Consider the following 56,772-nt stretch of genomic DNA (forward strand, 5'->3'; position numbering starts at 1 on the left):
AGCGCGGCTTCGAATTTCGCCGACTCGGCGTGGGTGAGTTGGATCCGCCAGAAGGTGTACTGGTCATCGGAGGTCTGGGTGATCGCACAGGCCGGTTCGAGCTCCGGTTCCGGCTCGTCCTCATCGACCTCAGGTGCGGGTTCGGGCGTGGGTTTGGGCTTGGGTTCCTGCCGGATTGCGGTGCGGAGTTGGTTGACGCTGGCGCATTTGGCCAACTCGGCGTAATGCTCATCGGATCCGGGGCCGGCTTTGTCGGCGATGACGCCGACCTGATCCAGTGACAACCGCCCCTCCCGCAAGGCCTGCACGCACAGCGGGAATTCGTCGATGCGGTCGGCGATCGCGGTGATCGATTTGGCGTTGGTGGTCGAGCAGCCGATCTTCCAGGCCACCAGCGCGGTGACCGACCGCGCGCCGGTCGCACCCCACAGGCGCTCGCCGTCGATTTCGGCGGCGATCTCCACCAACCGCGCATCGATCGCGTTGCGCTGCCCCGCCAACTCCGACATCTCGTCGAACAACGCCTCCAGCTGCGCTTCCCGAGGCGTGCTCGGGATGAAAGACGGTGCGCTGGAGACCATGACCCCATACAAGCAGAAGGCTCCGACAAGAATTGTGCTGAGATGTGTTGCCGATCAGAGTTTTTGAGACCGGAAGGACTTTTCCTCAGCGGGCGGCCAGCTAACCGTCGAGTTCTACGCCGCGGTCGTCGATGAAGTGGCGACCGCGACGTCGCGTATGCCCGGTGTTTCAATTGTTTCAATGACGCCTCGGCGCGGGTAGGCTGACGTCATGACCGCAGCCGTGACCCCGCTCGTCCGGGACATCGAAGCCCGGGCGCGCCGCGACGCCCGCTTCATGCGCGTCCTCGATGCGCTACGCGACGCGCCGACTGGCCCCCAGGGGACCCTGGAGCGCTCGGTCGCGCACTCCCTCAACGAGCAACGCCGGGACGCGCTGGTCGAGGAGTTCATCGACGGCGCCCTGTCCACCGCCCAGGTGCAGACCCGGCTCGGATACACCTCACCGCAGGCGGTGCATCGGCTGCGGACCCGCAAGCGGCTGATCGGCGCTCCGGTGGGTAACAAGACCTGGTTCCCGGCCTGGCAGTTCGACGGCGGTCGGCTGCGCGCCGACCTTCCGCGGATCCTCGAGCTGTTGACCCGCTTCACCGAGGATCCGATTGCGGCGGACCGCATCATGCGGCTTCAGCGCGACGATCTGGGCGAGACGTCGATCGTCGAGGCGCTCGAGCGCCCAGCGACCACGGCAGCAGCCTGGCGAGCCCTCACCACCCTCGGTGCCTGACCTCCTTCCCGGCTACCACCGACCACTACCGGCAGCCCGGCCCACGGGCCTGCGGAGCCGGACGGTGCGGCCGGGCACCACCATGTGGCGGATCGAGGCCGCGGCGCCGGACGAGTGGGGCTGGCATGGCTTCCCGCAGCCGCGCTACCGGTTCGACCCGCCGTCGGGCGCCTTCCGCACCCGCTATGCCGGTGCGGATCTCGTTGGCGCGTTCCGTGAGCGTTACCGCGCCATCGGACTGGTCATCCCCGCCGACCACGCCGAGCATTTCCTGATCGAACTGGTCACCCGGCGACCGCTGCGGGTGCTCGACCTGCGCACCGAACGCAACCTCGACGCCCTCGACGTCGACGACCAGATCAGCACCGGCCAACACGATGCCGTCTGGGACACCTGCCAGCGCCTCGCCGACGCCGCGCGCGGTTGGTGGCCCGATCTGGGCGCGATCGTGTACCGCTCGCGCACCACACCGGAGCAGTCCGCCAACTACGCGTTCTTCACCCATGATCATTTCCGCACCCGCGCGTGGCCGCTCGCCGAACGGACTGACGTGCTCACCGAACTCATACTGCGCCAAGGCTTCACGATCAGCTGGCCGCTCGACGGCTGAGGGCCCGCACATATTCTGAACCGGAGGGTCAAGAACGACTTTACGATCGCCCCGTGGGACGGCCGAGAGAATTCGATCCAGCCATGGCGGTCGAGCGGGCCATGTAGGTGTTTTGGAGTAGCGGCTACGGCGCCACCACTCCGCAACAGCTCGCCGACCGTTTGGAGATCGCAAAGGGGAGTCTGTACAACGCATTTGGCGGCAAGCGCCAACTGTACGACCTCGCGCTCGCGCGGTACCTCGACATGAGGGCGCAGTCCGTGGGCGCGATGCTGGAGGCCCAGAGTGCCATGGAGTTCGTCGAGCAGATGACGAAGGCGAACCCGACACGGCTCAACACCAGCACCCTTCTTTATGGCGCGGCAGCACTGGGTCTGCCGTGAGGCCGGCTGAAGGCGGACAATGGACCCATGTCCACTGCGGTCTGGATCATCATCGCGGTATTCGCCGTCGGAGCCATTGCGGGCGGGCTGTTACGAATCCGGGCCTGGTTGCAGAGGCCGGCGCCGCCGGAAGTGATCGAGGCCGCGCACCGTGACGACGACGAAGACAAAGAGGACTGACGTGGTTGTCGGGGGTCGCGTCTAGATTCCGCGGTGTGAATCGAACCGATCGGCTCTATGCGATCGTCGAGGAATTGCGGGCGGTCTCACCCCGGCCGCGCAGCGCCGCGTGGCTGGCCGATCGTTTCGAGGTCAGCACCCGCACTCTCGAACGTGATCTCGATAGTCTCCGCCAGGCGGGTGTGCCCATCTACGCGGAGAACGGCCGGCGAGGCGGCTACGTCGTCGACACCGAGCACACACTCCCGCCGTTGGGCATGACCGCCGGCGAGGCCCTTGCCGTCGTAGTCGCGCTGTCGGCGATCGCGGACTCGCCGTTCGGGAGCGCAGCGCAAACGGCTCGGCAGAAAGTTCTCGCCACGCTGCCCGCGCCCGTGCGCGACCGCCAACTGGCTCTCTCCCGGCAGATCGCCGTCGTCGGTGAGTCCGACGGATGTTCAGCCGTGACCGGTGTTGTCAACGAGGGGCTGGCACGTGGACAGGTGATACGGCTGCGCTACCGCGGAAGCGACGGGCCCGTCACCCGCCGCGACGTGGAGCCGATGGGATGGCTGCAGTCCCGCGACGTCGCACGCGGTTGGTATCTGGTCGCGTGGTGTCGGCTCCGCCAGAGCGTGCGCGGTTTCCGGTTGGACCGGATTCTCGACGCTGAAGTCCTGCCGGAGGCGGTGCGACACCCCCACAACGACGATCTCGACGCTGAACTCGCTCGCATCGGTGCTCGATTTTTCAGTGATGTCGAAGAGTCGTCGTAAACACCGACAGGACGGTGTCGCGAACACCCGCCACGGTGGATGCCATGACGATTCACCAGAACACTCGCGACCGGCTCACCCATGTCATCGACCAATGGCTGCTCATGTGGAACGGCGACCACGACCTCGGGCACGACCTCATCGCGCCCGAATTCCGGATCTGGTTCGGGAGCTTCCCGGACGCCGGGGTCGGCATCAAGGATCCGGCGACGTTCCACGACTTCCTCGACGCCTATCGCGCTCAGTTCCCCGATGCCCGGTTCGTTCCGGGGGAGATCGCCGTCGACGAGACCACCGGCCGCGGGGCGCTGGTGTGGACTCTCATCGCGACGCCGCCCGGAGAGGACCACCCGCGCGAGACGGGTGGGGTCGATCAGTTCTCCTTCGCCGACGGACGCGTGCGCCAGGTCTGGTCGATGGGCGGGGCCGAAGCGCGTCCGTTCTGATGCGATGGCGCGGGTCGGGTCAGCCGTGGTCCCGCCACGTGACCACCTGCTTGAGAGACGTGATGTCGTAACCGTTGTCGGCCGTGAGTTCGGTCTGGAACAGCGTGACACCCGCGCCTCGGAAGGCATCGGCACTGTCGGGATTCTCCCAAAGCGTCGAGCGTTCGATATCGCCGCCGTTGCGGCCGAACGACGCTGCGAGCTCGTCGACGCGGTCACTGGATCTGCGGAACGCATCCAGTTCCTGGAACGCGTGCCAGATGTCGGCGTGCCTGGCGATGGCGGGCAGCGAACGCTTGGGCCCCGTGCCGCCGATGAGGATCGGTATCTTGCGCACGGGCGGCGGAATCAGCGCGGCGAGCCGCTTCTCGATGCGGATCAGGCTCTCGTCGAACAGATCGAAGCGGGAACCGAAGGTGCCGAAGTCGTAACCATATGTCGTGTAGTCCTTTTCGTACCACCCCGCACCGAGGCCCAGGATGAGCCGACCGCGGCTGATGTGGTCGACGGTGCGGGCCATGTCGGCGAGCAGGTCGGGGTTGCGATAGCCGACGCCGGTGACGAGGAGCCCGATCTCGGCGTGTGAGGTGATCTCGCCCCACGACGCGAGCGCGGTCCAGCCCTCGAAGTTGCTGACATCGGGCTGCTCGTCGAACATGACAGGCTTACCGTCGATGATGGCCTTCATCGCCGGGCGGTGGAAGTGGTCGTAACCGAAGATGGCGTCCACGCCGAGGTCGTCGGCGGCCAGAGCGGCGTCGCGCCATGTGGCGTAGTCGGGCGTGCCGCCGGGCTGGATCTGTACGGCGACGCGGATGGGTCGGGTCATGGGGGCTCCTGAGTCGGTGGAGAGGCGACTCTTGAGCCAAGTCACCGGCCACGCGGGTTTATTCCGACCGGCGCCGGAAGCGCAGACTCCCAGTGGCGGGCCGCATCGAAGGCGAATTGTGATTGCGCTGAATCGAAGTCGTCGACCCGGCGAGCACCTCAGTTCAGGATCGCCCGCGCCGCCCGCTCGGCGATCAGCATGACCGGCGCGTTGGTGTTCCCGGACGTGATGGTCGGCATCGCCGACGCGTCGACCACGCGAAGTCCGGCGACGCGGTACACGCGGCAGTCGGTGTCGAGCACCGCGCCGGCCGACCGCGGCAGCCCGCGCGCGTCGAAGGCTCCCATCGCGCAGGTGCCCACCGGGTGGAAGATCGTGGTCCCCAGTTCGCTCGCTGCACGCTGGAGGTCGTCATCGGTCACCAGTTGCGGGCCGGGAAGCATCTCTTCGGGCTGGTAGCGCGCCAGGGCCGGCGCCGCCATGATCTGCCGGGTCATCCGCAGGCCGCGCACGGCGATGTCACGATCGGCGTCGGTGGACAGGTAATTGCAGGAGATCTTCGGGTGGCTCAGCGGATCGGCATCGGAAATCCGCACATGGCCACGCGAGGTGGGCCGCAGGTTGCAGACCGACGGCGTGATGGCGCCGAAGGGGTGGAGGGCTTCGCCGAATTTCGGTAGCGACAAGGGCTGGACATGCCATTCCATATCGGGGCTGACCACCGACGGGTCGCTCTTGGCGAACGCGCCCAGTGTGGACGGCGGCATGGTCATGGGTCCCGATCGGAAGAGCAGATATTGAATCCCCATGCCGGCGCGGGTGATCAAATTCCGGTACAGCGTGTTGACGGTCCGCGCGCCCTTCACGCGGTAGACCGATCGAATCTGCAGATGGTCCTGCAGGTTCTCACCGACGCCCGGCAGATCAACGGCCACGGGCACCTGATGTCGGGCGAGCAGCCCGGCCGGCCCCAAACCCGAGACCTGCATCAGATGCGGCGAGCCGACGGCGCCGGCGCTCAGGATGACTTCCCGGCGGGCCCGAACATCGATGATCTGACCGTCCTTGAGCAGCCGCACGCCGGTGGCGCGGTGCTGTGCCGTGGTCCAGGCACCCCGACGCTGATCCTCGCGAACCTGGTCGTCGATCAGCAGCTGCAGCGCCTGGGTCTGGGTGTAGACGGTGAGGTTGGAGCGGTGCGTGACGGGGTGGAGGAAGGCATCGGCCATCGACCAGCGCCGGCCACGTTTCTGGTTGACGTGGAAATAAGCGCTGCCGGAGTTGTCACCCCGGTTGAACTCTTCCTTCGGCTCGATGCCCAACTCGGCGGCGGCGTCCTGCCAGGCGTCGAGGATCTTCCAGCGCACACGTGGCCGCTCGACCCGGATTTCGCCGCCGGCGCCGTGCCACTCGTCGGCGCCCCCGAAGTAGTCCTCCAGCTCCTTGTAGATGGCCAGTGTCTCGCCCGGACGATCCGGGCCGCCCCACAGCCAGCGCTGATCGCCGGTCGCCTGCGCCCACAGTTCGTAATCGCTGGCCTGGCCGCGCATGTGGATCATGGCGTTGATCGAGGAGCAGCCGCCGATCACGCGGCCCCGCGCGTAGATGATGCTGCGTCCGGCCAGCCCCGGATCGGGTTCGGTCATGAAGCACCAGTCGGTGCGGGGGTTGGCGATGGTGTAGAGATAGCCCACCGGCACCCTGATCCAGAACCAGTCGTCCTTGCCGCCGGCCTCGATGAGCAGCACCCGGTGAGCCGGGTTGGCGCTGAGCCGGTTGGCGAGTAGGCAGCCCGCGCTGCCTGCCCCCACGATGACGTAGTCGAACTCGGACACTGGGTTCTCTGCCGGCACGGCACCTCCATCGCGCTCCATTGCGTGTACCAGTGTGCGCGATGACGACGGCTGGATCGAAATATCAGCTTTCCGAGTCCAAGGTGGCCATGAGGGCAGCGGGGTAGCGGTCGCCGCGAACCGCTTCCGCGGGGATCGCTGACTCGATACGCGCCAGTTGATGACGGCTCAGCGCGATGTCGACGGTCCCGAGTGCTTCGCTGAGTCGCACCCGCGTCCGCGCGCCGATCAGCGGCACGATGTCCGAGCCGCGCGAGGCGACCCAGGCGAACGCCGCCTGGGCCACGGTGACGCCGAGATCCTCGGCAACACCGCGAAGCTGCTCGACGAGGGCCAGATTGTCGGCCACATTCTCGTCCGCGAAACGCGGACTCCGCTGGCGCCCGTTGGTCGGGTTCTCCTTCGCCCAATGCCCTCCGAGGAGCCCGCGTGCGAGTACGCCATACGCGGTGATCCCGACGTCGAGTTGCCGGCAGGCGCCGAGGATCTCGCGCTCCACACCGCGCGTTGCGAGTGAGTACTCGATCTGCACATCGCTGATCGGTCGTACGGCTGCTGCCCGGCGGATGGTCTCCACCCCGACTTCGGAAAGTCCTACGTGACGGACGTATCCGGCGTCGATGAGCTCGCCGATGGCGCCGACGGTGTCCTCGATCGGAACCGTCCGATCGAGCCGTGCCGGACGGTAGACGTCGACGTGCTCGAGGCCGAGGCGCTGCAACGAGTACGCGAGAGCAGTCTTCACGGCGGCGGGGCGGGTGTCGAAGCCGAGGTAGGAACCGTCGGGGGACAGCTGTGCGCCGAACTTCACACTGAGTTGGTAGGAGTCGCGGGGCACTGTACGCAGCGCCTCGGCAAGTAGCGATTCGTTGTGGCCGACTCCGTAGAAGTCGCCCGTGTCGAACAGTGTGATGCCGGCGTCGAGCGCGGCGTGCACCGTGGCGATGGCTTCGTCGCGGTCCGCGACGCCGTAGGCGCCCGACATCGCCATGCAGCCGAGCCCGAATGCCGAAGTGGTGAAGTTTCCAAGCGTTTTCGTCGTGATCATGTCGCCAGTCTGGGACGCGGTCCGGATCGGCACCACGACCCGTTCAGCCGGGGATCGGCAGTCCCTGTCTGAGGCGCCGGCGAACCGGGATGATGGGCTGGTGGACGTAGACCGTGTCGCCCTCGCCGAGTTCCTCCGGCGCCGCCGTGAATCGCTGCGCCCGGATGAGGTGGGTCTGCACCCGGGCGCGCGACGTCGCACGCCCGGGCTGCGCCGCGAGGAGGTGGGCCAACTCGCCGGGATGTCGGCCGATTATTACGGCAGGCTCGAGCAGGCCAGGGGTCCGCAGCCGTCACCGCAGATCATCCGTGCGCTCGCGCGTGCGCTTCGGCTGACCGGCGACGAGACCGATCACCTGTACCGGCTGGCCGGGCACGCCGTGCCGGACCGCGTCGGCCGACGCAACCACGTCCGGCCAGCACTTCTTTTCCTGCTGGACCACCTACGTGACGCCGCCGCGTTCGTGTGCTCCGACACCGGAGCCGTGCTGGCGCAGAACTCCCTTGCACGGCTGCTGCACGGCGACTTGGTCACGGATGGACGGGGCGTCCAGGCCAGCATGACGTGGCGCTGGTTCACCGAACACGAAGGCCGGGCACGTGTGCCGGCAGACGAGCAAAGCGAACACTCCAGGGTTCTGGTCGCCGACCTGCGGGCGGCGTGGGGGCGTCGACGCGACGACGCGGACATGCGCGAGTTGGTGACCAGCCTGATCGCCGCGAGCAGCGAATTCGCCGAGTTGTGGTCGCTGCACGAAGTCGCACTAAAGCCGGTGCGACGCAAGACGTTTCATACCCCGGTCGGACCGATCACGCTCGATTGCGAAGTGCTCAGCGACCTCGACGGTCAGCAACTGGTGGTGTTGACACCACCACCGGCGTCCTCCGCGGGGGAGGCGTTGCAGCTATTGGCCACGATCGGCGAACAGCCCATCGGGGTGGACTGAGGCGTGGCTGGTCAGCGGACGCCGCACCACGGTTCGCGGGCGAAGACCTCCTCGACCATCGGTCGGAAGAACGCGAGCGGACGATGCTCGAACCGCGAGTCGAAGCAGTTCTGGTCGTACCTCTCGCAGAACTCCACGCAGTCGTCGAACCATTGGTGACCGCGGTACTTCTCCCGGGCATCGCGGTTGCCGCCCATGTGCGGGGCATAGTAGAACTGCTGGAATTCGGGGTGCACCTTCACAATCCAAGCCGGACGTTCAGGCACGTAGGGCGCGATGACTGCTGCGGCGAACGCGCCATGGGCATGGGGTGCGTAGGTGTCACCGATGTCGTGCAGCAGCGCCGCGACCACGTAGTCGACCGGCCGTCCATCGTCGAAGGCCCGGGTCGCCGACTGCAGTGAGTGCTCCAGTCGGCTGATCGGGTACGCCTGCTCGCCGTCATCGAGGGCCTCCACCAGCGTGAGCACGCGGGGTACCAGGCCGGCATTGTTCGCCTCCTCGGCGCGGCTGATCAGCGCGTAGTCTTCCGCGGTGCCTTCGGCCATCGTCCGATAGGTGGCACGTGTCGGCGTGCTCATGACCGACTCCTCTCAACTGGTTCCCGGCCAACCGTAATGGTTGGTTGTGTTGGCCGCGTGTTGGCACGGCCCGGCGCGATCCCGTTCACGGGGGTATGTTCCCGACGGGCTGATAGTGCCGGGGCGTTATCCGGCAGGCGCCGAACGAGTTTGACCGATCGAGCGAGGACGCAGGTGTGAACGAGGACGAACTGGCCGCCAGCGACGGGATAGCCATCGCGCAGGCCATCCGGGCCGGTGTGATCTCGGCCGCAGAGGTGGTCGACAGTGCCATCGCACGTGCCGGATCCCTGAATCCGGTCCTCGGGTTCCAGGTGACGAGCATGGCGGAGACCGCCCGAGCTCACGCCGCTACCGTCGATGTCGATGCGCCGCTGGCCGGTGTGCCTTACCTGATCAAGGACCACCTGGCGATGCAGGCCGGCGTACGGCACACGTCGGGCTCTCGGTACCTGCGGGACTACGTCGCCACTGCCGACAGCCAGATCGTCTGCGATTACCGCGCGGCGGGCCTGATTCCCATCGGCACCTCGGCGACATGTGAATTCGCGTTGCTGTCCACGGCTGATTCCGCGGCGCACGGGCCGTGCCGCAATCCGTGGGACCTGACCCGCACCCCGGGAGGGTCGAGCGGTGGCGCCGCGGCAGCGGTGGCCGCCGGTGTCGTGCCCATCGCCCACGGAAACGACGCGGCGGGGTCGATACGCATACCCGCCTCGGCGTGCGGGCTTTTCGGGCTCAAACCGAGCAGGCATCGCGCCCTGGTGCCGGAGCTGTTGTCCGGTAGTCCGGCAGCCGGGATCTGGTCCGAGCACGTTCTGTCGCGGACAGTGCGTGACAGCGCCGCAGTGCTGCGGGCCCGCGACCGTTCCACCGGAAGCGCCGTGCTGCCGCTGGCTCTTCGGATCGGTTACGCCGCAACACCACCCACCGGAACACCGGTGGACAGGGATTGCCAGAACGCGGTCGACGACGCGGTCGAACTCTGCGCACGGCTGGGTCACACCGTCGCCGAGGTCAGGCTGCCGGGCGACCTCGACGAGCTCGAGCGCGCCTTCCTCGTCCTCTACACCGTGGGAGCCGCAGCGTGGCTTGACCATTGGATCGGCGTCCTCGGACACCCCCCGGGCCCCGGTGAGCTCGAACCCTATACCGAGGCTGTCGTCGAGCACGGTCGCAGTTTCTCACCCGCCGCGATACGCGATGCGCTCGCGACTCTCGAGCAAGCTGAGCGCCAGTTTTCTGCGTTCTGGACCGATTTCGATGTCTTCCTGACCCCGACATTGGCGGGACCGCCCCCGCCGCTCGAGTTCTTCCGCGCAGATCCGAAGGATCCGTTGGAGCTGCTGACTCGCGACGCGGAGTTCTCGCCGTTCACCTGGTACGCCAACGCCATCGGGTCGCCCGCCATGTCCGTGCCGCTGTACTGGAACGCTGACGGCCTCCCCATCGGAACCCACTTCATGGCGGCCCACGGCCACGAGGACCTTCTGCTCGCGCTCGCCTTCGAACTCGAGAGCGCTCGCCCATGGACGGTGCACCGCCCCGCCGTCTTCGGGCGACACCACCTACCTGGCGACGCACTTATTTAGGGGCGCCCTGCGTCGATATGGGCCGACAGGACCGCCACAACAGTTCAGCTCACGACCTCGGCTCCACCCTCATCGAGATTCCCGATCTTCGCCCGCTACGCCGGAGTGGCTTCGGGTGCCGATGTGGTCGGGTAACCGATGCAGATATCCGAAGGCGCGGAAGCCCAGCGCCACCGGTGTCGCCCGATCGGCTGATCGAGTTACGCGCCCACGACATCCGCGATGGAGGCGATTCTTCGACGGAAAGGTCATACGCTGACGTACTTGTCGAGCAAACCGCCAATATGACCGGTGCGGCCTACCAGGAGACGCCCGCGCGGACCACTTTCCGCAATGAGCGCACGAGGTAGGGTGCGAATCCGACTGCGCCTGAGTGTCGTGAGCGGTCCGTCTCCAGGCCCTCTACCTTGCATGCGACGGCTGTCCACCGTTCGGATGATTGTACGGCCGATTGTCGAGCAAAGTCTCTCGGCGGCTCTACGGTTCGTTACGATCCGGCGGTGATACTTCGGAGAATCGCCTGGCTGGCCATGGCCGGCCTGATGTTCACGGGTTGTTCGACGGCCGTGCAATCTGCGCCCGTCAGCAAGCCGTCAGCGGGATCCGCCTTCTCTTCGATGACCCCCGAGCCTCCGCAGGCGCCGAAGCCTCCGCCGGCGCCAAAGCCCGAACCACAGTCAGCTCCGGCTGTCGACGCGTCGACATTCTGGTACAGCGGCTACTCGACGACCACCGGACACAACTCCGGATACTTCTTCGAAAGCCCAAGCGGGAAGTGGCGATGCGCGATCCTGGAAAGGTTTTACGGGGGTGCCGGCGCAGGGTGCGAGTCGACATCCGGCAGGGTGATGCCCGTCAACGGCGCACCCCTGGTACCCGCGGCGGACATCCCCGAGAATCTCGTGCCACCGAGTTCGATCATCATGACACCGAACGGGCATCCCGAGTTCGTCATGCTGGGCCAGCCCTACCTAGTGCGCCCCGCGGCACCTACCCCCGTCCTGAGCTACGGGCAGAATCTCACTGCGCTGGGATTCACCTGCAACACACAAGAAAGCGGAATCTCGTGCCGTCACGATCAGACCGGCCAAGGATTCACCTTCTCCACCAAGGGCTACAAGTTCGAGTACACGCCGGTCGCCGCCGGACCGGCAGCCCCCGGCGCTCCGGTGGCTCCGGCGGATCACACGAATTCCGACGTCGTCCTCGGCGCACCAAGCGATCAGTACTCGGTCGGCTACGGAACCCCGCGCCCCACCGGGATCTCGACAAACAGTCTGTGCGGGAACACCATCGACGCCATCTCATGGGAGAGCTGGGGGAGACCCGTCGCTTACGGATCGGGCACCTGGTGCCAGAACTCTGGAGCGCGATCGCGCGGCGAACCGCCGTCACCAGTGAGACTGACCGCCAGCGATATCGGCGAGTGCCGGGGCAAGCTCGCCTACCGCACGTTGCAGTTCGACTCCCAACCACCGACGTCGGTTTGCGGCGCCTGAACGGACCACCGCGCATTCGGCTCCCTCGACGTCGAGCGATCTGCCACTTGACGCAGTACAACCACTCAGCGACCGCGACCCGATCTGCTGAAGTCGACGCTGCGCGTCACCAATCGCGGACGATCTCGCGCAGGGTCGAGGGCCGTCCGAATAGGTATCCCTGCATCAGTCGGCAGCCGGCGGACAACACGGCGTCGGCCTGCACCGCCGACTCGATGCCTTCGGCCGCCACGTCCAGACCCAGCGACTCACACAGCCCGACGACGGACCGATAGAGCGCAAGATCGCGCTGCGGGTCAGCGCCGTCGGCCAGGCTACGGTCGAGTTTGACCATGCTCACCGGCAGAGCATGTAGGTACGTCAGCGAGTTGTAGCCTGCGCCGAAGTCGTCGAGCGCAAACTTCACTCCGGCGGCCTTGAACCGAAGGATCTGCGCGGCCGCATCGGCCAGATCGACGATCGGCGCGGTCTCGGTGATCTCCACGATCAGGCGCCCGCGCGGAATGAGATGACGCTCAAGCGCACGTTCGACGGTCCGTTCGAAGTCGGGGTTCCCCAGTCGTGCTGCTCCGATGTTGACGTGGATGTCGACGGTGAGGCCTGCGGCCTCGACGTCGCAGATCGCCTTCTCGAGGATCAGCGCGTCGAGCGCGGCACCCAGCCCGGCTGCCTCCGCAGTACCCACGAAGGTTTCGGGCGGGACCTGCATGCCGTTGGGAGCCGTCCACCGGGCCAGCGCCTCGACCGCCACCAGCTTGCGCTCGGGGAGTTGCACGATTGGCTGGTAAACCAGACGGAACCCGGCCGGAAGGCAGCCCTCGGCTGCCCTGAGGGCGGTCGGAAAATCGGCGATAGAGGCCATCGAGGGCCGGTACACCACAGCGGCGTCCTTACCGAGCCGTTTGCCTGCGTACATCGAGATGTCGGCCTGCCTGAGCAGATCGTCGACACTCTGGACACCGTCGCCGGAATCGGGTTCGACAAGTCCCATGCTCGCCCGCACTCGCACCGAAGATCCCTGTACCGAGAACGGGTTGCGAAGTGCGACGCGGAGCCGGTCGGCAACCTCCTCGAGCTCGGCGACTTCCTTCAGTTTGAGGATCGCGAACTCGTCGCCGCCGATCCGCGCCACCATCTCCCGGTCCGACACACATGATTTGAGCCGCTCTGCCACCGCGCACAGCAGCGCGTCCCCAGCGGCATGTCCGAACCGGTCGTTGACGTCCTTGAAGTCGTCGAGATCGACGAAGATCAGCACGAATCCGCCCTCTCGCATCGCCTCGGCCAAGCGCTCGGAGAACAAGATGCGGTTCGGTAGCCGCGTGAGCGGATCATGGTGGACCTGGTAGGCCAGTCCGCGCTGCGTCCAATGCAACCGCTGAGTGAGCAGGCCCTGCGCGCGCATCGCGATGATCTGGCGGCCGGCGAGCAGAGCGACCATGAGCACCATCACCCAGGGCACGAACGGATTCCAGGGCCGGCCGAGGACAGCATGGAAAGCGAACAGCACAGCCATGCCGACGGCACCGATGTGGGGCACGATGAGCTGTGTCCAGTCGGTGGGGGAGCCCGAGCCGTCGTCACCGACCTGCCGCCGATGTTCGAGCATCGCGAAAGTGATCAGCAACGGCCCGACGGTGCGTCCGGCACCGCCCCACAGATCGGCGCCCGTCACACCGACGTCCTGCAGGTAGGCAGTCAGCCGACCGGACGTGGCCATCATCACCAGGCCGCCGACAAAGAGCAGGTAGTTGGTCCGGTACGGCCGCGACGGGCTGTATGTCATCGCGATGACCACTGCCGCCCCGACGATGACGACCTCAGCCACCACGTAGACCAGTTGTGCGCCGTCACTGCTCAACTGCCAGGGGGAGCGGCTGCTGAGACCGCTCATGATCGTGAGAATGAAAAAGGCGAGGCCGGCAATCACCCCGTCGAGGAGGTTGATGAGCGGTATCCGTTGCCTGTCGCCCCGAAGCTCGTCGGCGTTCCGGCTCGACGAGGCCAGCAGAATCACGGCGGACAAGACGAAGACGGGGCACAACAGGTAGGCGACCACCGCTGCCGAGGTTGACGTGCCCGTCCAGATCAGACCCTGGGACAGCAGCCAGCTCATCATCGATCCCGCGTAGCACAATCGCCACCAGCGCGATTTGCCCTGTACGCGTCGCGCGACGACAAGGCCAGCGACCAGAGACAGCACGTCGGCGCCGATCCGGAGGAACGGTTCCACGTACTCTGCCGTCGCGCGGCCCCACGGCGCCGCTAGATTGATGACCGCCAGCGCCGCGATGAGCAGGGCCAGGTAGATCAGCGGCCTGTCGCGGTTGATGCGCACCCCCCCGAACTGTCGGACGTTCCACCCCCCGCGACTTACTCACACCGCCAACCCGTCGAAGGCAATGTACCGCGCCGGTCGGCGTCGAAATGGCCGTTCCGATCGAGCTTTACCGGTCTCAGACGCGCCCCGCGGTCGATCGGACGAAGTGGACGGAGGTCGGTTGAAAAGAATCGCGCAAGCGCATGCGCAAGCGCTTGTCTGCTCCTATCCTGCTGTAGAACAGGCGCGTTCGGCGTCACGGGTCAAGGGAGATCACATGTTCGGAGAGCGCAACAACGGCGCACGCACAGTCGGCGTATTCCTGATGGCAGGCTCACTGGCCCTCGGCCTCACCGCTTGCGGCGGATCCGGTTCCGACAGTGTCAAGGTCGGGCTGATCACCAAGACCGATTCGAACCCGTACTTCGTCAAGTTGCGTGAGTCCGCGAAGGCGCAGGCCGAAAAGGACGGCGCAGAGTTGATCGCGGTGGCGGGCGCGTTCGACGGTGACAACGAGGGCCAGGTCGCGGCCATCGAGAACATGATCGGCCAGGGCGTGAAGGGCATTCTGATCACTCCGAACTCTTCCACCGGCGTGCTCGACGCGATCAAGAAGGCGCGCGACGCCGGCATCGTCGTCATTGCTCTCGACACCGCGACCGACCCCGAGGACGCCGTCGACGCCACGTTCGCCACCGACAACAAGGCCGCGGGCGTCAGTCAGGGCAAATGGGTCAGGGCCGCGCTCGGTAACACGGCGCCCCAGGTCGTGATGCTGGACGGAACCCCCGGTGGCACCGTCGACACCTTCCGTCACGACGGATTCCTCGAGGGCTTCGGCGTGACGGACGGCTCGCCAGAGATCGTCGGCCAGGAGAACACCAACGGCGACCAGACCAAGGCGCAGACCGCTATGGAGAACCTCCTTCAACGGGCACCGGGTGTCAACGCCCTCTACACGATCAACGAGCCGGCAGCGGCCGGTGCGTACGAGGCCATCCAGGCCGCCAACCGCGCAAGCCAAATCACCATCGGGTCGATCGACGGAAGTTGCACAGGCGTCGCCGACGTTAAGTCCGGCAAGATCGGCGCCACGGTGATGCAGTTCCCGGCGAAGATGGCCGAGCAGGGTGTACAGGCCGTGGTGAAATTCGCCCAGGACGGGACGAAGCCCAGCGGATTCAACGACACGGGTTCGCAACTCATCACGGACAAGCCGGTTGCCGGGCTCGAGTCCATGGACACCGCCTGGGGCGAACAGAACTGCTGGTGAATTCCGCCATGACCACTGAGGCGCCGGCAGCAGCGAAATCATCGCTGTCGAGCCGATTCACCGTGGGACACATTCTGCGTGAACCGCTGGCCGGCCCATTGGTGGCACTCGCCATCGCCATCATCATCTTCAGCGCCGTTTCCGATTCGTTCCTCAATCCGCAGAACGTGTCGCTGATCCTTCAACAGTCCGTCGTCGTCGGCATCCTCGCAGTCGGCCAGACGCTGATCATCCTCACCTCGGGCATCGATCTCTCGATCGGCGCGGTCGCCGTCTTCGGGACCATCGTGATGGCACAGAGTGCGGGGGCCAACGGGCCGGTCGTGGCGCTCGGATTGACCCTTTTGGTGTGCGTGGTGTTCGGTGCGATCAACGGCGGGTTCGTCACAATGCTGCGATTGCCCCCTTTCATCGTCACGTTGGGAACGTTCACGGCGATTCTGGCGGGCACCCGTCTGCTCGCGGGCTCAGAGACGTACCGAGTGGAGAAGGGACCGCTCACGTTCCTGGGCACGTCGTTTCGCATCGGGTCGTTCTCGACCACCTTCGGTGTGGTGGCGATGCTCTTGGTCTACCTCGTGGTGTGGTACGCGCTGTCCCAGACCGCCTGGGGTAAACACATTTACGCCGTCGGAGGTAACCCGCAGGCGTCGGACCTGTTGGGCATCAAATCCGGGCGGGTGCTGTTCTCCGTCTACCTCGTGACCGGTGTGATCGCCGCTGTCGCTGCGTGGGCTGCTCTCGGTCGCATACCCAACGCGGATCCGAACGCGTACCAGAACGCCAACCTGGAGACGATCACAGCAGTGGTCATCGGCGGAACCAGCTTGTTCGGTGGGCGCGGAGGCGTCGTCGGAACACTGGTGGGCACGCTGATCGTCGGCGTTCTCCGTAATGGTCTCACCCAGGCCGGCGTCGACAGTCTCTACCAGAACATCGCGACCGGGGTGCTTGTGATCGTGGCGGTGGCGGTTGATCAATTCGCCCGCAGGAGATCACAATGAGTGCCACCCCCGTTCTCGAGGCGCGCAAGCTCGTCAAGAAGTATGGCAGCGTGACCGCGATCAACGGAGCCGATTTCGAGCTTCGTGAGGGCGAGGTCCTCGCGGTCATCGGTGACAACGGTGCCGGAAAGTCCAGTCTGATCAAGGCATTGGCGGGGGCGGTGATTCCGGACTCGGGCGAGATCCTGATGAACGGCGAACCCGTGTCGTTCCGGAACACCCGAGACGCCAGGGCGGCCGGGATCGAGACGGTGTACCAGGATCTCGCGGTCGTACCGGCGCTCGACATCGCGTCGAATCTGTACCTCGGTCGCGAGGTGCGACGAAAAGGCCTCGCCGGCAGTCTGTTCCGTCGGCTGGACATGCCGAGAATGCGCCAGGAGGCTTCGCAGCACCTCACGGATCTGAAGATCGGCATCAAATCCGTGAACCAGGCTGTGGAGACGTTGTCGGGCGGGCAGCGGCAAGGTGTCGCGGTAGCGCGAGCGGCCGCGTTCGGCCGTGGCGTCATCATCATGGACGAGCCGACCGCGGCTCTCGGTGTGCGGGAGTCGGGACAGGTCATCGACCTCATCCGGTCGATCCGCGACCGGGGCATCCCCGTGGTACTCATCAGCCACGACATGCCCCACGTCTTCGAGGTGTCCGACCGGATCCACATCCACCGCCTCGGGCAACGTGCCGGCGTCGTCGATCCGAAGAAGCGCTCGATGTCCGAGGTCGTCGCGCTCATGACCGGTGCGGAGGAGCCGACGGATGAGGAACGCGCCGGTCTTTGATAAGGCTCCGGTCGGGGTGTTCGTCGGGCTGGCGACTCTCGACGTGATCCACCGCATCGCGAAACCGCCTGCGGCCAACCAGAAGATCACCTCCACCGCACAGTTCGTCGCAGCAGGTGGACCGGCCGCGAATGCGGCCGTGACCTTCGCAGCGCTGGGCGGCGACGCGATCCTCGTGACCGCTCTTGGCGACGATCCGGTCGCCGAATTGATCCGAGCAGACCTCGCTGCATACGGCGTCAGAGTTGTCGACGCGGCCGCCGGCACCACCCGGGCGGTACCGGTCTCCGCGGTGTCGGTCGTCGAATCGACAGGTGACCGATCGGTCGTCTCGCTCGACGCGGTGAATTCCGACGCGCCGCCACCGGGGGACCTCGGTGACCTCGTGGCCGAGGCCGAAGTGTTGCTGGTCGACGGGCACCACCCGCTGATCGCGCGTGCGGCGATGCGACATGCACAAGCGCTCACCACCACGCGAGTCGTCGACGCCGGCCGATGGAAACCGGTGATGGGCGACATCATTCCCCACGCGACGGACGTGGTCTGCTCCAATGACTTCCGAATGCCGGGCACCGAGGATTCGGAGTCCACGGCCGAGGCGATCATCCGCGGCGGCGTCGGCACCGTCATCATCACGCACGGCGGCGATCCCGTGGAGTGGTGGTCGGACGGCACGTGCGGGTCCGTACCCGTGGAACCGGTCGCGGTGGTCGACACATTGGGTGCCGGCGACGCCTTTCACGGTGCGTATTCGTACTACTCGACCCAGATCCGAGACAGCGTTGCCGAGCGCATCGATCGCTCCGCCCACGTGGCAGCACTACGGTGTTCGGTGGCCGGGCCGCGCGCGTGGCTGAGAGAACTTCCTGTTGCACTGACTCGGAAGCGAGCACGATGACCATCGAGCAGGCCGTGCAGGACGCCACACTGAGCCAATTGGTCGAGTCGGCCAAGGCGCTCGTCGTTCCCGGCGAGCGCCGCATTCTCGGTCTCACCGGCGCTCCCGGCGCCGGGAAGTCGACCGTCGCAGAACAACTCGTTACCGCCCTGGGTCCGGACGTTGCCGTGCTCGTCCCCATGGACGGGTTTCATCTGGCCAACGAAGTGTTGATCGACTTGGGGATCTTGGATCGCAAAGGTGCACACGACACGTTCGACGACGGCGGCTATGCACGGCTGATCGCTCACCTTCGGTCACAAAACGTGGACGACCCGGTCGCGTACGCGCCACGCTTCCGGCGTGAGATCGAAGAGCCGATCGGTTCTTCGATCGCCGTCCCTGCCTCGGTGCCGCTGGTCGTCACCGAGGGCAATTACCTGCTGCTGGAGATCGATGCGTGGCCTGCGGCACGGTCGTGCATCGACGAGGTGTGGTTCTTGGCTCCCGACACCGAGGTTCGCCACGCTCGACTGGTGCGCCGCCACGAGGCGTACGGGAAGTCCCCGGAGGACGCGAAGTCCTGGGCACTCGGATCCGACGAGCGCAATGCCCGGCTGATCGAGTCGACGGCAGGTCGAGCAGATCGCATCGTGCGACTCCGATGACCACCATGGGCGATGTGGCGCGGATGGCGGGGGTTTCGGCGTCCACGGTCTCGCACGTGCTCAACGGCACGCGAAAGGTCAACACCGCCACGCGTCTACGCGTGGAAGCGGCCATCGAGGAGACCGGGTACCGCCGAAACGTCGTCGCTCGATCACTGGCGGCGGGGCGTACACACACCGTCGGGCTCTCCATCTCCGCGTTGACGAACCCGTACTTCGGCGGCCTGGTGCACGCCGTGGAACGGGCGCTGTCCGACGCCGGGTATGTGCTGATCGTCGGAGATTCCCACGACGACGCGGAATCGGAGAAACGCGTCATCGATTCGCTTCTCGACCGAAAGGTCGACGGAATGATCGTGGCGCCCGCAGCCGGCTCGGAGCGGATCACGCTCCCGGAGATCATCGGTACCGGCACGCCCCTGGTTCTGATCGACCGTGGTGTCGATGTCGGGAGTGATCAGGTCGGCGCGGAGAACTTCTCGTCGGCGCGGTTGTTGACCGAGCACCTGCTCGACCTCGGGCACCGGAGGATCGCCGTGGTGCGGGGCCTCGCGGGGATCTCCTCCACCACGGAGCGGTTCGAGGGCTACGCGACGGCGCTGACGGACCGCGGGATCGCCGTGGACTCTGCGTTGGTCCTCGACGGCGAGTCGAGCACGGACGTGGCGGAACGGGAAGTGCGCGCGCTGATGGCGGGGGAGAACCGCCCGACCGCGCTGGTGTCGTTGAACAACGCGATGACGATCGGGACGCTCAAGGCCGTTCGGAGTCTCGGTCTGTCGATTCCCACCGACCTGGCGTTCGTGTGCTACGACGACTTCGAATGGTCGGACCTGTTCGAACCCAAACTCACTGCTGCGGCGCAGGACGTGGAGACGATCGGCGCCACCGCGGTCGAACTTCTGCTGCGCCGCGTCAGCGGTCATGCTGATGCGCCGCAGCACATTCGCATCCCGACGACCTTCCACCATCGCAATTCGTGCGGATGCACGTGACGCACGCCGATCGGACTTTCGACCTGATGGTGCTTAGGGTTGGTGGGCCGGCAACGAGGATACTTCTCTCGACGGCGTCGTTATAGAACATGTGACTACACACGAATACGCCCTCGGAAGCGACGACACCGAGATCGCGCGCCTGCAGTCGCAGGCGAGCATCATCGCCGAACCGACAGCGCTGCTTCTCGAACGCGCAGGCGCCCGTCCCGGTATGCGCGTCCTCGACCTCGGATGCGGCCCCGGGGACGTTGCGTTTCAAGCGGCTCAGATGGTGGGGCCGGACGGCTTTGTCGTCGGCATCGACCGCGATCCCGCGCAGCTCGCCGCCGCCGAGCAACGGCTGGCCGCCTGCGGCTTGCGCAATGTGGAGTTTCGCCAAGGCGACGTCCGCACCTTCACCGACGACGAGGGGTTCGATGCGGCCGTCTGCAGGTTGTTGCTCATCCACCTACCCGACGCCGCTGATGTGCTCGCCCACCACATCAGCAACCTGCGACCCGGAGGGCTGTTCGTCGCAGTCGATTACGACATGGGTGGTTGGCGCGCGGTTCCGGAGGTGGCGCTGTACAGCCGTATCCGAGACTGGTTGCTGGCCGGGTTCTCGCAAATAAACGGGAACGCCTACATGGGTCAGCTGTTGCCGACGGCATTGACCGAAGCAGGCTTTGAGGAGGTCGACGTGTTGGGGTTGCAGACCTACTGGCGACACGACGACCGCATCGGGACCGCCTACGTCGCCGGCACCGTGCGCACGATGAAAGACGCCATCGTGGGCTCCGGTGTCGCGACGGAGTCCGACCTCGGCCTCGACACGCTCGCACAGCGACTCGGCGAGGAGCTCCTCGCGGCCAAGGCGGTGTGGACGCTGCCGACGGTCGTCGGCGCCTGGGGCAGGCGAGATGGTCGGGGATCCGGAACTGGTCCACGCACTTGAGGACTCGCGCAGCAATGCGCGACCCGAAAAACACCGAGTGCCGTTCGAGCCGATCGGTACCTTGCCCCCGGTCCGCCTTCAGTGCAGCGTATCTCGGTCGCGGTAGGACAGACGGTCAACGTAGCACTTGACATTGGCGCCGAACGTAACACATAGGACGAACATGAGCTCATTACTTTGGGCGACATCGGTTTTGAGATAGCCGAGCTCATCTACGGCGCGGGTTGGATCAAGGGTATCGGGTCTTCGGTACACACTCGCGACAAGGGGATCAGCGTCGATGACGGGCTGCAGCGATTGAGCGAGGCGCCGTCTGTGAGATAAACGCCCGGGCACTCCACTGCGTTCTGTGATGCCGCGATCCGGTGGTCGACGCGCTGAACGGTCACCAGGAGAACCTCGTTGGTCACAATGTCGGTAGTCATCACCCGCAACCCCAACGCCGCGGCAGTTCGGTCAGATGCCGGCGATGCGATCCTCGCTGGGCGACTTCCCTCGGGACACCGTGATTCGTTTGACCGGGTGATTGTTGCCCAGGCGTCGCGCCGCAACCTCACCCTCGCGACCCGCGACGCGAAGGTCCTCTCGGCGGCGCTGACACCGACCCTGAAAACCTGAACGGCTCGTGGCCGAGAATGTGGAGTCGCCGTAGGGGGAGTGGGGACGGTGGGCGTGGTGATCAGGGCGGCGGCTCACGGCAGAACCGACACGTACGGGAACGTGGTGGTCGGTGGTGCGGTGACGGAGTTCTTCCCGATGCCCTGGCTGATCGGGGTGTTGGTGGCGAGGCTGAACATTACCTCGGGGGCGTTGTCGATCAGGGACCGGCCGTTGAAGCCGGCGAAACTGAATGCTGCGGGTGTGCCGACCGTGTAGGGCAGCACGTTGGGAAGTAGTCGGCGGGCGATGAGCGCGCCGAGGGCCTCGGGGTCGGTGGCGGTGCCGTAGGCGGCGATGACGGCGGCGAGCTTAGCGGCCACAGCGTCTCCGTAGGTGGCGTAGTCGTCGCGGGGGTGTCCACCGTTGAGGTCGTCGCCGAGTTGCTCGTTGTACTGGGTGAACAGCGGTGGGATCATGGGTAGCCCGACGCGGTTGATGGAGCGCCAGCCGCCGGCGTCGGTGGCCAGCGAGGCCACGGCCCATACGCCGATGCGGTTGTCGTCGCGGCGGGGGGTGAGTTCGGCGTCGGGGAGTTCGAGGACAAGCGAGTACACGCTTTGGCCGGCGAACAGGTTGGTGGCGTGTTCGGCGTGCCAGCCGCTGAGGTCGATGACGGTGCCGTCTTGTACGGCGTGTCCGACTGCGTGCACGACGTCGGGTTCGATCCAGAATGGGTCACCGGCGCGGCCGGCCCAGACCCGTACACCGGTGGTGCCTGTAGTCTCCTTTTGGGTGGTGCCGGCGAGCAGAAGTGCGCCTTTGGCGAAGGGGTCGGTGGCCTGGATCCCGGAGGTACGGTGCAGGGTGAAATCCTGGAGGCCGTCTGGGGAGCGGTCGGCGAAGGTGAAGCGGTAGGTGAGATCTTCGGTGGCGTCGCCATCGAGGTCGATCTTGAACTCGTACATGCCTTCGGGGTGAAAGCCCGGCGTGGCGATGTCGCCGCCCATGGAGTGGCAGACGTTGATGATGAGCACGGTGCCGGTGTCGCCTCGGAAGAGGTAAAGGTCAGTGATGTCGAGACGAATGTCTTGGCGGGCAAGGGGAGAGTCGAGGTGGTGAGACATTGTGGCGCTCCTTGAATCTGATTGTGGTGGGTCACGGCGTGTTCGACGGTGATGGCGATTTCGGCCAGCACGTCGACGTGTGTTGACTGAGCAAGCCGGCGCCCGTGTCTGGGAGCCGGACGCGCAGAACTTCATAGGGCTGCCCAGGGTGACGAACAGCGGCGGTCTTCCTGGCTTGCTCCAGCGACCGAGTGCGCTGGCGATAGGACTGGATCATTGGTGATCCCATTCATGTTCAGGTGAAGGGCCGCGTCGAATCCGGTGTCGCCCACCACCAGCCGAACAGGCTGGGGTCGTCGCGCGCCATATGCGCAATGGTGCCGGGAGCTGAGCCATCCACCATCACCCACCTGTGCCACGAGTGGTGGTTGCGGCAGCCGATCCGGTCGGAGCGAACTCCTCGCGGCGGGTGCTCAGATAGTCGCGCAGCGAGATCGGTTCGCGGCCGATCAGTGCACGCAGTGCGTCCGGGTCGGCGGGCAGTGACGCCGCGCCCTGCACGGACACTGCGTGTCCGATCGACGAAATGTGCTGCGCCATCGCTTCGTTGACCACCGTTTCCCCGTCCTGGCTAGCCAGGTCGACGAGTTCCTGGCGCCACTGGTCCTTGGTGACCGGGTCGAAGGTGACGGTGGCGCCCAGCACGTCGGTGAGCATCTCGGCGATGTCGTAGTGGCTCAACAGCTCGGAGCCTTGCGGCCATACCACTGATTTTGTGAACCGCCCGGGGTCCAGCAGCGCAACAACGCCGAGTTCGGCCGCGTCCTGCCCGCTGATCCACGCCATCTTCACCGACCCGAACGAGTTACGGAATCTCTGCTCGCGCCGGATTGACAGCGCGTGCAATACCTGCAGATTCTGGTGGAATAGGGCGCTCACGCGCAGAATCTGGAGTTCCAAACCGGCCCACTCCATGATCTGCTCTGCCAGCCATTGGGCCTTGCCCAGATCACTGGGGTGATCCTTTTGCGCCGGGCCCATAGACATCACCACGGTCCGCGGTAAGCGGCCCACCTCGCGCACTGCCGCGGCATAGTTCGCCGCCGCATCGACCACCCCCGCGGCAATGGGATAGGCAAAGTAGACCAAGTCGACATCGGCCAACGCTGGCAGCAGACTGCGCCGATCGTGCAGATCACCAAGAATCACTTCAGCGCCCAGCTCCTCGATCCGCTGGGTGCGCTCACTGTGTGTCCGGGCGAGTACTCGCACCGCTCGTCCCTCTTCTCGCAGCCGCCGCACCAGGTATTCACCGGTGTTTCCGTGGCGTCCGGTAGCACCGATCACCAAGATCGGACTGGTTGGGTCTTTAGCCAACGTTGTTCTCCTTCGACGGGTATGACGACTGACCGCCCGTGGGACGGCGCGGAGCCGGTAGGGGCGGCAGGCCTAGTTGACCTGTCGGCGTGACGCTACCGCGCCATACCGCTAATGTAAACAGATCAGTGTGGTTTACTTTGGGGTGTGATTCACACTCGCCTTCGCAATCTGCTCGCCGACGTCCTCGACGCTCACGGTGGCCTCGCACGCTGGAAGGCCTACGACCATCTCGACGCCACGCTGGTCAGTGGCGGCCTGCTCTACGACCTCAAAGGCCAGCGCACAGACCGGACTCCTCGACATGTGCGGGTCTCACTGGGTCGAGTCGCCACGTCGATCGAGCCGTTCGGCGCCGCCGATCAGCGACTTAACTTCACCGCAGAGCGCACGGCCATCGAGAGAGTCGACGGCACTGTCGTTGCCGAAGGCGTCGATGTGAGGTCCAGCTTCGCGGGCCACGACATCACCAGTCCCTGGACAGCGTTGCAACGGGCCTACTTCAGCGGCTATGCACTGTGGGGTTACCTCAATAGTCCGTTTCTGCTGTCGCGGCGCGAGGTCAATCTGCACCGGTTAAAACCGGTCGAACACCACGGGCGCGTCCTGGTCGGCATCGGCGCCGACTTTCCCGCCGCCCTCCCTGTCCACAGCCGCCGACAGCGGTTCTACTTCGATAACGAGCGCCTGCTGCGCCGCCACGACTACCACGTCGACATCGCCGGCGCCTTCCCTGCCAGCCAGTACCTCACCGACTACACCGTCACCGACGGTTTTCCCATCGCCCTGACCCGCCGCGCATACCGCCTCACCGACAGCGGCAACGTCCCGGACGGGGAGGGTGCGATGGTGGCAATGCGCTTCGCCGACGTCGCCCTCCACTAGTGACTGTAAGCCGGGCGGGCCGTATTGCTCTGCATAGCAACTCTATTCGTGACAGGCGGTGTCGGTGACCAAAGGTCGCCATTGTCCTTATGTAGACGGCTCTGTATACTGAGCAGCTATGAGCACCGCATCGGCAGGCGCACCGGGAACGCGCAGGAAGGGTCGCGGCGCCCGCGAGCGGATTACCGCGGCGGCATCGGAGCTGTTCTACCGCCGTGGCATCCACGCCACCGGCGTGGACACACTGATCGCGCACGCCGAAGTCTCCAAGCGAACCTTCTATCAACACTTCCCCAGCAAAAACGCACTGATCGAAACCTACCTGCGGGGCGTCGAGGAACGGGGCGGATCTCCGATGGAGCGGCGCCTGCAACTCGATCTAGCCCCCCGCGAACGCCTGCTGGCCATCTTCGACGCTGCCGCAGTCAAGCGGTTCCGCGGCTGCCCGTTCCACAACGCAGTAGTCGAACTTGTCGGCGAGGTCGAAGCGGTCGACGACATCGTGCGCGATCACAAACAACGCTTTACCGAGCACTTGACCGCCGTGGCCGGCGACGCTGGTGTACTCGATCCTTGGCAGCTCGCCCAGCAACTGCTCGTGCTCTTCGAGGGCGCCACGGCGTTGGCCACCACCCTCAACGACCTTTCCCCTATGGTGCATGCCCGCACCGCCGCAGCAACCCTTATCGATTCCGCTCGCTGTCCCGCCGACGGGCACGGCACCCCGCACGCGAGCGGGGCCGCCAGCGAGACACCTACGTCCACCGAGCCCACTGAGGCGCGGACAACCCGCCACACGGAGAAACTCGCATGAATGTCACGGGCAACACCATTTTCATCCCCGGCTCGACGAGCGGCATCGGGCTTGCACTCGCCACAGAGCTCAGTGCAAGAGGCAACAGAGTCGTCATCGGCGGTCGGCGCACTGACAAACTCGACGAAATCACCGCCGCCTATCCGCAGATGGAAGCGGTCCGTATCGATATCGCCGACCCCGACTCTGTCACCACTGCCTCGATCGAAGTCCTCCAGCGCTGCCCTGACCTCAACGTCGTCATCGCGATGGCCGGCGTCATGCGCGTAGAGGATTGGCACCATCCCGAGAGCTTCCTGGACTCCGCGCAGCAGGTCATCAACACGAATGTGCTCGGCCCTATCCGCCTGCTCGCCGCGTTCGTCGAGCACCTGCAATCACGCCCCAACGCCACATTCGTCACCGTGTCCTCTGGCTTGGCCTTCGCGCCCTTGAAGGTAGTGCCGAGCTACAACGCCTCCAAAGCGGCGATCCACATGCTCACTGAATCACTGCGGCTGCAGCTGGCCGATACCTCAATCAAACTCCTGGAGCTGGTTCCACCGTCAGTGGCGACCGACCTTCTACCGGGTCAACGCGACAGCGACATCGCAATGCCGGTGGAAGAGTTCGTTGACCAAGTACTCACGATCATCGAGAGCCAACCAGAAGCCCGGGAGATACTCGTCGATCGCGTGAAAGTCCTCCGCTACGCCGAAGCGCACGGCGACTACCAACATGTGGTCGCCGCCCTCAACGCTTCCGACCCACACGCACGGCCATAACGCGGCCGAGGCTCCGAGAAGTCACAGACGCCGTCGTCACCACCGCCCGTCACGCCGCCAGGGCGATCCCGGTGGCCGCTCCGCCGAGGACAGCGACCACGCGGCTGTTTCCACTGGATAGGTCGACCTGGCGGATGCAGCCGGACAGGTCGGACACGTAAGCGACGTTATTGGGCAGATTGAGCGCGACGCCGATGGGTTCGGAGAATCCCGTGGCGAGGACTTCAGGCGGGGTTCCCTTTGCGCCGTGTTCGGGGACCGGCGCACGGTTGAGTGTGTTGCCGTTCGGTAGTGCTCCCCGATCGGTCCAGTACAGGGTCTGGTGGTCTTCGTCGAGTTCGAGATCGATCGGTTCGGGTAGGCCATCCCAGAGCACCTCGATGTCCCGGCGCGTCTCGGCAGTCGCATCTTTCGGAATCTCCAGAGCGGCGCGCAGTATGCGGCCTTTACCACCGTCGGCAGGGCCTTTCTGAGTCCAGTACAGCCATCCGTTTGACGTGTCGATCGCGATGCCGACGCACTCGCGCTCGGGCGAAGGGAGTTCCGATCCTGCGTTGCTGATCAGCGGTGTGACTTCAGAGCCGTCGCGTTCGCAACGGTAGACCGCGCATCCTTCACGATCGCACCAGAACAGGCGCCCGGTGGCGGGATCGGTGGCCAATTGCTTTCCCGTGGTGAATCGCCCTCTCTCTACGACGATCTCGGGCGTTCCTCCGGCAATGGGTACCCGTTGAATTGAGCCGTCGCGGGCGGTGAACGGTGGTTCGTGCGCAGCCTCCAGCGGCGTGTCGGGACGGCCCATCAGGGTGAAGTAGACGTAGCCCTGGGTCTCATCGACGACGATGCCGTCGGGCGCCTCCTCGAGGCCTATGGCCAGGTCGTCGATGTCGCCGGTGTCGAGGTCGATGCGATGGACGCCGCCCCGGATCAGGTCCAGCGCATAGAGCCTACGTGGCGTTGCAGATGTCATCGTTGCTCCCGCGAGTTTGTCACGGAGTGGGCTTCTTCTGAGATACCTTTGAGGGCCGCCAGGAAGGCGTTGCGGCGCAACGCATGTGTAGGGTCGTCGTCGATAGGGCGCTGTAATACCGCTCCGACGTTCGCCGCGATGACGACCTGTGCGGCGATGTCGAGTGGAACGGTCAACCGCCGGCCAGCCGCACGCACGGTCGCATCGATGAAGGGTTCGATGCCCTGCCGCAGCTGATCATTATGCGAACTCAAGGCGGCTGCAATGTCCTCACGCGCCCGAGCGCGGACGGCGAAGGATGCGCGGATCACATACCAATCGATGTCAGCCGGAACAACGTTCACGAGCGCGTCGGCGGCCTCCTCCAGCGTCGTGGCTGTCGTTTCGGCTGCGGCGTCGGCCATGCGGTCAAGCAAGTCGGTGCTCTGGCGTTCGTAGAGAGCGAAGAAGACGTCTTCGACGGTCTTGAAGTTGGAGTAGAAGGCGCCACGTGTGAAGCCCGAACGTCGGCAGATGTCATCAATAGAGACTTGGGTCGTGCCCCGCTGCGCGAACAGCTCGGCGGAGGCATCCAAGAGTCGTTTTCGCGTGTTCGATCGCTTGCGCTGCGCCGTCTCGTCAGGCATGCCGCCCCTTCCTGTTATGTTCAATTCATTATATACTCAATACGTAATGAATCGAAAGGCTTGCAGTGAACACGACATTGCCCACCAACATCACTGACCGCCCTGTCGCCGTCGTCGGCGCCGGCACACTGGGCCGACGCATCGCCGCGGTGTTCTCGTCCGCAGGAAGCACGGTGACTATCGTTGACACAGATGCCGGCCAACGTGACGGTGCACTGCGGTATGTAGCGGAACAGATCTCCGCCCTCGCTCCGCGCAGTGGCCGCACACCGGGGGAGGTGTCCGCCGACGCCGACGTTGAAAGCGCAGTGCCGGGCGCCTGGCTAGTCATCGAAGCCGTTCCCGAGCGTTTGGACGTCAAGCGTCCTCTATTCGGCGTGTTGGATCGGGTGGCCGACCCTGACGCCATCCTGGCGACGAACTCGTCGTCCTATGTGTCCCGTTTGGTCGTTGATGAAGTGACGCACCGTAACCGCGTGCTCAACATGCACTTCGCCATGCCGCCGCAGAACATGGCGGTCGAGCTGATGTCTGATGGCGAAACGGATCCGGCAGTCATCGACTTCCTCGTGGCTCGGTTACCGGACTTCGGTTTACTGCCCTTTGTCGCGCGGAAGGAGAGCACTGGGTTCATCTTCAACCGGATCTGGGCGGCCATCAAGCGTGAATCCCTGGAGGTTGTGGCCGAGGGGGTCTGCACGCCGCAAGAGGTTGACGCGATCATGGTCGCGAACCTGGCCATCGCCGAGGGGCCGTTTCGGCTCATGGACCGAGTGGGCCTCGACATCGTCCTCGACATCGAGGATCACTACGCGGCCGAAAATCCCCACCTACCCGAAGGCCCCCGACGGCTGTTGCACGAGTATGTGGACTCCGGCCGACTGGGGGTGAAAGCCGGAGAGGGGTTCTACAAGTGGCCCGAGGGTTCAGCGGTACGTGACAGCTCCACCGACGGACGACGACGCCGCGTTCGTCGCGGAGGACGGGTAACCAGCTAGCCAACGGGTGGCCTCAGGTGCCATCGATGCTGGAACCCAACCGTCCCGCGACCTTCTGGCCGTCGAGGAGCGAGCGGCACCTGCTCCCGTTCCTTGCGGCAGCCGCCGCTCCCGCCTCTTGGTTGACGAGTTGGCGATGCTCGTAGCCTCGAGGGACGCAGGCGCGCTAACGCCCGAGGCGTTCGAGACGCCAAGCGCAAGCTGATTGGCTGATCGAGTAGGAGGCGCGCCGCGTTCACCAGGAAACACTGCGCCAAGCCCGGGAACCAGGTGCGCCCTCTATCGAGTTGATGGCGAGGCGGTACATGGGGAGAATGTTGGTCTGTTACGGCTTTGCACAATCCGGGGGACGGCGACCTTTAGAGTCGCAACGTGACGCTGAGCGCTAGGATGCCCGATCTCTCCTCATTGGAGGTACTGCTCGCCGTTGCCCGCACCGGTAGTCTTAGCGCCGCTGGTCGGGAGTGCGGACTCACTCAGCAGGCGGTATCGGCGAGAATTGCGGCGCTGGAGCGCCGAACTGGTGTGCGCCTGGTCATCCGCACCAGATCTGGTTCTCGACTGACCAATTCGGGTGTGGTCGCCGCTCAGTGGGCCGACCGGCTGCTCGGCGTCGCTCATGAGGTCGACGCCGGCCTGGCCGCTCTGCGCCATGACAGCAGAACCCGGCTGCGGATCACGGCGAGCCTCACAGTGGCCGAACAGTTGCTACCACGCTGGTTGGTCAGCTGGCGTGAGACAATCTCCCGGCAAGGGGCTGTGGTGCCCGATGTCGTCTTGACCGCAGCCAACAGCGAACATGTGATCCTAGCCGTTCGCGGCGATCAAGCAGATCTTGGCTTCGTCGAGAGCCCAAGTGTGCCAAGCGGAATTCGCAGCAGCACCGTCGCGCACGACGAGCTTGTCGTGGTTGTGCCGCCGCACCACCGCTGGGTCCGGCGGCCACGGCCGACATCTGCCGCGGAATTGGCCGCGATGCCGCTCGTGACCCGCGAGAAAGGCTCAGGTACAAGGGACTTCCTAAGCTCCGCGCTCGCTCGGAGCACCGAAGTGGAGCAGGTTGCACCCGCGCTAGAACTCTCGACGGCGGCTGCCGTACGCGCCGCGGTACTTGCCAATGCCGGCCCCGCCGTCCTGAGCAAGCTCGCCGTGACCGATGACCTGGAACTCGGTCGCCTCCGGGCCGTCGACGTCGCCGGCCTCGACCTGCGACGGTCATTGCGCGCGGTTTGGATCGGGGCCAGAACCCCGCCGGCTGGCGCAGTTCGAGATCTGTTGAGCCATATTGCCCAGCTCAACAAGCGATCACGGTCGGTGTCACCGGTGTGAACGTGTCGACACAACCATTGTTTGTGTCCGGATACCTGTCGGCCTGTTCGGCCGACGGATAACTTGGCGAATATGCACGCATCTACGATCGCCACTTCGGATCCCGACGGCACCGTCGTGTCGCTGTCACCTGCGCGCCGCCTCCTCAACGGCGTGGGTCCCAACTGGTTCGCCTCCGTGATGGGCACCGGGATCGTGGCTACCGCAGCAGCGAGTCTGCCGGTGCAATGGCCCTATCTGCGAGGGTTCGCCGAGGTTGTCTGGATCGTGGCGGCGGTGCTGCTGGCGGCTCTCGCTCTCGTCGTCGGCTCACATTGGCTTCGCCACCCCACCGTCGCGCGGAGTCACGCGCACAATACCCAGATGGCGCACTTCTACGGTGCGGCACCCATGGCGCTGCTGACGGTCGGCGCCGGAGCGCTGCTGGTGGGTACCGACGTCATCGGCGCGCAGGCGGCAGTGCGGCTCGACTGGACGTTGTGGAGCATCGGCACCGTGGCTGGCCTGTTCACCTCCGTCACCATCCCGTACTTGATGTTCACCCAACACGACGTCACTCCTGATGCGGCGTTCGGCGGTTGGCTGATGCCGGTCGTCCCGCCGATGGTCTCCGCCGCGACCGGGGCGCTCCTCATTCCGCACATGGCCCCCGGCACCGGCCGCACCACCATGCTCTACGCCTGTTTCGCGATGTTCGGACTGGCGATGATCGCCGCCTTGATCATCATCACGATGATCTGGAGCCGGCTGGTGCACTACGGCACCTCGGGCACCGCGCGGGTTGCCACGTTGTGGATCGTGCTCGGACCACTCGGCCAGTCGATCACCGCCGCCGGTCTTCTGGGCAGCACTGCGGCGGTGGCCGTCGATCCGCGGATTGCCGGCGCCATGCAGGCGTTCGCCGTACTCTTCGGCGTACCGGTATGGGGCTTCGCACTCCTGTGGATCGGGTTGGCGGCCGCTCTGACGGTGCGGACCCTGCGCCGCGGCATGCCGTTCGCGCTGACATGGTGGAGCCTGACCTTCCCAGTCGGCACATTCGTCACCGGGACCAGTCAGCTGGCCCTCCACACGGGCCTACCGGCGCTGCGCCTGGCAGCCGTGGCGGCCTACCTGGGGCTGTTGGGAACCTGGATGCTGGTGGCGGTGCGGACCGCATATGGAAGCGTGTTCGGCTACCTGCTCAGACCTCCTCCGGTTGCCGATATCCGCAATGAAATTCAGCTCTCGCAGCAACCTCAGGACCACGCAGTCACTTAGCTCAACGATGCCCACGTCGAGTAAGTCCACAGCTACTAGTGCTAGCTCTACCCGCCGCTTGAAGAGCACCGAAGGCTGAGGCTCTCGCTGCAGGAAATGCAAATCACGGGCTCTACCGAGCAAGTAATTCTGCGATACCGGCCTAAGGCGAAGCAACTTCCCAACGATCGAAGAAGGGATGAAGAAGAATGACGATCTCCGAGCAAGGCACCGGTCACGCGAGTACGACTCCGGCCCAGCCTTCTCCACGCACCGTGGGGGTGGTGGTTGCCGATGACGGCACAGAATCGGTGATGGACGCCATGGACTGGGCGAAGCCGTTAGCCGAAATTCGCGGACTTCCGCTCACCCGTGTGAAGTTCGACCCGTACGCCTCCGTGTCCTCCGTGATCGAACTATCAATGTCCGCTGAACTTCTGGTAATAGGCACATCACTCCATCTGCGGCACAACGTGACTCGTCGCCACACCTTGAACAGACTCCTGACCTACGCCGATACCAATGTGGCTGTCGTACCGCAGGGACACCGCCCGCGGCGCGGTGCTCCGATCCTGGTTGCGGTACAAGGCGAATCGCTTGCTGAACACTATGCCATCGGGGTCGCGTTCGAAGCGGCGTCTCGCCTGAAGGCATCACTGACAGCCGTGCACTGTTGGGACGAGCCCGGTGCGCTGGGCTTCCCCTCCATGAGTTGGTCGCCGATCGAATGGGCGCATTACCACGAAACTGAATGCGAGATGGTGGCCGAACGCCTGGCCGGCTTCCAGCCGCACTATCCCGACGTTGTCGTTCAGCGGGTGGTCCGCAGTGGCCGAAAGGGGAGTGCCCTCATTCCCTTGGCACGCTCGGCTCGGCTGGTCGTGGTCAGCGCTGGAGGCCCCTCAACGGGAACGCCGATGCGCGATGCGTCGCCGTCCGCATTGCTGACTGACGCCGACGTACCGATCCTGATAGTCCGAAACGACAAGTGCCGCTCCGGAAGTGAATAGCCGCGACATGATCAACGCCAGCATCATTCATCAGTCAACGCGGGCGAGCCACAACCGCCTCGCCGTTCGCGCGTACCACTGGCATATGGCGCTAGCTGCTGCAAACCGTTGGCGTCATGCCGTTTGATCAAATTGATCCGGTGCGCCAGGCCGGGGTCACTTGAAACGTCCGTGATTCATCGGATGAAGACGGCGACGCCTACTGGTAACACTGCATGATCGATCTCTGCATATTCCCGATTTGTAGAAGCTGGCATAACAGTCTCCGTACGACTCGTGGTTCTTTCATCCGGCTCCACTGACGGCTAATTGAGGGTGAGCTGTGCGGTGGCGACAGCACCGCGCGGGCTCACGTCCAGAAGACGCATTCCACGCGCGGTATCAACCGGCACAACCGCTCCTCGCTGCGCTGGCCACCGTCCGAGGGCACCGAAACGTAGTCGTCTGACGGATGCCTGGTCGGCTGACGATGGCCCAGAGTCATCGTATGGAGCTGAACTGAATCAGCTCCTTCCCATCGTGAATCCCACGGGGGATGCAGCCTTTCGAGGAGACATGATGACTGACTTGGTTGATCTTATGATCGATGCACACGGCGGCCTCGACCGGTTCCGCCAGTTCGCGTTCTTGAACGCCCGACTTCGCCAGGGCGGTGTGCTGTGGGGGCTCAAGGGCCAGCCGACGGTACTGCAGGAGGCCAACGTCCGCGTCGACCTAAACCGAGAATGGGTGTCGCACTGGCCTTTCGCCCCCACCGATCACCGCTCCCAATTCACCCCGAAGCGAGTCACCATCGAAACGCCCGCGGGCGAGGTGGTCGAGCAGCTCGACGAGCCCCGTGACTCCTTCGCCGGATACGTCATGGAAACCCCGTGGAGTAACGCGCAGGTCGCCTACTTCGCGGGATACACCATGTGGACCTATCTGACCTCGCCGTTCATCCTGGCGCGACCTGGAGTGTCGACCGAGGAGGTCGACCCGTGGACCGAGAACGGGCAGACCTGGCGGCGGCTGCGGGTGACCTTCCCCCAAGACATCGCCACCCACAACACGGTGCAGACCTTCTATGCCGACGAAACGGGGCTGCTGCGTCGCCACGACTACGACGTGGATATTCAAGGCAGCAATCCCGCAGCTCGCTATCTCCTCGACCCTGTCACCGTTCAGGGAATCGTGTTGCCTTCCAAACTGCGCATCTTCCCGCGCAACGACGACAACACCGCTGCCGCCGAGCCACTGATCGTCTCGGTGGACCTGTCCGACTTCGCGTTCGAGTAACGCGGGCGGCGCATCCTGCTCACCGGGCGGCCAGCTCCGACACCGCGTCGCCAGACAGAAACAACAGTCAATGTGCCTATGGCTCCCGAGGTTTGCAGGCAAGAGAATTTGAAGATGGCGCGGGTCGGACGCGATCTCGCGAGCGATCGATGATCGATGAAGGGTGCACAGGATATGGAGAATTCGTTGTCTTTGATGGCTGAGACCCGCTATCTGGACGGGCCGAGTGCGCGGTTCGCCTACCGTCGCATCGGTGCGGGTACCGGTGTCCCGTTGGTACTGGCGTTGCGCTTTCGCGGCACCATGGATCACTGGGATCCGGCGTTCCTGGACGCGCTGGGAGCCGAACGCGATGTGATCGTCTTCGACAACATCGGGCACGGTAGGACCAGCGGCGTCGCACCGACCAGCATGGACGCCCTGGCCGGCGGACTCACCGAGTTCGTCGACACCCTGGGATTGTCCGAGGCCGACCTGCTCGGTTGGTCGTTGGGTGGGATCGTGGTGCAGGCGGCCACGTTGCAACGTCCTGATCTGGTACGCCGGTTGATCGTGGCGGGCAGCTCTCCCGGCGGTGGTGTGCCCGGCATGCCGCAACCCGTTCCGAAGATCTGGCAGGTCGCCACCAAGCCCGTCAACGACGACGATGACTTTCTCTATCTGTTCTTCCCCGACGAGGACCCGGGTCGCAAGCTGGGACTGGAGTCGCTGCGCAGGTTGGACGACCGCGTCCTGTCGCCGGAGCACGTTCCGGTGTCGATCGAGACGATGCAGGCGCAATTGTCGGTCATCGCCTCGACCGGTTCGAGTATCTGGGATCGCTTGGGGGAGATCACCATTCCGACCTTGGTTGCCAACGGTGCGCACGACCGGATGATCGATGCCTACGCCACCTTTGCGATGGTGGGCCGGCTGCCCAACGCCAAGGCCATTCTGTACAGCGATGCCGGGCACGGGTTCCTCTTCCAGCATGTCACGGAATTCGCCCGCGAGGTTGTCGAGTTCCTCGCGTGATCGAGGCCGATCTGCTCGTCATCGGATTCGGCAAGGGCGGCAAGACGTTGGCGGCAGAGTTGGGCCGGCAAGGTCAGCGTGTCGTGCTGGTGGAGGAGTCGGCGCAGATGTACGGCGGGACCTGCATCAACACGGGCTGTGTGCCGACGAAGTCGATGGTGTACCGCAGTGAGCACTCGCCGCGCGGCACGTCCGGGCGTGTGGCTTACGCGGATGCGGTCGCCGCCACAGAGCGACTGACAACAGGCCTACGGGCCGCCAACCTGGTTGGACTGGAATCGATCCCGTCCGTTCGAGTGCTCACCGGCCGGGCCAGCTTCATCGACGCGAACTCGGTTTCGATACAGACCGAAGACGAAATCGCTACCGTGGTGGCGAGCAGCATCGTCATCGGTACCGGCTCAACACCGGTGATCCCGGACATACCCGGCGTGCGGCACAGTCCGGTCGTGGTCACCAGTGGGGAGCTGCTGCGGCGGGCTTCGCGCCCGGACCGGCTTGTGATTCTCGGTGGCGGCTACATCGGCTTGGAATTCGCGTCGATGTATGCCGGCTACGGCACCTCCGTGACCGTGCTGGAGCAACGCCCCGCGGTGCTGGCACATGAGGATGGAGATATCGCCGATGCTGCTCTGTCTGTCCTGTCCGATAGGGGAGTCACCATCGTCACCGGAGCGGAAATCAGTGAAGTGCAGACTGTTTCGCGACCAGGCGGCTCACCGCTGGCGCGGGTGGGATATGTCGCCGGCGGACGCGCCGCCACCGTCGAGGCCGACGTCGTGCTGGTCGCGCTCGGGCGCACACCCAACACCGCGCACCTTCGACTCGATCGGGCCGAGTTGGAAACCACCGACACCGGTGCCGTCGTGGTCGATGATCACCGCCGTACCAGCCAGCCCCACATCTATGCGGTCGGAGATGTCAACGGCGGACCGCAGTTCACCTACATCTCTCTCGATGACTACCGCATCGTGCTCGATCAACTCAGCGGTGCCGCCGAACCCAGGTCTGCCGCCCAGCGCCGGGCGGTCCCGAACTGCCTGTTCCTGAGCCCTCCACTGGCGCGCGTCGGTCTTACCGAAGCTCAAGCGCGCACTGCGGGTTATGACTTCAAGGTGGCGGCCAGCCCGGTGGTGAACCTGGCGACGGTAGCCAGAGCCCGCATAGTCGATGACACGGCCGGGATCATGAAAGTAGTTGTCGATGCGGACACCGACAAGATTCTCGGCGCCGCCCTCCTGTGTCACGACGCACAGGAGGTGATCAACATCGTCGCCCTGGCGATGCGCCATGGCATAACAGCATCAGTATTGCGCGACGAGATCTACACTCATCCCTCGATGTCAGAGTGCTTCAACCAACTGTTAGGGCTCCTGAAGTGAAGTTCGACCCCGCCAACACCGCGGTCGTGGTCATCGATCCGCAGATCGACGTCCTCAGCCCGACCGGGCGCAACTGGGCGGCCGTCGGCGCGAGTGTCACCGAGAACGGTACAGTGGCTCACCTCATCCAGCTCATGGACGCCGCCGTCACCCGGGGCTATCCGTTGGTGATCTCGCCGCACTACTTCTATCCGTCCGACTCGCAGTGGTTGTTCAACGGGCCACTGGAGTCCGACGAGTTCGCCACCGGAACGTTCGCCCGCACCGGGGCCTTGGATCTGACCGACTTCGCGGGGTCGGGCGCGGACTGGTTACCCGAGTTGGCGCCCTACATCAACCACGCTTCCACCACCGTCGCGAGCCCGCACAAGGTATTCGGTCCGCAGACCAACGACCTTGTCTTACAGCTACGGAAGCGAGGGTGCGACCGCGTCGTCCTCGCGGGAATGCTGGCCAACATGTGCGTCGAGTCTCACCTGCGACATCTTCTCGAGGACGGTTTCCGAGTTGCGGTGGCCGTGGATGCGGTGGCCGGGCCCCGCCACCCCGACTGGGGCGACGGGTATCAGGCAGCACTGGTGAACTACCGGTTCCTCGCCCATGCGGTGTCACCCACCGTGGAAATCATCTCGGCGATGAGCCGTGCGACGTGAATCATCGCGCCGCTGCGAAGTCGAGGACGATGCGGAAGCGCGCGCGCCCGGCCATCATTCGGTCGTAGGCGTGCGGTGCCTGGTCAAAGGCAACCGGCTCGATCATCGGGGCGATCTGATGCGCGAGGCTGAACGCGAGATTGTCCTCGTTATCGATGGCCGATCCGGTGAGGCTTCCAAGGATGCTGCGACCGCCGAAAATCAGATCGGTCGTATGAACCGGTACCGGGTCCGGTGATGCTCCGACGACGATCATTTTGCCCCGTGGCTGTAGTCCGGCCACCAGCCCGGCCATCGACGCGCCGCTGGCGGCGGTGGCGATGATCGCTGTCGCGCCGCCCAGCGCGGTCAGCGCTGCCGCGGGGTTTTCGGCGTCGCTGTCGATGTAGTGGTCGGCGCCCAAAGTCGTAGCGAGTCCGGCCTTCTGGGAGCCGCGGGCTATCGCGACGACGCGGTAGCCCATCTTCTTGGCATACTGCACACCCAGGTGGCCCAGACCGCCGATGCCCTGTATGGCCACGAGTGAGTTCACTGGCGCCGTGGCGGCGCGGAGGGCGTTGAATACGGTCACCCCGGCGCACAACAGAGGAGCGGCGGTCAGCGCATCGAAATCCCCCGGAACTCGTACCAGCGCAGAAGGTCTGGCGTAGACGATCTCGGCATACCCGCCGTCCGCAGTCGTCCCAGGCTGCGGTTGGTCGGTGCAGTTGACGAAGTCACCGCGGCGGCAGAAGTCGCACTGACCGCACTGCCCGCCGAGGAATCCCACCCCGACGCGGTCACCGGCCTGCCACCGGGTATCGACGCCGGCACCGATGGCATCGATCGTCCCGACCACCTCGTGGCCGGGCACGATCGGCTCCGTCGAATTTGCGCGCTGCCCTTCCACGGCCAGCGCATCGCTGTGGCATACCCCGCACGCCGCCGTCCGGATTCGCACGTGTCCCGGGGCGGGGTCCCGCAGTTCGCGGTCGACCAGGGAGAACTCGCGTTGTCCGGTGACCTGATAAGCCCGATATGTTGTCATGCGTCAATGCCATCAGCTCGACCGGCGTCGCGGCATAAGTACGATGACCACGAGTTCGGCTACTCGCCGACGGTGATGCCGGCGTTGATGTCGAGGGCATCTCGTAACTGGGCGCGGCGGGTGATGCCGAGCTTGGGGAAGATCTTGTACAGGTGCGCCGCGACGGTCCGATGTGAGATGTAGATCTGGTCGGCGATCTGGCGATTGGTCAGACCAGCGGCGGCGAGTCGTCCGATCTGCAGTTCCTGCGGCGAAAGTTTGGTCGCAAAGATGTCGTTCACCGACGCTGCGCCTGGCACTTGCACCCCGGCCGCGCGCAGTTCGCCCCGCGTGCGCTGCGCCCACGGCTGAGCGCCACGGTGCTCGAAAACCCGCAGAGCTGCGGCTAACTGGGTGCGTGCGTCAATGATGCGTCGCTGTCGACGGAGCCACTCGCCATAGGCCAACTGGGTGCGGGCGTACTCCAACGGCGCTTGGACCTCGGCTTCCTCGACGTCCAGGGCGGCGCGAAAGTGGTGCTCTGCGTGCTGATCCACACCCGCGATCAAGGCACGGCTGCGGTGTACCAGCATGACGACGTGTGGGGAGCCCAGTGCGCTTGCCTCGGTGTCGATCTCGTTGATCAAATGGCACATCACTCGGGTGTGGCCGCTGGATACGGCGGCTTCGGTGAGGTCGGCGATCGCCCAGCGACGGGAACTGCGGTCACGGTGCATCTGCGACAGTTCGGTGAAGGCACGCTCGTTGTCGTGTGTGGTCAGAGCAAGCAGGCCACTGGCCCAGGCCAGGTCGTCGATCCACAGTAGGGGAGTGTCGCTGGGCAGATGCTGTTGGGCTGTCGTCAGTGACTGCTGAGCGGATCTGGTATCCCCCTGCAAAGCCTGGATCCGTGCGAGGAGGGCGGCAGCGGCGCCCATGCTGAGCCCCAGATTCGCATCGGTGGCGATCCGGAATGCGTTGTGCGCGCTCACGGCGGCCTCGGTCAATTGTCCCGCGATGATCTGCGATCGCGCTGAGCCGCGCAGCGCCTCACACTCGATCGCGGGCGCGCCTGTTTGCCGGGCCACCCTGACGGAACCGTCCCAGCATGACTGCGCAGTCGCCAGATCAGAAGCCGATTCTGCTGCCAGCCCCATCGACATCAGCGCCGTCAAGTCATCACGCAGGGCGTCCTGCAACAATGCAGCGCGACAACGGAATTGGCGGGCATACTTGGTATCTTCGATGGTCGCCAACGCGACCTCGACTGCCGGGTGATCCAGGTGCTCGAGTTGATGCAGGCGCTCGGCCAGCAGGTCACGGTCACCTTCGTCGAGTCCGTGCATCCGGCACTGCGCTGCCGCGGCGGCGAGCAGGCGGATACGCGTGTCCGAATCGCCGTCGCTTCCGAACTGATCTGCCAGCGTCACCAGTTCCTTTACCGTCGGCGCAGTCACGGCGGTCGTGACGGCGAGGGTGAAGCGCGCGAACGAGAGATCGAACTGGTGCCGGAGATCAGTGGCCAATGGCTCGGCCTCGTCAAGGGTGTCCATCGCCTCTGCGGTCAGCCCCGCCCGACACGCGGGTTCAATGGCACTGACGAGCCGCCGGATGCGATCATTCGCTGACGGCGACAGCGCCGCAGCACGCCGCCATGCGCGTGCGGCTTCGGCATTGGCGCCACGGCGTTGCGCCGCGTGGGCCGCGGTTTCGAGGCCGGCGGCGACCGCCTCGTCAGGTCCGTAGACCGCCGCCGAGCGGTGCCAGGCCGCTCTCATCGCATCGCTGGTCGCTTCGGCCAGCGCGCGGTGGAAGGCCGAACGTTGGGTCAGCGGAGTCACCCGGTATGCCACGGACCGGACCAGGGGATGGCGCACATGGAGCGATCCGGCAAAGACCTTGATCAGCCCGCTCCGCTCGAGTGGGTCCAGATCGGCATCCGACAGACCGACGCGTCGCGCTGCGTCGGCAAGTTCGGCCATTGCAGTATCACCGCCGGCGGCGATCAGACCCAGCATCCGGCGGCTGGGTTCTGGAACGCCATCCAGTTGTTCCAGGAAAGCGCGTTCGATGCGTCGCGTCGTCGGCAGGGGGGTCGGCGACGGGGCAGCCTGTTCCTCGCCACCGGCCAACAGTGCCTTCGTGAGTTCTGCGATGGCCAGCGGATTTCCCGCAGCTTCAGTCAGGACGCGCCGTTGGGTCAGTTCGCTGAGCCCATGCCCGTCGACGCCGGACAGCGCCTCCTTCATCAGGACGCGCGACGTTGCGATATCTAGGGCGTCCAACTGAAGGTGCGGCAGCGACGCAAGTTGTAACGTTTCCCCGTCGATGCGGGGCCTTGTGGCGCACAGCATCATCACCGGCGAGTTCGCAATGCGGCGCCCGACAAAGGTCAGGACGTGCAGCGAGGAGTCGTCGAGCCACTGCGCGTCGTCGATCACGAGCAGAACCGGTCGAGCGGCAGCGGCTTCCTCGATCAACCCGAGCGTCGCCACGCCGATGAGCAGCGGGTTGGGCATCGCGGCTTCGGCGAGGCCGAGCGCCGCCAGAAGGGCCGTCCGCTGGTGCACTGGTAACGCATCGACGCAACTGAGGATCGGGTGCGCCAGTTCGTGCAGACCCGCGTAGCCCACGGCGGCCTGCGACTGCACCCCGGCACACGACAAAACGGTGAACCCCTGACGCTTCGCCCACGCTGTGACCGTCGTCAGGAGTGTGGTCTTCCCGATCCCGGGCTCGCCTTCAACGACCAGCGCGCATCCGCGGTCCGCGACCCCCGTGGCGGCAGCGATGATCGCGTCGAGCTCGATGTCGCGGCCGATCACCTGGCGAGGGTATCACCCTGGGTTGGATGCGCCAACTCAGGTTAGTATGTGGTGATGCGCACTGATCCGTGGTCCGACGATCCCTGCCCTATTGCGCGCGCCATGGCGGTCATAGGGCAGCGGTGGTCGGTGCTGATCATTCGCGAGGCGTTCCTGGGAAGAACTCGATTCTCGGAGTTCAAGGAACAGTTGGGAATCGCCTCTGATGTCCTCACTGCCCGACTGGCTGAACTCGTGTCGGCCGGCGTGCTGGAGACCGTGGAGTACCGCGAGCCCGGGGACCGTACTCGCAGCCGCTACGAGTTGACACAATCCGGTCGCGACTTGGTGGTGGTCCTGGGAGCGATCGGGCAGTGGGGCTACAAGCACGCAGACCGAAGCAAGGGCACGCCGTATCGTTTCGTCGACGGTGATGGTGAGCCGGTCATCGCGGGTTTCCGGCGACGTGACGGTGCCGCCGCGGGCAGCGCCGATGTCCGCCTAGTTTGCATCGCTGATCCGAACTCGCAGCGAGACACCCGGATCTAGCTGCCGCACCGCGCCGTGTCGTGCCGCCTCAAGCCAGCAAGTGCCGACGCCGCGTACGTAGCTGGCGCAGCAGCCGATACGGATCCGCACCGCTAGGACGGTAACCGGAAGATATTGCAACGCAGCGGAAAACGACAGCAGAGTGGCGGTCGGCATGCGGCCAGGGCATTGATTTATCCGGCGTAGTCCATTTCTGCATATTCATCTGTCGAAGCGTGCTGAACGATCGCCAATTACCCGCGGGATCTCACCCGGCTCCTGCATGCGCAGGAACCGCTCGTGTTCGACCGCGGTGGGGGTGGCCCTTCCTGCGACTCCTGGCCGGACCCTCACCACGGGTAGGTGTCGCCGGTGTCGCCGACGAATTGCGCTGTCGGTCCGTCGTCGCCGATCATTGCCATCTCGACCGCTACCGTGGCCCCTTGCGCCGGATCGCCCGCACCGGGGGTCGGTAAGCCCCCGTTCAGGCCTGTCGCGCGGTAACCCGGGCACACGGCGTTGACTTTCACGCCAGCGTCGCGCAACTCGTTGGCATACAACACGGTCAGAGCGTTCAACGCTGCTTTAGAGGCTTGATACGCAGCCTGATTGCGCTTGGTCACTTCGATGCTCGGATCGGCCATCAACGCGATCGATCCCATCGCGCTCGAGACATTGACAATCCGTGCCGAACGCGACCTGCGTAGCAGCGGCAGAAAGGCATTCGTGACGGCGGCGACGCCGAAGACGTTGGTGTCGAATGTCCGCCGCAGATCCGAGGTGGTCATCGTGGATGCCGGATCGAGTCCGCTGGTGATGGCTGCGTTGTTGACAAGAATGTCGAGGCGGTCGTCGACCTCGGCAACGTGATTGGCCGCAGTGCGCACTGATGCCGGGTCGGTGACGTCGAGTTCGATGACGTCCACATCGAGACCCTGTCGGGTCAACGTCTGAGCGGCCGCTCGACCTTGCTGCACATCGCGGGCGGCCAAATAGACTTTCGCGTCACGATGAGCGAGCTGATCGACGATGTGCAGGCCGATGCCTCTGTTGGCTCCAGTCACCAGAGCCAGTATGGGTGCTGAGTTCACATATCCACGTTGTCCGGACCGGTGAGCGGTGGCGGTGGACTCATGCGAACCTCACATGAGTCAGTTCTTGGGATACCGCCCATAAGCGCGCCGCGTTGTCCTCGTCGCACAGCGGCTTCCAGCGTCTCTGTTCACCAGGCGGCCCCCCGACGCTTCCCAGCCACCGGGGTCCGTAGAACCCGGCGTCCTTCGCTTGCGCTGATGCCGCGGCCGTCAGCGCCGGAAGCCCTGCGGTGTCGACCGTTCCCACGAGCAGGCGCCGCGCCGAAAGCCAGCGGATCACCTTTACGCCGGTGGTGTCCTCGGCCCGCCCTACCTCTTGGCGCGCCGCAAGGAGGCTGGTCGGGGCGACACCGGGATGGGCGATGTTGCTGGTGATGCCCCACCCTGCGGCCAAGCTGCGTCGGCTGAGCTCAAGACCGAAAAGCCCCACCGCGATCTTGGATTGCCGGTACGCGCGCATCCCGTCGTATGCGTGCTGCCATTGCAGATCGTTCCAGTTGATAGCGCCGCTGCGTGCGGCGATGCTGGTCTGCGACGTCACCCGCGCGCGGCCGGCCTTTAACAGTGGCAACAGATGCCCGACCAGTGCGAAGTGGCCGAGGTGGTTGGTGCCGAATTGCAGCTCGAACCCGTCAGTTGTGGTCTGCCTATCCGGTGGCGTCATCACACCTGCGTTGTTGATGAGCAAGTGAATAGGCGCCGCCTGGGCTCTCAGCTTTTCCCCGAGGGCCGCCACCGAAGCCAGCGACGACAGGTCCAATTGCTCGAGTGACAGTTTCGCTTCTGGATGCTGCTCGCGAATCTTCTCGATCGCCGCCTCACCCTTGCGTCGGTTTCGCACCGGCATGACGACCTCTGCGCCTGCGCTGGCAAGCGCGGCCGCGATACCGAGTCCCACGCCGTCGCTGGCTCCGGTGACCACTGCCCGTTTGCCGCCCAGATCGGGGATGGTGATGTTGTACTGTTTTTTGGGCATGTGCCCACTCCTGTTCGACTTGCAGTGCCCTCTGACGAAAGGCTGTCGCACGGCCAGGTCGGTATCCAGGACTTAGCGATCCGTGGCTAAGCGGTACGTCAGGCGGCAAGATGCGTACATGATCGACCGCGTAGGGCTAGCCGACTTCCTTCGCCATCGCCGTGAGTCGCTGCAGCCGGGCGACGTCGGGCTACCCGACGGACAACGCCGCCGGACCGCCGGTCTGCGCCGCGAAGAGGTGGCTGCGCTGTGCCACATGTCGACGGACTACTACTCCCGCTTAGAACAGCAGCGAGGCCCGCAACCGTCCGAGCAGATGCTGGCTTCCATCGCGCAGGGGCTGCATCTTTCCCGCGACGAGCGTGATCACCTCTTTCGCCTTGCCGGACATCGGCCGCCGACCCGAGGATCGGGCACCGATTACATCAGCCCTGGGATGCTGCGTATCTTCGACAGGCTGACCGACACCCCGGCCGAAATCGTCACTGAATTGGGGGAGACGCTGCGACAGACGCCGCTCAGTGTCGCGCTCGTCGGGGACCTGACCCGTCACGCCGGAGATGCGAGAAGCATCGGCTACCGATGGTTCACCGATCCGTCTGCGCGTACCCTGCACCCGCCCGAGGATCATGACTTCTACTCACGAATGTATGTGTCAGGGCTTCGAGCAGTACTCGCGTTGCGCGGACCCGACTCGACAGCCGCTCGACTGGTCACGCAACTGACGGCACTCAGCGATGAGTTCCGAACCTTCTGGGACAGGCAGGAAGTCGGCATCAAGCCGCGCGACGTCAAGCGCTACCAGCATCCCGGCGTGGGGTTGTTGGAACTCAATTGTCAGATCCTGTTGGACCCGGAAGAATCGCACAACCTCTTGGTGTACACAGCAGTACCAGGCAGCGAGAGCTACGACAAGCTTGCGCTGATGTCGGTGACCGGCTCGGCTCCGTCGCCATGACACGGCAGGGCAGCGGAACTCACGGGCCGACTTTCGATCAACCTGGCGGTACGAGTTTCGCCCCCTGGACTGGATATCCAGCTGATCGACTCGGTCGAGTAACGGTTGTCAGATCTTGGAGTTATCAAGCGGCAGAACATCGGCGATGAGACGCTTCGGCTCTGGCTTGAAGCCAACAGGATGTCAGCTCAGATTTTGACCTACAGCAGTGGTTTGCGTACATCCATGCAGTCTGGGACGAATGGCACCGACCGCGGCTAGCGCCCGCATACTCGCGGCAGCTCGGGACAGAGCTCTTGAAGAACGACATCGAGAGTGCATTCATGGGTGAGCTGTACAACATCCGAAACGACGTTATTTACAACAAATCTCGGGTCAAAGAGAGTGCTCGAAACACCATCCTTGATCGGAGCACGAGTGACGGTGCGGTGGCCATGACAACCGATTTTGTTGCACAACACACCGTGGTTCACCGAGAATGCCAGCGGTTCCGACGGGGAATTCCTGCACAATCGGTTACATCCTGGCTGTGTCCCCGGTGCTGTGGCGGCGCAGGCACAGGCATTAGCGGCCGGTTCACGCCCTGGGTGGTAGTGGTGGCCCTAGGGCCTCCGCGCAATATGCAGTCCACCTGACATAATGTGGCTTATCGGTAGTTAGGTGACCTGCGGAGAGTGGCCGGGATGGCGTGCGCAACTCGTTCCTGCAGGTCTGCCGCTGTTCTGGACGATGCATCCGCGCGCCGCTCCCGGCTGGGTCCAGTCGTTTCGGTTGGCGCCAGCGCTGCCGCCGTCGCCCGTACCGGCTGAGGCCGACTCAGCCGGCCTGGCTACTCATCGCCGACGCGGCCATGGGCATGGGCTGCCGGATGCGCCGGCGGTTGACACCCTCCGTTCCGGCTGTCGTCGATGGGCTCCCGCGGCCCAATACGTCACTGTGACAAATTCGACCGCGCCCGCTTGGGAACTCGATCGCTCTGAGCCGCCGAGGTATCCCGCACGCCGCCCGGTCTCTGTGTCGTACGGCGGCCGAGTACTGGCGGCCAATTGCTAACTGGTGGTCGCGGTCCCCCGACGCGCCTCCGCGCTGGCCCTGCCGCGCGAGTCCAAAACGTCACTGTGACAAAGTCGACCGCGCCCGCTTGGGAACCCGATCGCTCTGAGCCGCCGAGGTATCCCGCACGCCGCCCGGTCTCTGTGTCGTACGGCGGCCGAGTACTGGCGGCTGATTGCTAACCGGCGGTCGCGGTCTGACCGGGTAAATCGTGTCGCGATCCCCCGACGCGCCTCCACGCTGGCCCTGCCGCGCGAGTCCAAAACGTCACTGTGACAAAATCTGAGCGCATGGGCGGGACCCAATGGCGTCGCGCCACAACGGCTTTCGGCAACGCCGACTCAGGCTGAGGCCTTACGGCGAAGAGCTACTTCCGATCAGGACGATGCGGACCCGCGGACGGTGGCGGCCAGGTGATCGTGGCGCCGCTCTCGCGAACACCCCACTTGCGCTTCGAGGGCTGCCGCATGTCCGGGTGCGAATCCGTCACCGGGGTGATCGCCACCGAAACCCACACCGCCGTGAGCGTCGCCGCGGCCACCGCGGCCACAGCGGTCGAAACCGTCAGCAGCGCATCCGCCGAGCTGGTACGTGACCACCAGAACGCGCCGACGCCGGCTACGGTCGACAGCCCGGACAGGTACGCCGCCGCGACGGACCACCGAAACCGGAGACGCCGCAGGGCGGCGACCGAACAGACCGCTGCGCCGACACCCAGCGCGGACGTGGCCAGCGGTAAACCCCCGCCGACGGCCCATGTCGTCACCCCGGCCGCCATCAACACCGCGGCGGCCACCCAGGCCACGCGTCGTCTCCACGGCGGCAGATGGATGTCGTCGAGCACCCGGTGTTCGATCTGCCTGAGGGTCGCATCGATCGACTGACCGCGGGACCGCAGACGGAACACAGGGGCTCACCTCCTCAAGAACTGCCTGGCTCGAGGATAGTCGCGCCCGCAAACCGCCTGCTCAGAGCTTGCCGTTGAGATACTCCGCGTAGGCCGGCAGATCGAGCTGGCCGTGCCCGGACAGCCCGATCACCACGACCTGCTCCCGCGGGTCGTCGGCGACATGCTTGGCCGCGGCTGCGATGGCGTGCGTCGCCTCCGGCGCCGGCACGATGCCCTGCGTCCGCGCGAACTGCACTCCGGCGGCGAATGCGTCGCGCTGCGAGATCGCCACGCCTTCGACCAGTCCGAGTTCCACAGTGTGGCTCAGCGCCGGTGCCATGCCGTGGTAGCGCAGTCCGCCGGCGTGAATCGGGTCGGGCACGAAATCCATACCCAGCGTGTGCATCTTGAGCAGCGGGGTCAGCCCGGCCACGTCGCCGTGGTCGTAGCGGTACTCACCCTCGGTGATCGACGGGCATGCGGACGGCTCGGCTGCCACGATCCGCGGGTTCGACCGGCCGTGGATCTTCTCCCGCAGGAACGGGAACGACAGCCCAGCGAGGTTGGAACCGCCTCCGGCGCAACCGAATACGACGTCGGCACCGTCAGCTTCCACCAACGCCAGCTGCGCGACGGCCTCCTGGCCGATGACGGTCTGGTGCAGCACCACATGGTTGAGCACGCTGCCCAGTGCGTAGCGGACCTCCGGGTCGGCCGCGGCGACCTCGACGGCCTCGCTGACCGCCATGCCCAGGCTGCCGGTGGTGTTCGGATCCTTGGCCAGGATGGCGCGGCCCGACTCGGTGAGCGTCGACGGGCTGGAGTGCACCGTGCCGCCGTAGGTCCGCATCAGATGCCCGCGATACGGCTTGGACTCGTAGGAGGCGCGGACCTGCCACACCTCGACCTCCAGGCCGAATTGGGCCCCGGCGAACGACAGCGCACTTCCCCACTGCCCGGCGCCGGTCTCGGTGGTCAGCTTCCGCACACCGTCGATGGAGTTGTAGTAGGCCTGCGCGACCGCCGAGTTGGTCTTGTGGCTGCCGACCGGGCTGACACCCTCGTACTTGACGTAGATGTGGGCGCCCGTATTCAGCGCCTGCTCGAAGCGGCGGGCGCGGATCAGCGGAGACGGACGCCACATCGCGTAGATCTCCCGCACCTCCTGCGGGATCTCGATGTAGGTCTCGGTGGCCACCTCCTGCGCGATCAACCCGCTGGCGAACAGCGGCGCGAGGTCGTCCGGGCCGACCGGTTCCTTGGTCCCGGGGTGCAGGTGCGGCGGGATGGGTTCGGAGAGCTCGGCCGCCAGGTTGTACCAGTGCGTCGGCACCTCGACGGTGACGAGGTCCGGATGGGTGGCGTCGAGCTGTTCCGTCATGCCGGACACCCTAACGCCCGCGTTCACGGGGCTGAAATGCTGTTCAGAGCGACTTCGGCAAGGCGCCCAGTCGGCCGAGCCGACGGCGCGGACGATTCCCCAGACCCACGCCGCACGCCGCCTTACTGTCTGACCATGACCGATGTCGACCGCGCGAAGGATTCTCTTCTCGCCGCGCTGACGAAGGCGCGCATCCCCGCCGAAAACCATGTCTTCATTCGACGCATGGTCGATGCGGTCGGCGTCTGCGAGTATCGCGCCGTCGCTCGGGCGGACAACCCGTACGTCATCGCTCGGCGAACCGACGGCTCGGCTGATCTGCACATCCATTACGGGTACACGAACGGCTTCCGGTCCGAGGACGAGATCAATCGATTCATCGGCGGCTCCGCCGGACGTGCCCCCAGCTCACGCAAAGGCACCTGGTACGTGGAACATCCAACGAACCGGGTGCGTCCGGCCGGTAGTGAACGCTTACGCGACACCCGTCGCGAAGCCGGCTTCTGTGGCTGCGGCATGCTGTTGTCCCTGACCGGCGCGTGCGGCAGCTGCGATTAGCAGCTGTCCCCCACTTCTCCGCACGATCACTGCGAATCTTCACGGATTCGCCTCTGATGCTCTGCCCGCAACACGTTCCGTGTGAACTTGCTATCGCCGTTCGTCGATCCAGGTAACCGTTACCGGGTATCCCGGCGCCTCGATCGACTCGGCGCACTCACAGCGTCGCCAGAACGTACCGTCCCACGCGTCGTCGTACCAGCGGATCATCATCGAACACTGCCGCCCATGGCTGCACAGTCCCTCCGCGCACTTACGGCACTCGATCATGTCCCACTCCCCGGTGATGTCGTCGCGTGATCGCCGATCACGACACCGACTCCAGGATGGCCTACCGCGCCCAGCGCGTCGAGGTCCCGACTACCACGTGCCGTCGGTGACCACCTTGGCTGATGTCCGCCCAGTTCGATCACCGTCTTCGGATCGACGGGTACGAACGGAACCTCCTCAGTGCCAGTCATTTTCCTGACGGTGGCAACCTTGGACAGGATCGTCGACGGTGCGAGGCCCCGCGCATCGACGTCGTAGTAGTCGAACCACGGGAGTCCGGCGTCCCGGTCTACCGGCGTCGAGGGCGGAACCTCACCCGTGATGGCAGTCCACTGCGCGGCCGAACACAGGTGCACGAAGACCCGACGGGCATCGCCCTCGTCGTAATCGGCGAGCGCGCGATCGTCGGCGTACACCTCCTGCCGCATCCGCCCGCCCGCGCCCAGTCCCATGCTCGCCGACGGCGCGGCGAGCGGGCCGCCGTCGGAGGCCAGGTCCTCGCAGCACATGGGGCGCAATTCCTGCGCGGCGCGCCACTTTGCAAGCGCCTGCTCGGTCAGACCGACGGCCCGCGTTGCACCCCGCCGTGGGTTTCTTCCCCGGTGACCTGTCCCTCCACGGTGGCACCGGTCAGTGCTGCGGGACGCCCGTGTATTCCGGGTTCGGCGGGACCGACAGCGCGATGCCGATCCGGTTGGTCACCCCGATGAACGCCGCGATCGAGATTCCTTCGAGAATCAGGTGATCGTCGAGTCCCAGTCCGCGTAACCGGTCGAAGTCCTCGTCGCGCAGCGACTGTGGATCGTTGTTCACCGCGATCGCCAGGTCCGCGAGGGCGTGTTCCCGGTCGGTCAGCTCGGCGACCTGATGGTGGTCGATCGCCACCCGCTGTCCGAACGACCAGTCCCCCGCAACCTTGCCGAGCTTGTTCGCGTGGTTGGTATGGCAGTAAGCGCACCGGTTCTCACCCGATACGACGGTCGCGATCACCTCGCGTTCGCGCGCGGTCAGCCCTTCGCGGCCGTCGGTGCCCAGCAGCGGCAGCAGGTATCCGTTGAGCCGCCCCAGGTCGTCTTCGTTCAGCGACAGCGCGCGGAACCAGTTGGACGTCAGGCCCTCCTCGCGCTGTTGCCGCGTGAAGAACCCCTTCACCGCGGGGTTCTGCAGATCGTCGACCTCGGGAACCCGCAGGCGTGAGATCCGGGTGGGTGTCAGGTCGGTGGTGTCGGGGCGTTCGGCGGTTGTGGTCATGGGCGTCACTGTGCGGCCGCCGGCCGGTCCCGCCAATGTTTTTGCCACCGCAGACTTTAACTTCGACCTTCCGGTCACAGTGATCCGAACTGTCGCCTCGCCGGTCGCCGACGCTTCTACTGGGCCCATGCGTCGCCACCTCGTCCGCACCGCCCTCACCCTCGCCGTCCTCGCCTCCGCGGTCGCCTGCAGCAGCAGCGACGACGGCTCGGATGGGTACACCCTGCGCATCGGCGCCACGTCCCCGACCGGGACCCCGGCCGGCTCCCTCGGCTGGGGTGACAAACAGGGCATCCTCGCCGAGCAACTCGAGAACGCCGGCGTCGACAACATCGAATACTCCTACTTCCAATCCGGCAGCGACGTCGCGTCGGCGCTGTTCGCCGGCGCGATCGATGTCGCCGCCATCGGCGACAACCCCGCCCTGCGCGCCCGCAGCAGGGACCCCAAAGTGGTTCTGCTGGCGCTCGATTCCATCAGCAGCGATGCCTGGCTGGTGGGCGCCAAGGGCGGCCCGACCGACATCGGAGCACTGGTCGGCAAGAACGTCACCGCCCCGCAGGGCACCATCCGGGACCGGGCCGCCAAGCAGCTGATCGACGCGGCCGGGCTCACCGGCAAGATCCAGGTCCGGGATGTGCCCACCCCGGAATCGATCGCCGGCCTCAGCTCCGGCCAGATCGACGCCACCGTGGTGACCGGGGCCAGCGCGATCGAGTTGCAACGCAAGGGCTTTCCGATCATCGACAGCCTGTCCCGCCATGGTCTGGGCAGCACCGGCACCAACATCGCGCTGTCAACGTTCACCGACGCGCACCCCGGCTTCGCCGACACCTGGCGTCAGGCGGTGACCGCGGTCAACACCGACATCACCGAGAACTTCGACGACTACACCGCGTGGGTGGCCGAGACCGACGGCACCGACCTCGAATTCGTCAAGGAGTCGACGAAGGCCGAGGAGTTCAACACCGAACCGTTCCCCGCGAAGGGCGTCGACCAACTCGAGTCGGCCTACGACTTCCTCAACGCCGACGGCTCGCTGGAGAGTCAGTACTCGGTGCGCGAGTGGGCCGGAGCGACCTCGTGACCGCCGTCGTCGCCGCGGTACGCCCCGGCGTATCCGCACCCGAACTGATCGACGTCGTCGCCGGACACCACCGCCGGCGCAGCGTGTGGGCGCGGATCCCGCGCTCAGTCCGCCGGATGATGAGCCCGGTGCTGATCCTGGCGGCGTGGGCGATCGGCTCGGCGACCGGGCTGCTCAACGCCGACCTCTTCCCGCCGCCGGCACACGTGGCGAGCACGGCATGGCGGCTGCTCGCCGACGGGCAACTCGCGCTGCACGTCGGGGCGTCGGCCACCCGCGTGCTCACCGGCACGGTGCTCGGCATCGCCCTCGGTGTGGCGCTGGCGGTGCTCGCGGGCCTCACCCGCACCGGCGAGGACCTGCTCGACTGGACGATGCAGATCCTCAAAGCCGTCCCGAATTTCGCGCTCACCCCGCTGCTCATCATCTGGATGGGCATCGGCGAGGGCCCCAAGATCGTGCTCATCACGCTCGGCGTGGCGATCGCCATCTACATCAACACCTACTCCGGCATCCGCGGCGTCGACCAACAGCTCGTGGAGATGGCCCAGACCCTCGAGGCGCGCCGCTCCACCCTGATCACCCAGGTGATCCTGCCCGGCGCCATGCCGAACTTCCTCGTCGGCCTGCGCCTCGGGCTGTCCAGCGCCTGGTTGAGTCTGATCTTCGCCGAGATGATCAACACCACCGAGGGCATCGGCTTCCTGATGTCCCGTGCGCAGACGAACCTGCAGTTCGACATCTCGCTGCTGGTGATCGTCATCTACGCGGTGGCCGGGTTGGCGTCCTACGCGCTGGTGCGCCTCCTCGAGCGGCTGCTGCTGTCCTGGCGCAACGGGTTCACCGGTTTCGAGGGCCCCGCGTGAGCGCACCGGTGGTCGCCGTCCGCGACCTGCGCCGCGCCTTCGGGACACAGCAGGTTCTCGACGAACTCGACCTCGACATCGCCGACGGCGAGTTCGTCGCGATGCTGGGCCGATCCGGATCGGGCAAGAGCACGCTGCTGCGGATCCTGGCGGGCCTCGACCACCAGGCCGAGGGGTCGGTCGTGGTACCCCGGTCCCGTGCGGTGGTGTTCCAGAACCCGCGTCTGCTGCCGTGGCGTCGGGCGTTGGCCAACGTGACGTTCGCGCTGCGTGGCGCGGGACCCGACACCCCGACCCGCACCGCCCGCGGGCAGGCCGCCCTCGACGAGGTCGGGCTGGCGGATAAGGCGCGGGCATGGCCGCTGTCGCTGTCCGGCGGTGAGGCACAACGGGTTTCGCTGGCCCGTGCGCTGGTGCGCGAACCCGACCTGCTGCTGCTCGACGAACCTTTCGGCGCGCTCGACGCGCTCACGCGGCTCAAAATGTACCGCCTGCTGCACGACCTCTGGGCCCGCAGGCGGATGGCGGTCCTGCACGTCACCCACGACGTCGACGAGGCGATTCTGCTGGCCGACCGTGTCGTCGTCCTGTCCGAGGGCCGCGTGTCGCTGGACCGCCGCGTCGAACTACCGTTCCCGCGCAGCCGCGGTGACGACGGCTTCGACGACCTGCGCCGTGCGCTGCTCGCCGAACTCGGTGTCCGGGAGGAGGTCGGACATGACCGATCACCGCACTGACGTGCTGGTGATCGGCGGCGGTCCGGCCGCCACCTGGGCGGCGATCGCCGCCGCCGAGAGCGGCAGCCGGGTGACGTTGGTGGACAAGGGTTACTGCGGTACCAGCGGGGCCACCGCCGCGGGCGGCAACAACCTGTGGTTGATCCCGCCGGGTCCGCGACGGGCCGAGTCGGTCAGGGAGCGGGAGGCCGCGGCCGGTGGCCTGACCGACGCCGACTGGATGCTGCGGGTGTTGTCGACCGCGTGGGACCGCGTCGACCAGCTCGCGCAGTGGGGCTATCCGTTCCCGGTCGGTGACGACGGCAGACAGTTGCGCAGCAGCCTGCAGGGGCCGGAGTACATGCGCCGGATGCGCCGCAAGGCCCACCGCAGCGGCGTCCACATCCTCGACCACCACCCGGCCACGGCGCTCACCGCCGATTCGGACGGAATCGTCAACGGCGCCAGCGGAATCGCGCGGCAGGACGGCGGGCGGCCGTGGCGCATCGCCGCGGGTGCGGTGGTTCTGGCGACCGGCGGCACCGCGTTCCTCTCCGGCACGTTCGGCACCAACGTCGACACCGGCGACGGGCTTTTGATGGCCGCCGAGCTGGGCGCCGACCTGTCCGGCATGGAGTTCTGCACCGCCTACGCGCTGGCGCCGGAATGGGGCACCCACACCAAAGGCCGCATGCTGCAGTGGGCCAGCTTCTACGACGAACACGGCAGACCCTTCCCCACCGAACGCGGGCTCGGCGGACGCAAGGACGCCCAGTGGGCGCTCGCCCACGGGCAGCGGGTGTTCGCCCGGCTCGACCGCGCCCCGGAGCACATCCGCCAGACCATGCGCGAGGCGCAGCCCAACTACTTCCTGCCGCTCGACAAGGCGGGTATCGACCCGTTCGTCACCGCCTATCCGGTCCGGATGGTCTACGAGGGTTCGGTGCGCGGCACCGGCGGGCTGCGGCTCACCGGACCGGATTGCGCCACCTCGGTTCCCGGGCTGTACGCCGCCGGCGACGCTGCGACCCGGGAACTCGTCACCGGTGCGATCAGCGGCGGCGGCAGCCACAACGGATCGTGGGCGATCGCTTCGGGCACCTTCGCCGGGCGTGGTGCCGCCGAGTTCAGCCGTCGGCACAGGCCGGGCAACCTCGCCGAACACCACCACGTGGCGCTGCGGCCGGGCCCGCGCGACGCGCCGACCGTCGACGAGGTGGTGCGCACCGCCCAGCAGCACGTCCTGCCGCCGCTGCGCAGCCACCTCAAGTCGCACGCGCGACTCGTCGAGTCGGCGCAGGCACTCGACGATCTGTGGCGCGACATCGCCGGCGGACTGGCCCCGGTGCCCGTGCGCGAGGCCTACAAATCGCGGCAGGCTGCCGCCATGGTCGCCACCGCACGGTGGATCACCGCGTCGTCGCTGGCGCGCACCGAGACCAGGGGGTTGCACCGCCGCGAGGACCTGCCGGCCATCGATCGCCGGTTGGGACACCGCATCCTGGTGGGCGGACTCGACACCGTGTCGACCGCAGCCGATCCGGTTGCCCCACAGCGTCTTTCCACCGAGGCCGTCGCATGATCGAGATCGTCGACACCGCCACCTGCATCGCCTGCGACGTATGCGTGAAGGTCTGCCCCACCGATGTGTTCGACCGGGGCGCAGACGGCGTGCCGGTGATCGCCCGACAGTCGGACTGCCAGACCTGCTTCATGTGCGAGGCGTACTGCCCCGTCGACGCGCTCTACGTCGCCCCGGTGTCGACACCGGTCGGCCCGGACAGTCCGCATGCCGACCTCGACGAAGTGCGCCGCGCCGGGCTGTTCGGCGGGTACCGCGAGATGGTCGGCTGGGGCCGCGGACGCACCGCGGGCGCACTGCGGGACCGTAACCCACTCCTCAAAGCCGTTCCACCGCTGCAGGATTCGCGGCTTCCGGCACCCGCGCCGCTGGTGGACGAGCCGTGGAGTCACCCGGACGGGTGAGTCACACCAGCCAAATCGTCGTCTCTCCCACCGAGCGCCGCTCCAGCGCCGGTAGCGGTGCGGCGCCCGCAGGGGGCCAGCCCACCCGGATCAACACCTGCGGGTAGGCCTCGCCGTCGAACACCTCGCACGCCAGCGACAGTCGGCTGCGCGTGTCGCTCAGCGGCGTCGTCACCGGACAGGTGGACAGCCCCATCGACGTGGCGGACAGCAGGACATCGCTCATCGCCTCACCGGCCCGCAGCCGCATGGCGTCGTTGTCCGCCTCCGTCGCGAGCACCAACAGCACCGCATCGTCGGCGGGTGCGTCGGCGCTTCCGCCGTACTGCAGGACGACGTCGTCCTCGGACGACCGGCCCCAGCCGGCCTTGGGCACCACGCCGAACCGGACCCCGTCGTGCTCGGTGCGCACGTGCAACAACTCGAGGGAGCCCTCCGGCAGCGGGTCGGGCCGATAGCGGCGGCGGTCGGCGCGGCGTCGGGTGATGGCCTCGACCAGGGTGGCGTCGCCGGACGGCAGCGGTGCGTCGATCACCTCGAGCACCGCGAGGTGGGAACCGTCACCGGGCGTCGGAAACCGCCGCACCCGCGGGGTCCACCCGCCCGCAGCCAGCGCCACCGCGCAATGGTGCAGTACCGCACCGCAGCTGAGGAGGACGTCGCGACGGTGATGGTCACCCTCCCCCAGCCGACGGCTCCAGTCGGCGAACAAGTCGATCCCGGCGGGAGTGACGCGCCACGACCACGGTTGGGCGTTCTGCGCGGAGGGCGCGTGTGCGGCGGTGTCGAGGACACGCTCGAGCGTCGGGAGGTCGGGCAGCGAAGCCACGTCGCCGATGATAGGCGAGCTGTGAGCACAGCCATATTGTTCGTGCACTAACAATTCGCCTACGATTCAAGTATGCCCCCGACGACCGCCACCGACCTCGATCCGCTCGCTCTCGAGCGTCAGGTCTGCTTCGCCCTCGCGGTCGCCAACCGGGCGGTGCTGTCCGTCTACCGCCCGCTGCTCGAACCGCTCGGCCTGACCCACCCGCAGTATCTGGTGATGCTTGCGCTGTGGGACCACCGCAAGAAGGCGGGCGCGCCCCTGTCGGTCAAGCAGATCGCCACCGCGCTGCATCTGGACTCGGCGACGCTGTCCCCCATGCTCAAACGCCTCGAGAGCCTCGGCCTGATCTCCCGCACCCGCAGCACCGTCGACGAACGCGCGATGAACGTCGAACTCACCGAGTCCGGTGTCGCGCTGCGGGAAAAGGCGCTCGCCATCCCACCCGCCGTGGTCACGCGCCTCGGCGGCGACCTCGCCGAACTCGAAGACCTGCACCGCGCCCTGACCCGCATCAACGACGCCGCACAGTCGGCGGGCGCCCTCGACCTCTGACCACCCACCACGCACAGGAGCCACGCATGGCCGACGCCAAACCCTCGTTCTTTCAGCGCATCCTCTACTACTACGGGCGGCGGCTGCCCGCCTCGATGAGCCGGTGGGTCGCCGAAGACCTCGCCGGTGAGGGCGCTGTTCGCAGGCACATGATCCGCATGGCCATCCCGCCGCTGTTGGTCCTCGCCCCGTTCTGGCTCCTGCCCACCTCGATCTACGTCCGGCTCGAGATGACCGCGCCGATCTACATCTGGGCGCTGCTGATGGCGCTGGCGTTGAACAAGGTGTGGCGCCGTCACCGGTTGGCCCAGCACAACCTCGACCCCAAGCTGGTCGACGTGATCCAGCGCAAGAAGGATCAGCACATCCACGACGACTACGTCCGGCGCTTCGGGCCCCGTCCCGAAGAGGCGAAATGGCAGCAGAACAGCAGTCCGTTCTGACCGGCTAGCACAGGCGCTGCGGCAATTTGGAGTTGGGTCCCACCCGGCAGTACATTGGCCGACGGTCCAATCCCCGCTGCAGAAAGCCCACGAACATGCCTGCCACGATTCGTAGCAGCCACGGATGTCGCCGCCGGACGATCTCGCGCAGCGCGCGACGCCGCACCCTCCCGCCCATGGCGGGTCAGGCCTTCGAGATCGTCGTGACCCGGGACGCCACCGGGTGGTCGGTCACGGTGCCCGAGCTCGGCGCCGTCACCCATCGCACCGAGCGGGCCGAAGCCGAGATGGCCGCCCGCGAACTCATCTCCCGGCACACCGGCATCCCGCACGGATACGTCGCCGTCTGGTCTCGCGACTGACCGAAACGCTCCACCCGACAACGCATTCGGTGACCGAACCGAAGCCGGATCGTGACGTGGCGCGCCCGCCGGTCAGCCCCCGGGGAAGCGCTTCCGCAGATACCGTCGCACCATGCGGAATGTCCTGTTCGCCGCCGCTGTGGCGGGTTCGGTTCTCACCATCGGTGTCGCACCGGGAATCGCGTCGGCCGCGCCGACGAGCGCCGAACCCGTTGAGCGCCCGCTGAGTTCGACCGAGGTCCTGGTCAGCGCGCGACCCGACGTCGTCGATACC

The 56,772-nt window shown here is 65.9% G+C and carries 58 protein-coding genes and 1 pseudogene (1 of these 59 only partly in view); 40 read left to right on the plus strand and 19 right to left on the minus strand.

The features are described 5' to 3' along the window. On the minus strand, positions 1–581 hold a 581-nt coding region (locus tag AU194_RS28810; protein WP_157576582.1), incomplete at its 3' end, for a DUF222 domain-containing protein. A gap of 211 nt (positions 582–792) precedes the next feature. Between AU194_RS28810 and AU194_RS28815 the strand changes: the two genes are divergently transcribed. The 6 genes from AU194_RS28815 (at position 793) to AU194_RS28835 (ending at position 3,682) form a co-directional block, all read left to right on the plus strand. After that, on the plus strand, positions 793–1,308 hold the full coding sequence (locus tag AU194_RS28815) for a hypothetical protein (RefSeq protein WP_059092672.1): 516 nt from the start codon (positions 793–795) through the stop codon (positions 1,306–1,308). 64 nt (positions 1,309–1,372) lie between these two features. Further along, positions 1,373–1,918: an RES domain-containing protein gene (locus AU194_RS28820; RefSeq protein WP_059092673.1), complete on the plus strand. Its 546-nt coding sequence runs from the start codon at positions 1,373–1,375 to the stop codon at positions 1,916–1,918. 107 nt (positions 1,919–2,025) lie between these two features. Then, the gene (locus tag AU194_RS28825; protein ID WP_059092674.1) at positions 2,026–2,301 is read left to right on the plus strand and encodes a TetR/AcrR family transcriptional regulator; all 276 of its coding nucleotides are present in this window, start codon (positions 2,026–2,028) and stop codon (positions 2,299–2,301) included. Positions 2,302–2,328: 27 nt separating this feature from the next. Further along, entirely contained in the window at positions 2,329–2,481 is a 153-nt protein-coding gene (locus AU194_RS32055) for a hypothetical protein (RefSeq protein WP_157576583.1), read from the plus strand. Positions 2,482–2,516: 35 nt separating this feature from the next. Further along, complete coding sequence (locus tag AU194_RS28830; protein WP_059092675.1) at positions 2,517–3,236, plus strand: YafY family protein; 720 nt, start codon at positions 2,517–2,519, stop codon at positions 3,234–3,236. Positions 3,237–3,280: 44 nt separating this feature from the next. Next, positions 3,281–3,682 (plus strand): nuclear transport factor 2 family protein, encoded by a 402-nt coding sequence (locus tag AU194_RS28835; protein ID WP_157576584.1) that lies wholly within the window; start codon positions 3,281–3,283, stop codon positions 3,680–3,682. Positions 3,683–3,701: 19 nt separating this feature from the next. Here the strand turns inward: AU194_RS28835 and AU194_RS28840 are convergent, their stop codons facing one another. The 3 genes from AU194_RS28840 to AU194_RS28850 all read right to left on the minus strand — a co-directional run bounded on the left by AU194_RS28840 (position 3,702) and on the right by AU194_RS28850 (position 7,412). Next, on the minus strand, positions 3,702–4,511 hold the full coding sequence (locus tag AU194_RS28840) for an LLM class F420-dependent oxidoreductase (protein ID WP_059092677.1): 810 nt from the start codon (positions 4,509–4,511) through the stop codon (positions 3,702–3,704). Positions 4,512–4,669: 158 nt separating this feature from the next. After that, positions 4,670–6,364, minus strand: coding sequence for a GMC family oxidoreductase (locus tag AU194_RS28845; protein WP_231743613.1), 1,695 nt, complete (start codon positions 6,362–6,364; stop codon positions 4,670–4,672). Positions 6,365–6,428: 64 nt separating this feature from the next. After that, positions 6,429–7,412, minus strand: a complete 984-nt coding sequence (locus tag AU194_RS28850) for an aldo/keto reductase (RefSeq protein WP_157576585.1) — start codon at positions 7,410–7,412, stop codon at positions 6,429–6,431. A 97-nt stretch (positions 7,413–7,509) separates the two neighbouring features. Here AU194_RS28850 and AU194_RS28855 point away from each other — a divergent pair, with 97 nt between their 5' ends. After that, positions 7,510–8,358, plus strand: a complete 849-nt coding sequence (locus AU194_RS28855) for a helix-turn-helix transcriptional regulator (RefSeq protein ID WP_059092810.1) — start codon at positions 7,510–7,512, stop codon at positions 8,356–8,358. A gap of 11 nt (positions 8,359–8,369) precedes the next feature. Here the strand turns inward: AU194_RS28855 and AU194_RS28860 are convergent, their stop codons facing one another. Then, complete coding sequence (locus AU194_RS28860) at positions 8,370–8,939, minus strand: HD domain-containing protein (RefSeq protein ID WP_059092679.1); 570 nt, start codon at positions 8,937–8,939, stop codon at positions 8,370–8,372. Between the two features lie 176 nt (positions 8,940–9,115). Between AU194_RS28860 and AU194_RS28865 the strand changes: the two genes are divergently transcribed. Then, positions 9,116–10,531, plus strand: a complete 1,416-nt coding sequence (locus AU194_RS28865; protein ID WP_059092680.1) for an amidase — start codon at positions 9,116–9,118, stop codon at positions 10,529–10,531. Between the two features lie 848 nt (positions 10,532–11,379). Continuing rightward, a complete protein-coding gene (locus tag AU194_RS28870) occupies positions 11,380–12,030 on the plus strand; it encodes a hypothetical protein (RefSeq protein ID WP_059092681.1) in 651 nt (216 codons plus the stop codon). 106 nt (positions 12,031–12,136) lie between these two features. Here AU194_RS28870 and AU194_RS28875 read toward each other — a convergent pair whose 3' ends face one another. Continuing rightward, positions 12,137–14,368, minus strand: a complete 2,232-nt coding sequence (locus AU194_RS28875) for a bifunctional diguanylate cyclase/phosphodiesterase (protein WP_059092682.1) — start codon at positions 14,366–14,368, stop codon at positions 12,137–12,139. A 259-nt stretch (positions 14,369–14,627) separates the two neighbouring features. On the opposite strand from AU194_RS28875, the gene AU194_RS28880 reads away from it, so the two are divergent. The 8 genes from AU194_RS28880 (at position 14,628) to AU194_RS28915 (ending at position 21,501) form a co-directional block, all read left to right on the plus strand. Next, positions 14,628–15,623 (plus strand): substrate-binding domain-containing protein, encoded by a 996-nt coding sequence (locus AU194_RS28880; protein WP_059092683.1) that lies wholly within the window; start codon positions 14,628–14,630, stop codon positions 15,621–15,623. Positions 15,624–15,631: 8 nt separating this feature from the next. Continuing rightward, positions 15,632–16,627, plus strand: coding sequence for an ABC transporter permease (locus AU194_RS28885; protein WP_059092684.1), 996 nt, complete (start codon positions 15,632–15,634; stop codon positions 16,625–16,627). Beyond that, on the plus strand, positions 16,624–17,406 hold the full coding sequence (locus tag AU194_RS28890; protein WP_157576587.1) for an ATP-binding cassette domain-containing protein: 783 nt from the start codon (positions 16,624–16,626) through the stop codon (positions 17,404–17,406). Before AU194_RS28885 ends, AU194_RS28890 begins: the two co-directional genes overlap by 4 nt. Next, a complete protein-coding gene (locus AU194_RS28895) occupies positions 17,384–18,304 on the plus strand; it encodes a PfkB family carbohydrate kinase (RefSeq protein ID WP_059092686.1) in 921 nt (306 codons plus the stop codon). The genes AU194_RS28890 and AU194_RS28895 overlap by 23 nt, the downstream gene beginning before the upstream one ends. Then, complete coding sequence (locus AU194_RS28900; protein WP_059092687.1) at positions 18,301–18,951, plus strand: nucleoside/nucleotide kinase family protein; 651 nt, start codon at positions 18,301–18,303, stop codon at positions 18,949–18,951. Before AU194_RS28895 ends, AU194_RS28900 begins: the two co-directional genes overlap by 4 nt. Further along, a complete protein-coding gene (locus AU194_RS28905; RefSeq protein ID WP_059092688.1) occupies positions 18,948–19,946 on the plus strand; it encodes a LacI family DNA-binding transcriptional regulator in 999 nt (332 codons plus the stop codon). The genes AU194_RS28900 and AU194_RS28905 overlap by 4 nt, the downstream gene beginning before the upstream one ends. Positions 19,947–20,037: 91 nt before the next feature. After that, positions 20,038–20,883, plus strand: a complete 846-nt coding sequence (locus AU194_RS28910; RefSeq protein ID WP_059092689.1) for a class I SAM-dependent methyltransferase — start codon at positions 20,038–20,040, stop codon at positions 20,881–20,883. 411 nt (positions 20,884–21,294) lie between these two features. After that, positions 21,295–21,501: a PIN domain-containing protein gene (locus tag AU194_RS28915; RefSeq protein WP_231743614.1), complete on the plus strand. Its 207-nt coding sequence runs from the start codon at positions 21,295–21,297 to the stop codon at positions 21,499–21,501. 74 nt (positions 21,502–21,575) lie between these two features. On the opposite strand, the gene AU194_RS28920 is transcribed toward AU194_RS28915, so the two are convergent. After that, positions 21,576–22,607: a DUF4331 family protein gene (locus AU194_RS28920; protein WP_059092690.1), complete on the minus strand. Its 1,032-nt coding sequence runs from the start codon at positions 22,605–22,607 to the stop codon at positions 21,576–21,578. A gap of 342 nt (positions 22,608–22,949) precedes the next feature. After that, positions 22,950–23,924: an NmrA family NAD(P)-binding protein gene (locus AU194_RS28925; RefSeq protein WP_059092691.1), complete on the minus strand. Its 975-nt coding sequence runs from the start codon at positions 23,922–23,924 to the stop codon at positions 22,950–22,952. A 147-nt stretch (positions 23,925–24,071) separates the two neighbouring features. Here AU194_RS28925 and AU194_RS28930 point away from each other — a divergent pair, with 147 nt between their 5' ends. The 3 genes and pseudogenes from AU194_RS28930 to AU194_RS28940 all read left to right on the plus strand — a co-directional run bounded on the left by AU194_RS28930 (position 24,072) and on the right by AU194_RS28940 (position 26,387). Further along, the gene (locus AU194_RS28930; protein ID WP_157576588.1) at positions 24,072–24,809 is read left to right on the plus strand and encodes a hypothetical protein; all 738 of its coding nucleotides are present in this window, start codon (positions 24,072–24,074) and stop codon (positions 24,807–24,809) included. A gap of 118 nt (positions 24,810–24,927) precedes the next feature. Then, positions 24,928–25,506, plus strand: a pseudogene (locus tag AU194_RS28935) (TetR/AcrR family transcriptional regulator); the annotation flags it as partial. 113 nt (positions 25,507–25,619) lie between these two features. After that, on the plus strand, positions 25,620–26,387 hold the full coding sequence (locus AU194_RS28940) for an SDR family oxidoreductase (RefSeq protein WP_059092693.1): 768 nt from the start codon (positions 25,620–25,622) through the stop codon (positions 26,385–26,387). A gap of 49 nt (positions 26,388–26,436) precedes the next feature. On the opposite strand, the gene AU194_RS28945 is transcribed toward AU194_RS28940, so the two are convergent. Then, on the minus strand, positions 26,437–27,357 hold the full coding sequence (locus AU194_RS28945) for a hypothetical protein (protein ID WP_059092694.1): 921 nt from the start codon (positions 27,355–27,357) through the stop codon (positions 26,437–26,439). Next, positions 27,354–27,983, minus strand: coding sequence for a TetR/AcrR family transcriptional regulator (locus AU194_RS28950; protein ID WP_082698896.1), 630 nt, complete (start codon positions 27,981–27,983; stop codon positions 27,354–27,356). Before AU194_RS28950 ends, AU194_RS28945 begins: the two co-directional genes overlap by 4 nt. A 65-nt stretch (positions 27,984–28,048) precedes the next feature. On the opposite strand from AU194_RS28950, the gene AU194_RS28955 reads away from it, so the two are divergent. The 8 genes from AU194_RS28955 to AU194_RS28985 all read left to right on the plus strand — a co-directional run bounded on the left by AU194_RS28955 (position 28,049) and on the right by AU194_RS28985 (position 36,886). Beyond that, positions 28,049–28,981 (plus strand): 3-hydroxyacyl-CoA dehydrogenase family protein, encoded by a 933-nt coding sequence (locus tag AU194_RS28955; protein WP_082698897.1) that lies wholly within the window; start codon positions 28,049–28,051, stop codon positions 28,979–28,981. 372 nt (positions 28,982–29,353) lie between these two features. After that, a complete protein-coding gene (locus tag AU194_RS28960) occupies positions 29,354–30,310 on the plus strand; it encodes a LysR family transcriptional regulator (RefSeq protein ID WP_059092696.1) in 957 nt (318 codons plus the stop codon). 72 nt (positions 30,311–30,382) lie between these two features. Further along, the gene (locus tag AU194_RS28965) at positions 30,383–31,570 is read left to right on the plus strand and encodes a TDT family transporter (protein WP_059092697.1); all 1,188 of its coding nucleotides are present in this window, start codon (positions 30,383–30,385) and stop codon (positions 31,568–31,570) included. 188 nt (positions 31,571–31,758) lie between these two features. Continuing rightward, entirely contained in the window at positions 31,759–32,559 is an 801-nt protein-coding gene (locus tag AU194_RS31545; protein WP_082698898.1) for a universal stress protein, read from the plus strand. Between the two features lie 558 nt (positions 32,560–33,117). Then, complete coding sequence (locus tag AU194_RS28970) at positions 33,118–33,837, plus strand: hypothetical protein (protein WP_059092811.1); 720 nt, start codon at positions 33,118–33,120, stop codon at positions 33,835–33,837. A 195-nt stretch (positions 33,838–34,032) separates the two neighbouring features. After that, positions 34,033–34,851 (plus strand): alpha/beta fold hydrolase, encoded by an 819-nt coding sequence (locus tag AU194_RS28975; RefSeq protein ID WP_231743615.1) that lies wholly within the window; start codon positions 34,033–34,035, stop codon positions 34,849–34,851. Then, positions 34,848–36,233 carry an FAD-dependent oxidoreductase gene (locus tag AU194_RS28980; RefSeq protein WP_231743616.1) on the plus strand — a complete coding sequence of 462 codons (1,386 nt, stop codon included), beginning with the start codon at positions 34,848–34,850 and terminating at the stop codon, positions 36,231–36,233. Before AU194_RS28975 ends, AU194_RS28980 begins: the two co-directional genes overlap by 4 nt. Continuing rightward, positions 36,230–36,886: an isochorismatase family protein gene (locus tag AU194_RS28985; protein WP_059092699.1), complete on the plus strand. Its 657-nt coding sequence runs from the start codon at positions 36,230–36,232 to the stop codon at positions 36,884–36,886. The genes AU194_RS28980 and AU194_RS28985 overlap by 4 nt, the downstream gene beginning before the upstream one ends. 1 nt (position 36,887) lies before the next feature. On the opposite strand, the gene AU194_RS28990 is transcribed toward AU194_RS28985, so the two are convergent. Both AU194_RS28990 and AU194_RS28995 read right to left on the minus strand, forming a co-directional pair. Next, complete coding sequence (locus AU194_RS28990; RefSeq protein WP_059092700.1) at positions 36,888–37,913, minus strand: alcohol dehydrogenase catalytic domain-containing protein; 1,026 nt, start codon at positions 37,911–37,913, stop codon at positions 36,888–36,890. A gap of 59 nt (positions 37,914–37,972) precedes the next feature. Then, positions 37,973–40,717, minus strand: coding sequence for an AAA family ATPase (locus AU194_RS28995; protein WP_059092701.1), 2,745 nt, complete (start codon positions 40,715–40,717; stop codon positions 37,973–37,975). Positions 40,718–40,771: 54 nt separating this feature from the next. Between AU194_RS28995 and AU194_RS29000 the strand changes: the two genes are divergently transcribed. Next, positions 40,772–41,245 carry a helix-turn-helix domain-containing protein gene (locus AU194_RS29000; RefSeq protein WP_059092813.1) on the plus strand — a complete coding sequence of 158 codons (474 nt, stop codon included), beginning with the start codon at positions 40,772–40,774 and terminating at the stop codon, positions 41,243–41,245. 329 nt (positions 41,246–41,574) lie between these two features. Here AU194_RS29000 and AU194_RS29005 read toward each other — a convergent pair whose 3' ends face one another. Both AU194_RS29005 and AU194_RS29010 read right to left on the minus strand, forming a co-directional pair. After that, positions 41,575–42,288 (minus strand): SDR family oxidoreductase, encoded by a 714-nt coding sequence (locus AU194_RS29005; protein WP_231743617.1) that lies wholly within the window; start codon positions 42,286–42,288, stop codon positions 41,575–41,577. Between the two features lie 67 nt (positions 42,289–42,355). Beyond that, positions 42,356–43,294 (minus strand): SDR family oxidoreductase, encoded by a 939-nt coding sequence (locus AU194_RS29010; protein ID WP_059092703.1) that lies wholly within the window; start codon positions 43,292–43,294, stop codon positions 42,356–42,358. Positions 43,295–43,412: 118 nt separating this feature from the next. Between AU194_RS29010 and AU194_RS29015 the strand changes: the two genes are divergently transcribed. Beyond that, on the plus strand, positions 43,413–44,252 hold the full coding sequence (locus tag AU194_RS29015; protein ID WP_082698908.1) for a helix-turn-helix transcriptional regulator: 840 nt from the start codon (positions 43,413–43,415) through the stop codon (positions 44,250–44,252). 1,420 nt (positions 44,253–45,672) lie between these two features. Here the strand turns inward: AU194_RS29015 and AU194_RS29020 are convergent. Both AU194_RS29020 and AU194_RS29025 read right to left on the minus strand, forming a co-directional pair. Next, positions 45,673–46,212: a hypothetical protein gene (locus AU194_RS29020; RefSeq protein WP_059092704.1), complete on the minus strand. Its 540-nt coding sequence runs from the start codon at positions 46,210–46,212 to the stop codon at positions 45,673–45,675. Between the two features lie 61 nt (positions 46,213–46,273). After that, complete coding sequence (locus AU194_RS29025; RefSeq protein WP_059092815.1) at positions 46,274–47,575, minus strand: TrpB-like pyridoxal phosphate-dependent enzyme; 1,302 nt, start codon at positions 47,573–47,575, stop codon at positions 46,274–46,276. A gap of 135 nt (positions 47,576–47,710) precedes the next feature. On the opposite strand from AU194_RS29025, the gene AU194_RS29030 reads away from it, so the two are divergent. Beyond that, complete coding sequence (locus AU194_RS29030) at positions 47,711–48,133, plus strand: hypothetical protein (RefSeq protein WP_059092705.1); 423 nt, start codon at positions 47,711–47,713, stop codon at positions 48,131–48,133. Between the two features lie 266 nt (positions 48,134–48,399). Here the strand turns inward: AU194_RS29030 and AU194_RS29035 are convergent, their stop codons facing one another. Together AU194_RS29035 and AU194_RS29040 are read right to left on the minus strand one after the other, a co-directional pair. Continuing rightward, positions 48,400–48,912: a hypothetical protein gene (locus AU194_RS29035; RefSeq protein WP_231743618.1), complete on the minus strand. Its 513-nt coding sequence runs from the start codon at positions 48,910–48,912 to the stop codon at positions 48,400–48,402. Between the two features lie 121 nt (positions 48,913–49,033). Next, positions 49,034–49,654: a peroxidase-related enzyme gene (locus tag AU194_RS29040; RefSeq protein ID WP_059092706.1), complete on the minus strand. Its 621-nt coding sequence runs from the start codon at positions 49,652–49,654 to the stop codon at positions 49,034–49,036. A 127-nt stretch (positions 49,655–49,781) separates the two neighbouring features. Between AU194_RS29040 and AU194_RS29045 the strand changes: the two genes are divergently transcribed. The 5 genes from AU194_RS29045 to AU194_RS29065 are packed head-to-tail and all read left to right on the plus strand — an operon-like array spanning position 49,782 to position 54,309. Further along, positions 49,782–50,741, plus strand: a complete 960-nt coding sequence (locus AU194_RS29045; RefSeq protein WP_059092707.1) for an ABC transporter substrate-binding protein — start codon at positions 49,782–49,784, stop codon at positions 50,739–50,741. After that, a complete protein-coding gene (locus tag AU194_RS29050) occupies positions 50,738–51,607 on the plus strand; it encodes an ABC transporter permease (protein ID WP_059092816.1) in 870 nt (289 codons plus the stop codon). Before AU194_RS29045 ends, AU194_RS29050 begins: the two co-directional genes overlap by 4 nt. Next, positions 51,604–52,344 carry an ABC transporter ATP-binding protein gene (locus AU194_RS29055; protein WP_059092708.1) on the plus strand — a complete coding sequence of 247 codons (741 nt, stop codon included), beginning with the start codon at positions 51,604–51,606 and terminating at the stop codon, positions 52,342–52,344. The genes AU194_RS29050 and AU194_RS29055 overlap by 4 nt, the downstream gene beginning before the upstream one ends. After that, a complete protein-coding gene (locus AU194_RS29060) occupies positions 52,325–53,905 on the plus strand; it encodes an FAD-binding protein (protein ID WP_059092709.1) in 1,581 nt (526 codons plus the stop codon). Before AU194_RS29055 ends, AU194_RS29060 begins: the two co-directional genes overlap by 20 nt. Continuing rightward, positions 53,902–54,309 carry a ferredoxin family protein gene (locus tag AU194_RS29065; RefSeq protein ID WP_059092710.1) on the plus strand — a complete coding sequence of 136 codons (408 nt, stop codon included), beginning with the start codon at positions 53,902–53,904 and terminating at the stop codon, positions 54,307–54,309. The genes AU194_RS29060 and AU194_RS29065 overlap by 4 nt, the downstream gene beginning before the upstream one ends. Position 54,310: 1 nt before the next feature. Here the strand turns inward: AU194_RS29065 and AU194_RS29070 are convergent, their stop codons facing one another. Next, complete coding sequence (locus AU194_RS29070; RefSeq protein ID WP_059092817.1) at positions 54,311–55,147, minus strand: nitroreductase family protein; 837 nt, start codon at positions 55,145–55,147, stop codon at positions 54,311–54,313. A 63-nt stretch (positions 55,148–55,210) separates the two neighbouring features. Between AU194_RS29070 and AU194_RS29075 the strand changes: the two genes are divergently transcribed. The 4 genes from AU194_RS29075 to AU194_RS29090 form a co-directional block, all read left to right on the plus strand. After that, positions 55,211–55,693: a MarR family winged helix-turn-helix transcriptional regulator gene (locus AU194_RS29075; RefSeq protein ID WP_059092711.1), complete on the plus strand. Its 483-nt coding sequence runs from the start codon at positions 55,211–55,213 to the stop codon at positions 55,691–55,693. 26 nt (positions 55,694–55,719) lie between these two features. Beyond that, entirely contained in the window at positions 55,720–56,136 is a 417-nt protein-coding gene (locus AU194_RS29080) for a DUF5313 domain-containing protein (protein WP_059092712.1), read from the plus strand. A 176-nt stretch (positions 56,137–56,312) separates the two neighbouring features. Further along, a complete protein-coding gene (locus tag AU194_RS29085) occupies positions 56,313–56,498 on the plus strand; it encodes a hypothetical protein (protein WP_059092713.1) in 186 nt (61 codons plus the stop codon). A 112-nt stretch (positions 56,499–56,610) separates the two neighbouring features. Next, positions 56,611–56,772 carry the start of a hypothetical protein gene (locus AU194_RS29090; protein ID WP_059092714.1) on the plus strand. The gene runs 258 nt beyond the window's last position, so the window shows 162 of its 420 coding nt (coding positions 1–162); its start codon is at positions 56,611–56,613; its stop codon lies off the right edge, out of view.

This window comes from Mycobacterium sp. GA-2829 (assembly GCF_001499965.1).
Classification (GTDB): Bacteria; Actinomycetota; Actinomycetes; order Mycobacteriales; family Mycobacteriaceae; genus Mycobacterium.

What these genes read in the sequence shown, in the direction of transcription:
- AU194_RS28860 (WP_059092679.1), bottom strand. Translation starts at nt 8,939, where the DNA reads ATGAGCACGCCGACACGTGCCACCTATCGGACGATGGCCGAAGGCACC.
- AU194_RS29000 (WP_059092813.1), top strand. Translation starts at nt 40,772, where the DNA reads ATGCGCACTGATCCGTGGTCCGACGATCCCTGCCCTATTGCGCGCGCC.
- AU194_RS28850 (WP_157576585.1), bottom strand. Translation starts at nt 7,412, where the DNA reads ATGATCACGACGAAAACGCTTGGAAACTTCACCACTTCGGCATTCGGG.
- AU194_RS28890 (WP_157576587.1), top strand. Translation starts at nt 16,624, where the DNA reads ATGAGTGCCACCCCCGTTCTCGAGGCGCGCAAGCTCGTCAAGAAGTAT.
- AU194_RS29075 (WP_059092711.1), top strand. Translation starts at nt 55,211, where the DNA reads ATGCCCCCGACGACCGCCACCGACCTCGATCCGCTCGCTCTCGAGCGT.
- AU194_RS28950 (WP_082698896.1), bottom strand. Translation starts at nt 27,983, where the DNA reads ATGCCTGACGAGACGGCGCAGCGCAAGCGATCGAACACGCGAAAACGA.
- AU194_RS28965 (WP_059092697.1), top strand. Translation starts at nt 30,383, where the DNA reads ATGCACGCATCTACGATCGCCACTTCGGATCCCGACGGCACCGTCGTG.
- AU194_RS28870 (WP_059092681.1), top strand. Translation starts at nt 11,380, where the DNA reads ATGCCCGTCAACGGCGCACCCCTGGTACCCGCGGCGGACATCCCCGAG.
- AU194_RS29010 (WP_059092703.1), bottom strand. Translation starts at nt 43,294, where the DNA reads ATGCCCAAAAAACAGTACAACATCACCATCCCCGATCTGGGCGGCAAA.
- AU194_RS28945 (WP_059092694.1), bottom strand. Translation starts at nt 27,357, where the DNA reads ATGACATCTGCAACGCCACGTAGGCTCTATGCGCTGGACCTGATCCGG.
- AU194_RS31545 (WP_082698898.1), top strand. Translation starts at nt 31,759, where the DNA reads ATGACGATCTCCGAGCAAGGCACCGGTCACGCGAGTACGACTCCGGCC.
- AU194_RS29085 (WP_059092713.1), top strand. Translation starts at nt 56,313, where the DNA reads ATGGCGGGTCAGGCCTTCGAGATCGTCGTGACCCGGGACGCCACCGGG.
- AU194_RS28900 (WP_059092687.1), top strand. Translation starts at nt 18,301, where the DNA reads ATGACCATCGAGCAGGCCGTGCAGGACGCCACACTGAGCCAATTGGTC.
- AU194_RS28975 (WP_231743615.1), top strand. Translation starts at nt 34,033, where the DNA reads ATGGCTGAGACCCGCTATCTGGACGGGCCGAGTGCGCGGTTCGCCTAC.
- AU194_RS28895 (WP_059092686.1), top strand. Translation starts at nt 17,384, where the DNA reads ATGAGGAACGCGCCGGTCTTTGATAAGGCTCCGGTCGGGGTGTTCGTC.
- AU194_RS29040 (WP_059092706.1), bottom strand. Translation starts at nt 49,654, where the DNA reads ATGACCACAACCGCCGAACGCCCCGACACCACCGACCTGACACCCACC.
- AU194_RS29045 (WP_059092707.1), top strand. Translation starts at nt 49,782, where the DNA reads ATGCGTCGCCACCTCGTCCGCACCGCCCTCACCCTCGCCGTCCTCGCC.
- AU194_RS29080 (WP_059092712.1), top strand. Translation starts at nt 55,720, where the DNA reads ATGGCCGACGCCAAACCCTCGTTCTTTCAGCGCATCCTCTACTACTAC.
- AU194_RS29035 (WP_231743618.1), bottom strand. Translation starts at nt 48,912, where the DNA reads ATGTGCTGCGAGGACCTGGCCTCCGACGGCGGCCCGCTCGCCGCGCCG.
- AU194_RS29025 (WP_059092815.1), bottom strand. Translation starts at nt 47,575, where the DNA reads ATGACGGAACAGCTCGACGCCACCCATCCGGACCTCGTCACCGTCGAG.
- AU194_RS28885 (WP_059092684.1), top strand. Translation starts at nt 15,632, where the DNA reads ATGACCACTGAGGCGCCGGCAGCAGCGAAATCATCGCTGTCGAGCCGA.
- AU194_RS28915 (WP_231743614.1), top strand. Translation starts at nt 21,295, where the DNA reads ATGTCGGTAGTCATCACCCGCAACCCCAACGCCGCGGCAGTTCGGTCA.
- AU194_RS28880 (WP_059092683.1), top strand. Translation starts at nt 14,628, where the DNA reads ATGTTCGGAGAGCGCAACAACGGCGCACGCACAGTCGGCGTATTCCTG.
- AU194_RS28920 (WP_059092690.1), bottom strand. Translation starts at nt 22,607, where the DNA reads ATGTCTCACCACCTCGACTCTCCCCTTGCCCGCCAAGACATTCGTCTC.
- AU194_RS29065 (WP_059092710.1), top strand. Translation starts at nt 53,902, where the DNA reads ATGATCGAGATCGTCGACACCGCCACCTGCATCGCCTGCGACGTATGC.
- AU194_RS28990 (WP_059092700.1), bottom strand. Translation starts at nt 37,913, where the DNA reads ATGACAACATATCGGGCTTATCAGGTCACCGGACAACGCGAGTTCTCC.
- AU194_RS29015 (WP_082698908.1), top strand. Translation starts at nt 43,413, where the DNA reads ATGATCGACCGCGTAGGGCTAGCCGACTTCCTTCGCCATCGCCGTGAG.
- AU194_RS28835 (WP_157576584.1), top strand. Translation starts at nt 3,281, where the DNA reads ATGACGATTCACCAGAACACTCGCGACCGGCTCACCCATGTCATCGAC.
- AU194_RS29060 (WP_059092709.1), top strand. Translation starts at nt 52,325, where the DNA reads ATGACCGATCACCGCACTGACGTGCTGGTGATCGGCGGCGGTCCGGCC.
- AU194_RS28940 (WP_059092693.1), top strand. Translation starts at nt 25,620, where the DNA reads ATGAATGTCACGGGCAACACCATTTTCATCCCCGGCTCGACGAGCGGC.
- AU194_RS28840 (WP_059092677.1), bottom strand. Translation starts at nt 4,511, where the DNA reads ATGACCCGACCCATCCGCGTCGCCGTACAGATCCAGCCCGGCGGCACG.
- AU194_RS28815 (WP_059092672.1), top strand. Translation starts at nt 793, where the DNA reads ATGACCGCAGCCGTGACCCCGCTCGTCCGGGACATCGAAGCCCGGGCG.
- AU194_RS28970 (WP_059092811.1), top strand. Translation starts at nt 33,118, where the DNA reads ATGACTGACTTGGTTGATCTTATGATCGATGCACACGGCGGCCTCGAC.
- AU194_RS32055 (WP_157576583.1), top strand. Translation starts at nt 2,329, where the DNA reads ATGTCCACTGCGGTCTGGATCATCATCGCGGTATTCGCCGTCGGAGCC.
- AU194_RS28905 (WP_059092688.1), top strand. Translation starts at nt 18,948, where the DNA reads ATGACCACCATGGGCGATGTGGCGCGGATGGCGGGGGTTTCGGCGTCC.
- AU194_RS29030 (WP_059092705.1), top strand. Translation starts at nt 47,711, where the DNA reads ATGACCGATGTCGACCGCGCGAAGGATTCTCTTCTCGCCGCGCTGACG.